Genomic DNA, 57,671 nt, shown 5'->3' with positions numbered 1-57,671 from the left:
TGCATCAGGCGGATTTCATCTGCATAGGTATCCCTGTCAGTTTCTATAATAGCCTTAACCCTGTTAAATAGCTGCTCGAAGCCATCATCAAGCATTATAATTCGCTCGATTAGCTCAGACTTCATATTCATATTCTTCTCCAAATCATCTGGAGTAGAATTAGGATCTTTTAGAATAGCCTCCTGCTCCTTATTTCTGATATTAAGCACCCTTAGCACATCAGCTTTCTTCTCAAGTGACTCCCTAAGCATTACAACATAATCCATATTTTCCATACCTATCTCCTCCTAGTCCGTATTCGTTACGCAGACAATAATTATTTCATTACGCTCAGCTAGAAATGCTTCGCTTAAATAAAACAATTATTGTCTACTACGAATACTCATTATCAGCAACCCTAGTACGTTCCAGACGCTGGTAGGTAGCAATTATTTATATACGCAAGGAGCCAATCCCGCGACGGTGTATATAAATGATTGTTACCGTAACCAGCGAACAGAACCTACATAACTATAGCCCCTCACAAGAGGGGCTACGTAAATTAACCTGCTATGTTTGTCTGCCCATCCACCTTTTTGCCGTTGGCGGTGAGCTTCATTACATCCTTCCAAGTGTCCCTCATGGTGCGCAAGTGCTTTAGCACTTCCTCCAGCTCATCAGGTTCCTTAGTTATCATGGCATGTCTTAAGCAGCTCCTAAGATAACTATACACTGCATGGAAGTCTTTTGCCACTGGATATTTATCATCCAGGGTCAATTCGAACTCTTCAATTATTCTATCAGTCTTACGAATATTGTTATGTGCTTTTTCGATATCATGATTTTCACAAGCCACAATGGCTATGTTGCAAAACTTGATTGCTCCTTCATAAAGCATCAATGTCAACTCTGCTGGACTAGCTGTGAGTATCCTGTTTTTTGCGTAAGCATCGTAACCATTCATTGGTGTCATAGTACCGCCCCCTCGTAAATCCTTTTCGTTTCGCTTTTAATACTTACTTATCAACCGCCCAGTAGCGATGATATTGAAGATGAATTGCCCTGCAATGTTGCCAAAGCTTTTTCCATTGCAGCAAATTTCTTATAGTATGCATCCTCCATGTCTGTTACCCTGTCAGTCCAGGTTTTGATTGTTCTGCTGTAATCAGAATATTCGGATGCCATTTCCTTGTCGTTGTAGACAGTGTATACAGATTTGATTGCAGATGATTTCATCTTGCCATCTAATGCCGTGTACAGGTTGCTTGTTATTTTCTTTAGGAATTCGATAACAACCTCAGGCTCTTCAGCTAAAGCTGCGCGAAGCTTTTCCTTATTACCTGATGTATAGCTGTCCTCTGTATCTCCATCAATATGATAAGCATAGCCCTCATTCTTTTCTGCATTTAATGAACCAAGTGTATGAACACCAAATGTAGACCAGGAATATGTCTTGCCATTTATCTCCACTGTGCTCATCATTGACATGGTCATTGCAGAAATAATGCTTGAAAGGGTGCCATCTCTTCTAAGTAGGGAATCCTTAATCTTCTGCTCCCACTTTTCGATTTCTGATTCAGACATTTCTGCCTTTTCATCATCAGTAAGTGGTTCATAGTCCTTAGCTGAATCTGCATTGTAAAGTTTTTGCATTTCATTCATCAGACTGTTGTATGTGGTTAAGTAATCCTTTACCTTGTCATATAATGCATCAGTATCGCTGGATACATTTACAGAGATGGCGTCAGTCGTCTCAGCCAGTGCCTCTATAGTAAGTCCATTTACGGTAATAGAATTAGTACCGTTGGAATATTCAACACCATTTAAGGTAATGACTGCATCCTGCCCATCGATTTTGATTGCCCTATCCGTATTTTCGATAGTTATATTTCCTGCTGCCACATTGGCTGCTAAATCAACTCGGTAAAATACGCTGTTAGCTAAATCAATGTTATCAGATTGAATCCAGAAATCGCTGTAGCTCTTATCGTATTCAGAGTTTTGCGCACCAAAGTTCTGCTCAATATAATCAGCCCACTTTTTATTAGTAGGATCATCTAAGGCTTCCTTAAGCTTTGCCTCTGCATCTGCTATTGCTTGTGCTCTAATAGCGATTTCCTCTGATGTCTCCTGCGGAAGAGCCTTGGCAGATGCAATAGCAACATATCCATCTCGCACTGCATTTACTGCCTTGGAGATTTCCTGGTAGGTTGCATCAGATGACATATCATAAGTAGAATCTGCATATAGTCTGTTGGCAAAAGCTGTAAGCTTATCCTCATCATTAACCAGTGCATCCCAGTCGATGTTTCCATCGGTTCCATATTTTTCTACTGTGATTCCATCATTTGTAGATGTGGTCTTGTACACCTCATCAGCGTATGTCTTGTTAAGATATTCCTTTAAGGCTACGATATCCTCGTCTTCTGAACCTTCCTGAATGCTCTTAATCAAATCCTTGAAGCCATCTACATTCTTAACAAATGAATATGTCTTAGCCTCGCTTCCCTCTCCTGTTGTAAAGGTCAAGGTTCTGCTGATGACTGTAGATTTAGTTCCTGTTGTATCATATGCTGCATCCTTATAAGCCTGGCTTGCAAGTGCATTTAGAGCATCATCGCTGATTGTACTAAAATCAATGGCGCCATCTGTTCCATAAGTATAGGTGTTAACAACATCCTTGCCGTCATCACCCTTTGTTGTAACAGTATATTCAGAATTAGCATACTTAGTATTTAGATAAGCTTCTAAATCATCAAGCTGCGCTTTCTTGTCATCGTCGAATGTAGCTGTACCATTCTTATAGTTTTTCAAATCTGTTAAGAGAGTCTGCATTTCCGACTCATCAAGCAGATAATCATAGCCGGTTTCACCTGTAGAAAACAGCTTCTTGGCCATATTTCCACCAGTGGTGTTAGAGATATCCTCAACTTCTCTGTCGGAGAGTAGTCCAAGCTTCATCAAAGCATTCAAGCCCTGTGAGCTATTGGCAGATATCGAGAAATCACCTGCTGCACCAGATGTCTTAGAGCTAATGTAGAATCGCTGATTCTTCTCATCAAAATTAGCATTAACACCTGCGTCAGCAAGCTTATTAACAAACTGATTTATGGTCATTGAACTGTCAAGCTCAATATTAGTAGCCTTGGTTCCAGTTCTAACAGAAATGCTAGCCTTCTCCATGGCATTACTATTTTTCACGCCGAGAGAAGCAAGTGTTGTGGAGCCACTAACACTACCGTCTAGCTTTGCACCTGTGATATAGGCTGTCTTTGCAAGCTTTTTAATCTCCAGTGTCTGGGTACCATTAATGGCATCGCCACTGGCTGTAGCCTTGGCCTTTGTGGTATCACTTACTGTGGTCTTCTTCACCTGATAATTAGATGATAGACGCATGGCACCTACATTTGTGTAGAATCCATACACCTTACTATTTAGGGTCTTCCAGGCATCCTGCTTCCAGGACAGCTTGGTCTGAGCCTTTACATATTTATCTTTTTTATAACTGTAGGCAGATACAAGGGCACCTACAAGAGCCTCGGTGTCGAGACCAGATGCCAAGCCCGATAATCTAATAGGCATACTCTACCTCCTATCTCTTCTCATCAACCATAATACCTGCAAGCTCCCATGCCTTTGCGATAAGATCGAGAGTCTTGTCTGCTGGAAATTCCTTGATAACTTCCTTGGTCTCCTTGTCTACCATCTTGATAGTGACACGATTAGTGCCTTCATGGATACCAAATACAGCCTCTGCATTTCCATTTGCAGAATTGATTTTTTCAACAGCTTCCTTCAAAGAAGATGTTGCCTGTTTTGCAGGATTTTTCTCAGCGCCTTCATTTTCAGGGTCCGCCGAAAGGGTTCTATCGTATTCAGCTGCCTTGGACTCCTTGGCAACTGAGAAATCAACTATTGCACTTTCCTTTTGCACTGCTTGTGCTGGCGCTGTTTTTACTGAACTTCCTTGTCCCTGGTAGCTAACTTGGCTACTTACTTCGCCTATTTTCATTTCTTTCCTCCTTACGCCTATACGAATTCGGTCCCACTCCTCAATCCGTAAGGCAATATACATCCTTGTAATATGGGAAATTTTTAGTTTTCTAATCTTATTATCGTCACCACGTTATCGAAAGTTTATAGCTACAGTGAAATTTTTCTAAATATTACGATACGGCACCTAATTTTTCGTGCTCCCGCAAGCCATCTCCCATTGCAGCCAAGGAATCCTCCCTAAAGGGTCCCTCCTTAACTGCATGGGGTTCTCCGTTCCACTCCGGTCGTTGCTAAGCAAAGGTCCACCGGACCTTTAGCAACCTCTTGCTCGCGCTTGCCAAGGTTATGAAGCCGTATCTTGATAACAAAAAAAAGAAAGCCTACAGCAATTTGTACTGTCAACTTTCTATTATAAACTTTCGCTTTTATATACCAAGCGGCCACACAACCTACGCAAGCGCGAGCAGGAGGGCCCCATACCGAGTGAGGAGCTACTGCACCGGAGCGAAAGTATGGGAGATGGCCTGCGGGAGCACGAAAACCTACGAGGCCGCGTCGGATTATAGCAAATTCTTAAGTGCCTCAAGGTCATCCATGCTGATTCCCTTGGCTGCTTCGTTTTCTTTCTGGATTTCAAGGTATACTTCTTTGCGGTAGATAGACACTTCCTTTGGAGCTGAAATTCCTATTTTGACCTGATCGCCGCGAACTTCAAGGACTGTAATCTCGATGTTGTTGTTGATCATAATCGCGTCGCCTGTTTTTCTTGTTAATGCCAACATCGCTACTCACCATCCTTTCCATGTATTGCATCATGAATTAGGAATCGAACTGGCTCATCTCCATCAATGATGATTTGGTCACCTACGTTTGTATCTGTATTGATGATGATAGGAGCCTTAAGGTTAATAGAAGCTTCCTTTGGATTCTTTGGTACCCTTACTGTAACCAGTAAATATGTATTTTCATCAGTAAGATTTCCTAATTGTGACAACGAATCTACGTTTAAAGCTGGTGAATAATCTGGTTTAACTACGTGTGGTAGCATAACCGGCATAGCAAAATCTGTCTCATCTAATGACTGTAACCACATGATGTTTCCTTTGTCCTTCTTTTCTTCGTCGAAAATGAGAGTGTATCTCTTCATGTCTGGAAAACCAATAAGTCCATGAAGTAGATTGATGACTTTTTCATCGGAAATCTCGATTTCGCCGAATAGTCTAGTTTTTACCTGCATTGTCCCTTCTCCTTTGCTTGTTTACAAATTCAGCCTAAAAACCCTAAAACAACTGAATTGTTAAATGTAATTAAGTAACGTTGATTCCCCAAGCTTTCCAGCAGCTGTAAGTGATGCCTGATATGCTGTGTATGCTGCTGTATAATCAATGATTATCTTTGATAAATCAATATCATCATTGAGTGACTGCAAGCTCTGTACAGTCTGCTGCTGATCCCCCACTCTTGTCTTTGTAAGATCAAGAGAATCCTTTTTACATCCTAAATCAGCAATTGCTAAGTTCATTTTACCATAATATGCATCAATTTTGCCTATTTCTGTATTAAAAAGTTTTTGCATATTATCATTGTAGAAATCAAATTCCTTCTGAGCTGCATCCTTCCATATTTTAATCCACTCCTGATCTTCGTCAGATGCATACTGAGATTCGCTTGCCATATCTTCTAAGGTCTTTACCTTATCGAAAGCTGAAATAGCACGCTGGCAGGCATCTATCATCTCAGTTACGTCTCTATAGATAGAGCTATCGAAAACATCTGCAGCCTCAGTGTTGATTGCAACAGTCTGGCTTGCAGCTATGGTATATTCGATATCAAAATGAATACGCTCGCCTGCTTCATTATATTTAGTGTAAGTTACTGGGACATGAACATCAAGAGGGTCTGCAGTTTTTACACAATTGTAATAGTATTCAGGACGAAGTTCACCTTCTGTAAAGCCCTTTCTTTCATAGGTAAAGGTAAGCTGGGCATCACCCTTCTTTAGCACCTCTGCGGTATCATTAGAAAGAATAAAATCTCCAGTCTCTTTGATTAGTATCATAGTTTTTTCTGGAACATTCTTTCCGCCCTGTGCTTCGCTCCATTTAGCCTCACTTTCATAAGTGATTACATTGTAATCATCTGCATTAAATGTAGTGTCATTAATCTTTATATCGATATCTTTAGTTAAATCGCCAACCTTGTCATAGTTTAATCGTAATCTGTAATAGTTGGTCTGAACTATATCAGAGATATTCTTGTAATTAGGATCTGTTGTATCTAAGGATGGGGCTAGCAGCTCGCCTTCTGTAGTAGGTACCTCCACATTTCCATCGTAATATCTATGGTCTTCCATGTTTCCTTCGATGGCTATAGTCTGTGTAATTTCATATTCTGTATTTAACTCATCCTCTGTAAATGTAAGATTGCAGTTAGTTCTATACCCTGTAAATACTGTACGGTTAGCATAATCTGCATTACCCTCTGCAAACAGCTGCTTTTGTAGCTCCTGAAGCTGTTTTAGCATTGTCTTCCTATCATCTTGGGTATTCTTAGGGTCACTTGAGCCAGCTACCGCAATCTGCTTACAGTCATTACCAATATTTCGCATATTAATAAGGGCTGTTTCTGTTACGCTAATCCACTGTGATGCATCAGGGATGTTCTTCTCATGATACTGTGTTACCTGGGCAAGTGTTGTTGAAAGACGCAGTGAGCGCACAGCGATAACCGGGTCGTCAGATGGTCTATCAATCTTCTTCTGAGATGTCATCTGGGTGTTACGCTTGTTAACGAACTCCTTTGTGGTGTTGATGTTAGAAGATGCGTTGTTCATTATCATTTTGTTTGTAACTCTCATACTCTTACCTCTAGTCCGTTAGTTACGCTCTCAAGCATTATTTTACTCCGTTCAACGTATGTTTCACTTGAGTAAAGTAATAGCTTGATAGCTACTAACTCACTTAAAACTCTTACTTCCTATCTTCCCACTAAAGTGGGCCCCTCCTTATTGCAAGTTAAACACCAGTATTAAGTATCAACCTATCATATATTTCGGAGAAAACTGAAATACATTTAGAGGCCAGGTTATATGCATTTTGGAATTTTATCAAATCAAGAGCCTCTTCATCTTCGTCTACGCCTGCTACGGACATGCGCTGCTCAGATATTGATTTTTGGATGTTGGTAAAATTCTCTGTAAAAATATTACACTCCTGTGCATCGATGGTAACATCTGCGTAAATGCACTGAAGGAATGCATCGCCACCGCCACCTCTGAAAAGCTTTTCCTTTTTCTGTAGCTTTTGAAGCTCTACTACCAAATCTGCTGCATCTACTCCGGAAGAATAATTTTCCTTAGTAGTTGTAGCAAATAATCTTGAATCCTTGTCAGTCTTTTTAGCAATAGAAACATCACCTGCTGTAAGCAAATAATATATGTTATCGTTGCTGGTTAGGGTTACTCCAATTCTTGCCTCTGGATCATCAGGGTTTGCCGGATCCTGAGCGGTCAGCTCATCTGTCATCTGATATTCGATGTGGGAATCTACCAAATCCCTTGCTATAAAGAAGGCTCCCATATCGTCACCATTCAAGTCCACTCCGCTTTCCTCAATCTTGTTAAATTTCTCGCAGAAGTTTCTTAGGAAAAGATTCATCTGGTTCTGATAATATGGAATCCCCATATAATCCACATCATCACCAATCTGGAATGTCTTATCAACAAGACCTGTGGCAACATCATCGCGAATAGGGTCAATCAGATTAAATGTAACGGAAGTAACCTTGCCATTACCATCTGTATTAAAAGAAAATCCATCATAGGTGAATAGCATGTTATTGGTGCTAATCTGCCCCTTTAGTGGCATATTAAACTCGTTCAAATCTGTTATGCTGATATCCTTAATAGTGATAGTGGTATTTGTTGCAGATTCAACTACGCCGTGCATGTTTTCATTATTGTTTCCATCACGCACTTCAAACATCGATTTGAGAAATCCACCACTGGAGCTTGGCACTGCATTAAATCTATCGCCATCCTTTGCCCATACAATATCGTACAAGCCATCTATATCAGACTGATTGTACATCTGCTCTGTTGCACGGGATTTTACAGTCAGTGTGTTGTATTCGTATGTATCCACCAGCTGCTGACCATTGATGTATACCATATAGTAGGTAGCACCAGTCTTCATATCCGGGTCATTAGAATTAAGAACATCGGTCTCTTTGACGCTTACATCACATATTTTAGAAAGGTCATCAATAAGCAGCGCTCTCTGGTCTCTAAGCTCGTTAGCATGACCGCCACCCTGCTCAATAACATTTATCTGCTTTGTAAGAACAGCTACCTTCTCTGATATAGCATTAATATCATCGATAGCTGTCTTTATTTCATCGTTGATAGAGTTCTGCAAATCCTTAAGCTTTGTTGATAACTGATTAAAATATTCTGTAAGCTGCTTAGCATTAGAAATAAACTGCTTTCTTACAGTGTCATCGCCAGGGCTACCCTGCAATGTGCTCATGGCATTAAACATCTTGGTATAGATTGTGGTGAATCCTGTATTAGAGGAATTCTCATTATAATAATCCTCAATCTGATTCATGTAATATTGTTTTTTCTCATAGTAGCCAAGAGCAGCCTGATTATTCCAATATTTCTCATCATAATACAGGTCACGACGCTGCGTTACTGATTTTGCTTCAACACCAGTTCCAGTAGTACCATAGCTTTGATAAACACGCAGAGCCGATGAAGCAACTGTGTTCACCACCTGCCTGCTATAGCCATTTGTATTTACATTTGAGATATTGTTTGCAGTGGTATTAATCTGAGCCTGAGAGGTGTTCAGGCCTGACGCTGCAATTGTTAATCCAAAAAATGTTGAAGACATAAGCTATTACCTCGTCTTTCTAATCCTACTGGTGACCAAGAGATGTGAGCAAGTGCTCAATCATTTCGTTTACTACATTTATATATCGGCTAGCTGCGTTGTAAGCTGACTGATATTTAATCATTGTTGTTAATTCTTCATCGGAAGATACACCGATAACACCCTGACGGCTAAATTCGATTTCCTCTCTTGTGCCTTCCAATGACTGTTCTGTGCTCTTATATACGTTTCCTGTATTGGCAATCTCACCAATCCATTTTACGTAAAAACCATTGTAGCCACATGGAGTGGTATCGCTAGGATTCAAGTGGAAATTCTGCTCATTCCAAATACTACTTAGGCTGATTCCAATGTCGTAGTCTACAGCGCCCTTATTTACGCCATATTTCAGATGTGGTAAATAAGATTCCTGCTTAATCAGCTCTTCATTAACAAAGGTAGACTTAAGTGTGTACCACTGGCCAGGGTCATCTGGGTTTTCCTCGTTATACACATACATTGTTTCTGTATGTGGCTGATTATTCTCATCAGTATATGTAAGAGTAACCTCCTGATACCTATCACAGCCTACTCGTACGAACAATTCTCTTGGTGGAAGCTCACCATCCGAACCTACGGAACACTTTTCTTTATCAAGGATTCTAAGGTTCTTTGGAATATCATCACCAGATACTGTTACTAAATCTCCATTTTTGTCTGTATATGTGTAAGACATGTTGGTTGCTGTAGCATATGCACTCTCCACCGTTGTCAGAGGACTATATATATCGTTTATAGCTGTTACCATTTCATGGAACAGTGTATCCAGCTCAGCCTCAGAATTCATCATTATGGAATTTGCAATTCCTTTTTTATAATCCTCTGAAGTTAGGCTATTTCCTTCTTCATCATAAAAATCCCTATAGGTACTCCAGCCATCTCCTCTGGCAAGAAGCATTCCCTTAATTTCACCGATGTCTGTATTCTTGTCTGCTGCAACATTAGTAGTATCAAACATCTTGTAGTATGTATTAAGGCTTTCATCCTCTTCACTTACGATTTCAGAAAGCTGTGGCCAGTATGGAGTAACATACTTTGTTCTTTTATCCTCCAATGTGCCAACAGGGTAGTATTTTATATCGTCAATAAATTCCACACCTTCTATTTCTACATGAACTACACCAGTATGATCTTCGTTGTAAGAAATCTTCGCCATACCAGAAAGCTCATCTAAGAGTAAATCTCTTTTATCTCTCAAATCCATGGCCTTCTCAACACCAGCTGCCTCGATTGCCTGGATTCGTTTATTGTAATCAACTATTTCTTTTCCAATATCATTTATCCTATTAAGCTTTTCCTTGATTTTGGAATTGATAATAGTCTGGTAATCTTCAAATCCCTGCTGTACTGCCTTACTTCTAGCCAAAAAAAGACTAGCCTTCTGCAATACAAGGTTTTGCTTCACGGTATCAGATGGCTCCTTTGCAAATTCCTCAAAAGCTTCCTCAAAATCTGCTATAGCTTCCTTGAAAGCCTTGCCCTCTGTTTCCTGAAGATGGGTGATAACCTCTTGCACTGCTTCAGAACTAGCACTATAAAAAGAATATCGCCCATTTTCCTGTCGATATGCTTTGTCTAAAAAGATATCGCGGTTGTGGACGATTGTTCCTACCTGCACGCCAAGACCAGCATACTGAGTGCTGATCGCTGCGTTGCCTATTTTTCTATATGTTCTATCTTCGTAAACAACCTGCTCTCTAACGTAACCTTCTGTATTAACGTTAGTAAGGTTGTTTGATGTTGTATTTAATCCATGTGATGCTGACTGTAGGCCTGATGCCCCAACATATAAGCTTCCAAAACTATTAGCCATAAGTCTGCCCTCCAAGTTCCTACTAAAACTCTAAGGACATCCTTTTCCTACTGTTTAGCATCAAATCCTCTATTTCCTAAAATGTTTCCTGTAGTTTCAGCATTTCTTCCATAGTTGGAGGTTTGTGGTGCCTGCTTTGCACTTTTGATAAGTGTTATATCAAACTCCACCATCTCTAAAGCCTGCCTAAGTAGATTCTGGGTTTGAAAATTCAAAACCTGAGCATCGTCAGCTACTTTTACCAGCTTGTCCTTGGCCTGACTTAATTTTTTCTGCTGTACAGGTTGGTTCGCCAAGTTATCAATCATCCATGACACAGTAACCTGCTCACCATCATGTCCCATCACTTGCCCTATACTGTTAAGTATAGAAAGACGCTTTTTCTCTAGAACCCGTAAGGTGTCAGCAATGGCTTGCTCCTTGACGGTAATATCCTCCAGTACGTCAAGCTTCTTATAGATAATAGAATCCTTCTTCTTACCATTAAGACTGATTAACTTTTCATACTGCTCCGCTTCACCATCCATAGTTAAGAGCAACTCATCCATTAAACTAGCCACGCTTTACCCTCACAAAACTAAAGAATTGATCCGTACTGAGATAACAACTTCTCTGCGAAATCATCAGGACTGACATCATAAGTACCATCTTTGATTCTAGCCTTGATATCAGCTACTAAATCCTCTCTAATGTCCGCAGCCTCAGATACAGCGGCCTTTGCAACATGGTAATCACGACCTGTTGATGAAATCTGAACCTCATCACGACCCATACCATTTGTCTTTGCTGCCTGTGTTACATTTTTAGTGTTTGATGTTTGATAGAGCTGAGCTACCTGATTGTAAGCCTCTATACGCATATCGCCACACTCCTTTCCTCCCTTATTATGCCGATTTTTGTAATCAAATCTCGAGCTACATTTTTCTTTACACTTCATTTATCGGTACTACTTAAGAAAACTTTATAGTATTTTTTAATTTTTTTCAAATTTTTATTTATTGACACCGATTAACTACTGTGCTATAAGTGTATTAGAACACGTAATACAGTCAAAGGTCAAACTTTACCTAAGAATCAGGAGGTATTAGATGATCCAATTGAATTACAGAGATTCTAAACCTATATATGAGCAGATTAAGGATGGTCTTAGACGTCTGGTTGTTACCGGCGCTGTTAAGAAGGATGAAAAGCTTCCTAGTGTAAGGGAGCTTGCTACAAGCTTATCAATCAATCCTAACACTATCCAAAAAGCTTATAGGGAGTTAGAACAAGAAGGTTACATTTACACGATTGCAGGAAAGGGCAGCTATGCAGCTGAACGCGGCTTCGTTGCCTCAGTAAGGAGCGATGAATTGATGAAAGAATTCGATGAAATTGTAAAAGAACTTCTGTATCTGTGCGAGGATAAGGATGTCCTCATTAAACGAATTGAAGAACTTGCGAAGGGAGGGGCAAAGGATGATAGAAGTTAATAACGTCACTAAGCGATTTGGTGATTTTGTTGCGCTTGATGGATTGAATATGCATGTTGAGCGCGGCGCTATCTATGGTCTGGTCGGTCCTAACGGTGCAGGTAAATCTACTATAATAAGACACTTATCTGGTGTCTACAAACAAGATGAAGGCACTGTCACTATTGATGGACAACCTGTCTATGAGAATGAAAAGCTGAAACAGCGCTTCACAGTTATTCCTGATGAAATATTCTTTTTCACCCAGGCAAATACTATGGATATGATGAAATTCTACAAAAGCATGTATCCTAAGTTTGATGAAGCATTGTTTAAAAAGATTCTGGCTTGCTTCCCGGAAATCAATCCTAAGAAGATGGTTAGAAGCCTTTCAAAGGGTATGCAAAAGCAGGTAGCTTTCATGCTATCTATCGCTGCCCGTCCTGAGCTTATGATTTTAGATGAGCCTGTTGACGGACTTGACCCTGTTATGCGCCGTCAGATTTGGAGCCTTATCATGTCCGATGTGGCCGAGCATGGTCTTACAGTGCTTGTCAGCTCCCACAACCTTAGAGAGCTGGAGGATGTATGCGACCATGTGGGCATTATGAATCACGGCAAGCTTTTAATAGAACGTTCTCTTGATGAATTGCAGACATCTATCACTAAGATTCAGCTTGCTTTCGAAGGTGATATGCCTTCCCTTCCACCTGAGGTTCAGGTGCTTAAAAAAATTACAACAGGTAGGGTTCACACCCTAATAGTTAAGGGCGAGCCAAGGGTAGCTGAGCAAACTATCAGCGCTCTTAATCCTCTTCTTATGGATGTGTTGCCACTTACCCTGGAAGAAATATTTATTTATGAGCTAGGAGGTGAGAACTATGCAGTCAAAGACATCATTTTTTAATCTAGCTTTGTTTAAGAAAAATATAAGCAGGACATGGATAGTTGGGCTGTTATATTTCATTATCCTTTTGATATTAATACCTATCATGTTAATTATGGATTTGGCTTCTTTCGATCAGGATATTTATGGTAAAGGGTATACCAAGACTTTAGTCTTACTCAATCATATAGCTTACATACCAACTAGTATGTGGGGAATTACCATTGCCATTATTGTTACGGCAATTACCTTCTGGTATTTATTCTTCAAGCGAGACAATTATATGATGCACTCTTTTCCTGTTAGCAGAAAAAGTCTTTATTTCACAGGCGTGATTTCAAGCATTACTGTTACAATTGTTCCAGTTATACTTATTGCATGTATTACTTCTATAGTAGCAGCTGTAGAAAAGGCCTATGCCTTTGATGCTATATGGTTCTGGGCTTTAACAGTATGTGTTTCCACCTTATTATTTATTGGCATTGCCATGTTTTCACTAATGGCCTCAGGTCAGATTGTTACCAGTATCGTGTTCTATCTTATATTCAACTATCTATTCTTAATGATGGAGTTTGCATTTAAGATTGCTGCCGGCATATTGATGTTTGGTATGTCTGATGCCATGAGCACCATAGCCTACACCCCTTTCACACCTGTTTGTTTTATAGGAGAGAATTGCTTGGTTAATGTTTTAGAATCTTACGATTCGATGGGTAATGTTAAAAGCTTTACCTACACATTACCTGGCATGAAGTATTTAATTATATACGCTATTGTGGCAGTGATTTTTATAACTATTTCCTATATACTTTATACTCACAAAAAGCTTGAGACTGTTCAGGATTTCATTGCTGTGCCATTCCTTAAGCCAGTATTTACTATTGGAATGTCATTCTTCATTTCAATGGTTGCTGGAGCCTTAGTAGCAGGCATGATTGATGCACTAAAGCTTCAGTATTACAACACCAGATACGCTATTGCCATTGTATCTACACTTATTATTGGTTGCATCATTTTCTACGCTACCCAGATGCTAATAGAAAAGACCTTCAGGGTATTTTCATCTAAGAAATTTGGATTTTTGATTGGTTACAGCCTTGCAACCTTTGCCGTGCTTTTGTGTATGAGATTTGATGTATTTAAGGTAGAAGACAAGGTCCCTGCTGCAGATGACATTGCATGGGTTGGTATATCAAGCGACTACACCATGGTATTTTCAAAACCAGAGGATATTAACTCAGTTAGAGAGCTTCATTCTAACTTCCTTGCTGATAAAAAGGAGCTTCGGGATGTAAACAGACTATTCGATGATGTAGATGGTTCTATCTTCACAATCAAATACAAGCTTAAGAATGGCAAATTAGTTAGTAGAACATATTCTGTTGTAGACACTAATTCAGACAAGGTATCTGCTACTTATCTGGCAGCATGTGAGCCGATAGTTGATTATCTCAACAATCCTACTCGTATCAAAGAACATGTAATAGGAAATATATGGGATGATTGCAATGTTACCTCACTTCAGTTTAGCCAGTACATCTACAGCGAGAAAGACAACGATTATTTCGCTAACTTTGCTAACTTCGATGATTTAAAGGAAACTGAGCAGATTGAAAAGTACAATCGCATTTACGCTGCTTTCCTTAAAGACATCGATGATGGAAACATATTTACTACCACTTTTGGTGATACATACAATAACAAGGAGTTACAAAAAATTCAGTTATTTAACGACTTTAGCTTTACTATTGAAAGCGACAATACTCCATATTTTTCAGATGAGCAAGCATACTGGGATTGGCAGAATGAAAATGAAGAGCCTTCATACCAGCAAGATATATATGCTCAGCTTACTACAGAATGTAAGCACACACTTAAGGCTCTAAAAGATGAAGGCTTCTACACAGAAGATTCTGAGCTTGTTACTAATTATGAATACAACAAAGTAATGGGCTACGATGAATCAGAAGATGCCATCTATGAATAATTGCTTATTTCTTAATTCTCTATATTGATATAATTCTCTAACAGGCTTAAGGACCTCTCATCCTTAAGCCAAACAAAAAGAAATAGCCACTTAGTTTCTAACAACTAAGTGGCTATTTTACACTTATGAATCTAACACATCAGCCTTAACCCTTTCGATGTGCATTGCTAAATATCCAATCTCCAGCTCATCTGTAGGGGAGCCCAGACTTTTACTAAGTTCGTGGCATATTTCAGCTGCAATCTTAAAAGATTCAGGAAAGGTAGTTGATACGTAATCGTTCATATCTATTTTTAAGGCCTCGTGCTTTTGTATACGTGCGACCATGTATCTAATGTGATTCATCATTCGATTATAAGAAAATGAATCAGTTGGGATAGTGCGTCCTGTGATATCTTCTATCTTGGTAATGCAATTACGAACCGCATGAGCAGTCTCAAGTGTTTGAGAAAGCTTATCCTGGGAAGTGGCGGAATGTATATGCATAGCAACATAGCCAATTTCATCATCCATCATATCAAGACCAAGGTTGTCTTTAAACAAATCCTTTACAATCTCCGCTGCCTTATATTCATTGTAGAAAAGCAGCTTTATATCATTAAGAAGAGGGTTTATGATTTGGTCGTTGCTTTGGATTCGTTTTGCAGCGTACTCTAAGTGGTCTGCCATTGGGAATAAAATATTGTGATCTACACTATCAAAATATTCTTCAGCGTGTTGTAAAACTGCCTCAGCCATTTCCAAATAGACAGGATCCACGTGCTTAACAATGTCCTTAACATCGCCACGCTCCGAAGTCTCTGCTAATGAAAAGACCTTGCAGTCATCACCTAATTTAAGCTCTTGAGTAGGCTTCATTCCGAAGCCTACTCCCTTGCCCATAATCAGGTATTCCACTAATTCATTTGTCTCTACGGCTATGACCGAATTATGATTTAATACTTTTTTTACCTTATACATAGTCCTATTTTATAATTTCTTATTCAAAGAAATCAACTTCAAATAATGGCTCGCCTGCCTTAACTTCGCCAGACTTAACAAGACGAACATCAATCTTGTCTTCATCAACATCTGTACAAAGTACGGGTGTTGCGATTGAAGGAGCATTAGCCTTTAAGTAATCAAGGTCAATCTTAAGAAGTGGATCACCCTTCTTAACCTTCTGACCAGCTGAAACTAATACTTCAAAGCCCTGGCCGCCAAGCTTAACTGTATCAATACCAACATGAACTAAAAGGTTGAGACCTTCATCGCCCATAAATCCAATTGCATGCTTAGTATCGAAGATAAAACCTATTGTACCATCAAATGGTGCACATATTGTGTCTGATTCTGGTGTAACTACTGCACCACTACCCATCATTCCGCTTGCGAAAGCTTCATCTGGAGTAGTAGATAAATCGTCAGCCTTACCATCTGCAGGGCTGTATATTGTAACAGTCTTAACTACCTTTTTAGGAGCCGCATCTGCTGGCTTCTCAGCCTCTGCTGCAGGAGTAGCATCAACTGCGTCTGCAGTATAAAGCTCGTTTGGAGCTGTCTCAAGGTAATCCTCGAGGTTTGATTTAATAACTGTAACGTGTGGTCCATAAATAATCTGAACACCGTTACCCTTGTGAACAACACCTGAAGCGCCTGTTGCCTTAAGAAGTCCGTCGTTTACAAGGTCAGAGTTGTGTACTGTACAACGAAGTCTTGTAGCACAGCAATCTACATCAGAGATGTTAGCTTTTCCGCCAAGGCCCTGTGTAATCTTCATAGAAGTCTCATCACCCATAGACTCCTTCTTTGCGTTGTAATCAGAACGTCTGTAAAGCTTTACCTCTTCATCAGCGTCACGACCAGGGGTTTTAAGGTCGAACTTCTTGATAAGGAAGCTAAATAAGAAGTAGTAAACTACGAAATAACCAATACCAACGATAGGTACCCATACCCAGCTAGTCATCTTGTTACCTGGAAGAATACCGAAAAGTGTTAAGTCGATAAGACCACCTGAGAATGTCATACCAACACCAACACCACAAATGTGCATTAACATGTAAGCTAAACCTGCGAATACACAGTGGATACCATAAAGAGCTGGAGCTACAAATAAGAATGTAAACTCGATTGGCTCAGTAATACCTGTAAGCATTGAAGTAAGGGCTGCTGAAAGAAGAAGACCACCAACTTCCTTTCTCTTCTCTGGAAGAGCGCATCTGTACATAGCAAGTGCTGCTCCAGGAAGACCGAAGATCATGAGTGGGAACTTACCAGACATGAATCTTGTAGCTGCTACATTAAAGTGAGTAATTGTGTTCTGTGCACCAAGCTCTGCGAAGAAAGCGTTCTGTGCACCTTCTACCATCTGACCAGCAACTTCAAAAGTACCACCAACAGATGTCTGCCAGAATGGAAGGTAGAATACGTGATGAAGACCAAATGGAATGAGAAGTCTTTCCATCAAACCGTATACCCATGTTCCAGCGTAACCAGAAGCCTGTACAACATCACCTACAGCATAAATTCCCTGCTGTACGAAAGGCCATACAAAGAACATAAGAATACCAACTGCTGTGTATACCAAACCTGAGATGATAGGAACGAATCTTGTACCACCGAAGAATGATAATACCTGTGGAAGCTGAATCTTATAAAACCTGTTGTGAAGTGATGCAACACCAAGACCAACAATCATACCACCGAATACACCCATCTGGAGTGAAGTGATACCACATACTGATGTTGTTGCACCGTCAAGCATCTTTTCAACGCCGCCATTGATTGTAATCATAGCGCCAATTGAAGCGTGCATGATAAGGAATGCGATAGCTGCTGCAAGAGCTGCTACTTCCTTTTCCTTCTTTGCCATACCGATTGCTACACCGATTGCAAAGATGATTGGCAAGTTGCCAAATACAATGTTACCAGCGTCGTTCATAACAGTAAGAATAGCGTTACCTACTGTACCAGGACCTAACACTGATGTAAGGTGGTATGTCTCAAGCATTGTTGAGTTTGTGAATGAACCACCGATTCCAAGAAGCAAACCTGCTACTGGAAGAATTGCGATTGGAAGCATGAATGAACGTCCAACGCGTTGTAAAACTGCAAAAATTTTGTCTTTCACGATAAAGACCTCCTATAATATTTTTTGAGGCGAGTTTTTGGCAATAAAAAAATAGGCACAAAAACAGAAAACGCCTCTAGCGCCTTGTGTCGTTTATGCCTACTTAAAGTTACATACTTCACAAAATTTTAATTTTACTTGGACAATTTACCATGATTATATAGGGATTGTCAATACTTAATCGTTTAAGCAGAATAGCCAAAAAGCAGCTATCACTTTTGTGATAACTGCTTTTTAATCTACACTATTTACCAAGTATGGTATCAAAAATGGCGTTTGCCACCTCTTCTTTAGACATAATTGGAAGCTGCCAGGTTTCATCAGCCATAATAATAGTCACTACATTGGTGTCTGTGCCAAAACCTGCCCCCTCTGTACGAAGGTTGTTAGCTACAATCATATCTACATTTTTCTTCTTCAGCTTCTTCTTAGAATTCTCTAGCATATTTTCCGTTTCCATAGAGAATCCACAGATAAACTGATTGTCCTTCTTGTGTGCCCCAAGGTAAGATAAAATATCTTCTGTACGCTCAAGCTCAATAGTAGAGCCTTCACCATCCTTCTTCTTAATCTTCTCTGCTGCTACATTAATTGGTCTGTAATCTGCAACTGCTGCACTCTTAATAATTATGTCGCAATCGCTGGCTCTCATCTTTACAGCATCTGCCATCTCAGCAGCACTTCTTACATTTACTACATCTACAAACATAGGTGGCTCTAATGCCACTGGACCAGTTACTAATGTAACATCTGCCCCTCTTTCCATAGCAGCCTTGGCAATGGCATATCCCATCTTACCGGTGCTATGGTTTGTAATATAGCGAACAGGATCAATAGCCTCCTCAGTAGGACCTGCTGTAATCATTACTCTTTTACCTGAAAGGTCATGCTCATGGGCAAGCTCTCTTAGGATGTACTGAAGCAGTACATCTGGTTCAGGCATTTTCCCCGCTCCTGTATCCCCGCAAGCAAGATACCCGCTAGCAGGATCTATTATCTCATATCCGTATTTACGAAGTTTTTCAAGATTGTCCTGAACAATAGGATTTTCAAACATGTTTGTATTCATTGCAGGGCTAATGAGCTTCTTGCATTTAGCAGCCATGATAGTGGTAGTTAGCATATCATCTGCTATGCCCCCTGCTATCTTTCCGATTACATTAGCGCTGGCTGGCGCCACCATAAATATATCTGCCCTTTTTGCAAGAGCCACATGCTCTACATTGAACTGAAAGTTCCTATCAAAAGTATCTACAAGACATTTATTTGAAGTAAGTGTCTCAAAGGTAATAGGGTTAATGAAATTGGTTGCATTCTTAGTCATAATGACATTAACATCTGCGTGCAATTTGACAAGTGCAGATGCAAGATTTGCAATCTTATAAGCAGCTATGGAGCCCGTTACTCCTAGTACTACACATTTACCTTTTAACATAATTACCTCCGAGTTTTATCTAAAACTAATATTGCTGTTTGCTACGCTTACCATTTTACATGTTCTTGCGGGCTTTTTCATCTACTTGCCCGCAAGAATTCTTAACTTTATTCTCTACTGTGCCATCTGGCTTTCTTTTGCCCCAGATGATACTGCTTTAATCTTAGCATCCTTGCCGGCATATACACCTGCTGGCTTAATCTTATCAAGCACGATACCTACTAGGTATACAATAACTGCACCAACAATAGCTTCGATAACACCGTTGAAGCTGATAACGCCGCCAATCATTGCCATAAGTGCATCTGGGTCTACCCCAACTGCCTCGGCGTATGGATATTTATAGAATACATAAATGCTTCCCATAACAAGAAGTGTGTTAGTCATGGCTCCAGCAATACCTGCTGTGATAAAGCCAAGTGCCTTAGCATCCTTGTTCATGAAAAGATATTCAATGCCTGCAAAAGCTGCAATGCCTACGATGATTCCGATTACTCTTGCAACTGTAACAGACATGCCAAGTACTTCCTGTGCAATCATTCTATTAAAGAATGCGAATACACCAAAGCCAAGGATGAATGAAATTACTGCATTGATAACTGAACCGTAAACAAGCTTCTTGTCAGAACCGATTGCCTTCTTAATACCAACATATACGAAATAAGGTACTACACCGATAAGAATTCTAGGTACAACAGCGATGAATGTGCTCTTTAAAACTAGTAAAACAGCTGCTCCTACTGTATCGTGTGGAAGCATTGAAAGTGCAGCGACTGGTGAGAATACGAATGCTGAAAGTGATGCTGCTCCAAGTGAGCTCTTAATTAAGCTGGTAAGTCCAAACACACCTCCAAGGAATCCGCCCTTCTTTGGTCCTAAGAATAATGAACCAATGATAACTGGAATATGAAGTGTGGTTGCATTAATAACTACAAGTGGAATAAATCCGAGTGGTGTTGATGCCATTACTACAATAATGGCTACGAATAACGCTGTGAGCACAAGCTCATAGGTCTTAGAATTGTTGCTTTGCATAAATTTCCTCCTTTTGGTAGAAGCCTATTAACTGGTCTCCTCCTAGTACACTATGCGTAAGCGCAATGAAGAACTGCATTTAAGATTGCCTTCGGCAATAAGCAGTTTTCTGGCAGGCAATTCAAGCTAAAGCTTAAATTACCTACATATAACAGCCATATCATTCTATCATCTTATTTATCGGATGGCAATATAAATCGCCTTAGACCAGTATGTTAAACATCTCTTTATAAACATTTAATAATTTTTTATTAGTAAAACCTTGATACAAATACTATACTAAAATAAAAGAAAGCAAGAGGAGGATAAATATATGTACTATGGATATGGATATGGATTTGGATATGACCCAACAATAATATTAGTACTCATCGGTGCACTTATCAGTGGAATTGCTTCCATGAATGTACAACGTACTTATAACAAATATAGCAAGATAAGGAATTATAGAGGCCTCACATCTAACCAGGTGGCAGAGCATATTCTTCATGCTGCTGGTATATATGATGTTAGAATAGAAAGAATCAGAGGAAACTTAACAGACCATTATTCACCTAATGAAAAGGTGCTTCGTCTTTCAGATGCAGTATATGGACAGACAAGTGTAGCAGCTCTTGGCGTTGCAGCTCATGAATGTGGACACGCTATCCAACATCAGCAGGGTTATGCACCACTTAAGCTTCGCTCAGCTTCTGTGCCACTTGCAAATATTGGTTCATGGATTTCATGGCCAGTGATTCTTATTGGTCTTTTAATTAGATACACTCCCCTCGCAGAGGCTGGTGTGTTCCTGTTTACATTTGTTGTTGCCTTCCAGCTTATTACTCTTCCTGTAGAGTTTGATGCTAGTGCAAGAGCCCTTAGAATCCTTGACCAGGACCATATACTTGAGGGAGATGAGCATGCAGGTGCAACAAAGGTATTAAAGGCCGCAGCCCTTACCTATGTAGCAGCATTGTTTGCAACAATCTTACAGTTACTTCGTTTAGTTATGATTGTCAGCGGTAGTCGCAGAAGAGATTAACTGATTCATGTAATCGCAATATTCAATAATACGATTTGCTTTTCTTAGCTTTTTGATAAGCTTTTCCTCATTAGGGAAATTGCCCTGCCAGAAGCTTAGGAATTCCTTCATACGATGGAGCACAGGTTTTTCACCTGAAAGTACTTCAGTGTATTGATTAAGCAAATCGTCGTGGAACTTTTTAAATAATACAAGGTCTAGTTTGATGTCAGCATCGGCTAGGCCTTTTTTGTATCCATATGCCAATCCAGGATTTGCAATCAGGCCACGACCTAGCATCACTGCTGCTATATTATCATATTTATGAAATGTATCACTAATGCCTTCGATACTAGTAATATCTCCGTTGAATACTAAAGGCGCCTTACTGTGATTTACAGCATACTCAAAAAAATCAGGCCTTATAGGTTCCTTGTAAAAATCACTTTGTATCCTTGGATGAATTGTAAGCTCGCTTACCGGATATTTATTATAAATGCCTAATATCTCATAAAATTCTTCAGGCTCATTTTTCCCTAATCTTGTCTTGATTGAAATATCTACACCTGTAGGAAGTCCTTCAAAAACTTCGTATAATAGCTTATCTAAATCCTCTGGATAATACAGTAGCCCTGAACCCTTTTTCTTTGCAACAACAGTTCCACTAGGGCAACCTAGATTGAAGTTTATCTCTTTAAATCCTAGAGCTGCAATTTCCTTCACCGCCCAAAGAAAATGTTCACTGTTATTAGTAAGAATCTGTGGCACTGTTTTATTTATATCATTCTTTTCAGGGTCAATATCCTTAAACTCTCTAGTTGTAAATTTGAAAGTAGAGTTTGGCGAAATAAAGGGCGTGAAATATTTATCCACGCCCCCATAATATCTTTCAAATGTATTTCTATATATGCTATCAGTCACGCCCTCAAGTGGCGCTAAGTAAATTTTATTCATTAATGCTTTACTCCTTGGTGTAATATCCCTCCGTAATATGGATATTATACCATTAAAAATAGGGACTGCAACAACTGGCAGTCCCATAAAAATGACAAATCACAATATATTTATTTTGCCTCTGCTTTAAGAAGCTCAACGATTTCCTTTTCTGTAGTAAGGCTAAGTACCTTTGCTGCAAGAGCATCAGCCTCTTCCTTAGACCACTTAGAAATGATTGAACGTGCTGTAAGCACAAGCACTGGGTTAACACTGTACTCGTTAAGACCGAAAGAAATCAACAATGGAATCATAAGTGGATCTGCTGCTGCCTCACCACACATACCAACTGTGATACCAGCCTTGTTACCAGCTTCGATGATGTTCTTGATTGAACGAAGAACTGCTGGCTGGAATGCTGAGTAAAGGTAAGCAACATTAGCATTTCCTCTATCAACGCTCATTGTGTACTGTGTTAAATCGTTAGTTCCGATTGAGAAGAAATCAGCTTCCTTAGCAAGCATATCTGCGATAAGAGATGCTGCTGCAGTCTCAACCATGCAACCAACCTCAATATTTTCATCGAAGGCTACGCCTTCTGCCTTAAGCTCATTCTTGCATTCCTCAACTAATGCCTTTACAGCGCGTACCTCTTCTACGCATGTAACGAGAGGAATCATAATCTTAACCTTACCAAATGCACTGGCTCTTAAGATTCCTCTAAGCTGCATCTTATATGTATCAGAATTGCTTAAGCAATATCTAACTGCTCTATATCCTAAGAATGGATTCTCTTCCTTCTCAAGACCAAGGTAAGGGATGTCCTTATCGCCACCGATATCAAGTGTACGAATGATTACTGTCTTACCCTTCATTGTCTCAACAGCTTCCTTGTAAGCTTCGAACTGCTCATCCTCTGTTGGAAGATGTGGTCTATCCATAAACAAGAACTCTGAACGGAATAATCCGATGCCTTCGCCGTCACATTCAACAGCCTTTCTGGCATCCTTAGGTGTACCGATGTTACAGAAAAGCTCTACCTCTGTACCATCAGCTGTAACTGTCTTCTTACCAAGGAAGTTCTTAAGCTCAGCCTGAGCCTTAACGAACTCCTCACGCTTGATAACATACTGAGAGATAACCTCTCCATCAGGATTGATGTAAACATCACCCTCTGTACCATCAACAATAGCTGTATCCTTATCGTGAACAAGCTCTGTAATGTTAGGTACTGAAAGAACCGCTGGAATCTCAAGTGCACGTGCTAAGATTGCAGAGTGAGATGTCTTACCACCTACCTCTGTAATGATACCTACAACATTGTCCTTTACAATCTGTGAAGTCATAGATGGTGTAAGGTCATGTGCAACTAAAACAGTTCCAGGTGCAACCTTGCTGATATCAACATCCTCAATGCCAAGTAAAAGCTTGAGTAAGCTGATTTTGATATCGGAGATATCAGATGCACGCTGACGCATCATATCATCCTCCATCTTAGAAAACATTCCGATGAACATATCGCAAACAGCAGTAACGGCTGCCTCTGCGCACTGGCCTGCCTCAATCATCTTAGTCATTTCCCCTGCCATAGTAGGGTCAGCAATCATTGCAAGATGGCCTTCCATGATTTCAGCTTCCTTAGGACCGATGTTCTTTCTGATATTTTCAGCCATAGCAGCTGTCTCGGATTTAAATGTATCAATTGCTGAATTAAATCTAGCCTTTTCAGCTTCTGTGTCGTCAATATGCTTTGACTCAAATGAAAGATCGTGCTCTACGATAAGGCAGATACTTCCTATTCCAATTCCCCTAGATGCTTCTATGCCTTTGTACATATTTTTAGTCTCCTAATCCACTCTCAACAAGTTCAACAGCCTTTGCAAGTGCAGCCTCTTCATCAGCACCATTGCAAACGATTTCGATTTCAGCGCCACACTTAATGCAAGCTGCCATAAGCATCATAACGCTCTTACCATCATACTCGTTACCATTAAACTTAATCTTTACCTCTGAATCAAATGGTGTAACTGCAGCTGAAAAAACTGTAGCTGGACGCATGTGCATACCCTGCTCATTTGTAACTTTAACTATCTTTGAAACCATAATATAACTCCTTTCGTTTCAACAATCTGTCAAATATTATTAGTCTTTTATATCTCTATACTCTGTAGCTTCCCAGGGTCTACAGAGTACAAAAACATAAAAACCCATTCCGAGAGGAAAACTCTCGGAATGGTAATTATATAATATTTTTAATTAATCTTCCACTGTTTTCTTAAGTATGCCTAAAAGTAAGCAGCTAACTACTGAACCAATAGCAAGTGCCACAAGGTAAAGTGCCCAGTTACCAACTACAGGGAATACGAAAATTCCACCGTGTGGAGCCATAAGTGTACACTTGAATGCCATTGAAAGAGCACCAGCTACACCAGAGCCTACCATAAGTGATGGGATTACATGAAGTGGATCTGCTGCTGCATAAGGGATAGCACCCTCTGTAATGAAGCAGAAGCCCATGATAAAGTTAACTGGACCAGCCTTTCTCTCAGCAACTGTAAACTTCTTAGGGAAGATAAGTGTTGCAAGCGCGATAGCGATTGGAGGAACCATACCACCAACCATAACTGCTGCCATAATCATCCAGCCTACTTCGTTCTGCTCTGCAAGAGCTGCAGTACCAAATACGTATGCTGCCTTGTTAAGTGGACCACCCATATCTGTTGCCATCATTGCACCAAGGATAATTCCAAGAGGTACAAGTGATGTTGTTCCCATGCCAGAAAGTACACCAGAGATCCAAGCGTTAAGTGCACCAACGATTGGGTTGATTGCACACATAACAATACCGATTACTGTAATACCACAAAGTGGATAGATAAGTACAGGCTTAATGCCTTCAAGAGACTGTGGAAGCTTATCACAAAGCTTCTCAAGCCACTTCATAAAGTAACCAGCTGCAAAGCCAGCAACTAAAGCGCCAAGGAATGCAGATGGGATATCTCCGCCTGGGTTAGCAAATGTAGCACCACTAGCTGCAAGAGCACCACCTACGAAACCAACCGCAAGACCTGGTCTATCAGCGATTGACTGTGCAATGAAACCTGCAAGTATTGGAAGCATAAATCCAAATGCTGCACCACCGATTGTCTTGAACCATGCAGCTACTGGTGTATTCATACCAAAGTTGCTAGGATCGATTGAATAATCATCAAGTAAGAATGCGATAGCGATAAGGATACCACCACCAATAACGAATGGAAGCATGTGTGATACACCATTCATTAAGTGCTTGTAAAGCTGGCGACCGATGGATTCGTTAGCACCGTCATCCTTCTTAGTAACAGCACCTGTATGATGATATACAGAAGCTGTCTTAGCCTTTTCAAAAAGCTTCTCTGGCTCGTGAATTGCTTCCTTTGTAGAAGCAAGTACAACCTTCTTGCCATCAAACTGTCCCATATCAATGTTCTTATCTACAGCAACGATAACTGCATCAGCCTCTTCAATTTCCTTTGCTGTAAGTGGATCCTTAGCTCCGCCTGAGCCGTCCTTCTCTACTCTGAATGCAATGCCAAGCTCCTTAGCCTTCTGCTCAAGAGACTCTGCTGCCATAAATGTATGAGCAATACCTGTTGGGCATGCTGTAACAGCAACAATCTTCTTAGCGCCTGCAGCTGCTGTAGCCTGTCCGCTTGCTGCGTCCTTTTCAGCTTCCTTCTTGTCGATTAAGCTTAAAAATTCATCAACAGACTTAGCATCTACAAGTGTCTTGCAAAATGCTGGATCCATAAGAAGCTGCATAAGCTTTGCCAATACTTCAATATGTGTGTCAGCGCCACCCTCTGGTGCTGCAATCATGAATAATAAGTTAGATGGCTTACCATCTACTGCCTTGTAATCAACGCCATCAGGACATGTGATAGCTACAAGACCAGCCTTAGCAACAGAAGCTGACTTGCCATGAGGAACAGCAATGCCGTTTCCAATAGCTGTGCTTCCCTTTGCCTCGCGTGCAAGAATTGCCTCCTTGAATCCTGCTACGTCCTTGAGATTGCCTACTTCATCATGAAGAGCAATAAGCTTGTCGATTGCTTCTTCTTGATTAGCCAATGCAACCTGTAGTTTGATCCCTCTAGGATCGATGAACTCTGAGATTTTCATTATATTCCCTCCTACAAACCTTTATATAATTCTTCTATATCAGCGGCCTTTGCTAAGCCGTCTGAGAACGCTGTTGCAGAACCGGCTGCTGTCCCCATTTTCAGAGCCGTTTCATAATCATTTGATTTCATGTAGCCTGCCACGAAGCCTGCCACCATGGAATCGCCTGCACCAACGGAATTTCTAACCTTTCCCTTTGGAACACCAATGCGGTAACGCTTGCCACTTTCATCTACAAACATGGCACCGTTGCCTGCCATGGAAATAAGCACGTTTCTTGCGCCCATTTCCTGAAGCTTCTTAGCTCCCTCATAAATCTCATCGTCAGTAGTAAGAATCTTACCAACGATTTCGCCAAGCTCAAAATTGTTTGGCTTTATTAAAAATGGATGATACTTAAGCACATTTGTAAGTAAATCCTTTGTAGCATCAACAACGAATTCGATACCCTTGCCAGCTAGCATAGAAAGGATTTTCTCATAAACATCATCTGGAAGTGAATTAGGTATTGAACCTGCAAGGATAAGTACATCACCCTCCACAAGCTTTGAAAGCTTATTGTAAAGAGCTATCTGAGAATCCTCATCAATCTTAGGTCCTTGTGCATTTATTTCTGTCTCTTCTGTGCCTTTAAGCTTTACATTGATTCTTGAAAGGCCTTCTTTTAATTCAATGAAATCTGTCTCAATACCGGCTGCCCTAACGCCATCATTGATAGCATTACCTGTAAATCCAGCAATAAAACCTAATGCTGTACTTTTTAAACCTAGTTCTGAAAGAACCATTGAAACATTGATTCCCTTTCCTCCGAAGTAGTACTCTTCACTTGAGGAACGGTTAGTCATACCTGGGAGTAAATCTCCATCCATACGCACAACGTAATCAATTGCAGGGTTAAAAGTAACTGTGTAAATCATTAGCTTTCCTCCTAAATATTACTCCTCGCATACTTTCACAACAGTATGATTCATATATTCCTTAGCAGCAGGCTTATCTGTAATGATGTTACATTCATTAATGGCCGCAAAGGTAACGGAGTTAATCTGATCGAACTTGCTATGGTCTGCTAAGATGTAAGACTTGTAAGCATGTCTGATGGCTTCTGTCTTAATCATAGCCTCATCCACATCAGGAGTAGTATAGCCTGCAACCATAGAAATTCCGTTAGTTCCCATAAAAGCCTTTGTAAAATGATACTTGCGGATAAATTCCACACAATCAGGACCAACAACTGCTTCAGTAGATGCTTTAAGACGTCCACCAATCATGATTGTTTCCAGTCCTTTATCAATCAGCTTCTTGGCATGAACAACTCCATTTGTAATAAATTTAGCATTTCGATTTTCTATGTAATCAATCAAACTAAGTGTTGTAGTGCCTGCATCTATATAAACAAAATCATTATCATTAATAAGGCTGGCTGCGTATCTACTGATTAAATCCTTCTCAACCACATGCTTCTTAGCCTTCTGTCCAACTGCATCCTCCTTAGTGTTAACATCCAAAGATGACTTGGCAGTAGCTCCACCAAAAACCTTAACCAAAAGCTGTGCCCTGTTTAATTCAGTGATATCTCTACGGATAGTGGCAGCGGATGTATCTAAGAGCTCCACAAGCTCATTAACTGATACCGCCTTTTTTTCATTAACTATTTCGACTATTCTTGTCCTTCGTTCTTCTGTAAGCATCTCAAACACCCCTTGAACAATTTCGATTACTTTTGATTGTTCTAAAAGTAGAATAACATCATTTCTTTAATCATGCAATCAAACTCAATCATAAATAGTCACAAATAATCAAATTCGGTCAATTTTAACAAATCAAATAATACAATTTTGTACAGGTTTTTACTTTAGCCTATATTTCTAATCCTCAGATTACAAAATCTGTTATTTATGTTTCTCCTTATCTAGATACATATTCCTATCTGCTTCATTTAATAAGGCGTGCACTTCCCTATTCAGTGAATACACTGCTTCGCCTACAGATGCCCTAACCTTTATATCCATGCCTCCTATGCGATTGATTTTAACGAATTTGATATAGATTTCTTGAATTATGCTTTTGATTTCTTCATCTGATTTGTATTGATGAAGTATTGCAAATTCATCCCCTCCAATTCTAAAAGCAACACTGCTATTTGAGGTAATATTTCTTATTATCGAAGCTGATTCCTTTAACACCCTGTCACCAAAATCATGTCCGTACATATCATTTATTTGCTTAAATTTATCAATATCAATAATAAGAAGTGCAAAATCTGTTTCATCCAATTCAAATTGACTTATGTACTTTTCAATAATTGAATCAAATGCCCTCCTGTTTAGCAGGCCTGTAAGCTCGTCTGTGTTAGACAGATTTTCTAATTTTGATTTCTCCACATATTGCTCTGTCACATCGCTAAAAAATCCAATGAGGCCGATAATTTCTCCATCCACAATAAATGGACGCTTACTTGCTACTATCTTTCTTACTTCTCCATTTACAATACATTCGCCTTCTACATTTTTTATTATTTTTCCTTCTGTTATTACGTCTATCTCATCCTTCATAAAAGGCTCAGGATTAATGTGCCACCCCATATCCTCGTCAGTCTTGCCTTTAATCATCTCTAGCGATGTAAAACCGTAATAATCTAAGAACATTCTATTTGCTCCCACAAATCTTCGTTCTTTATCCTTCCAAAAAACTCCAACTGGAATAAGCTTTAGGATATTATCCAAGGCATACTGGTCTGCATTTTCACTTTGGAAATCAAAACTGTTAAAAACTCCAAGTTCGCCGCTTCTAAGGTATGCATCCATATTCTTGGAAATGTCGTTAGTGGTTTCTTTTACACAAACAAGCATCACTTCGTTCTCCATAAAATTTACCAGGCGAACTACTATTGCTTTCCATACATACTGTTTATGCTTGTTTAGTATTCTAAGATATTTCACTGCTATTCCATTTTTCTCTTTTTCAAGTCGCTCCTTTATGTCGCTTATATTCATATGACTGAGAAATATTTCTCTATCATCTTCATGAACTTTCTCGTTTGCTATTAACTGAATAATATCTTTAGGCAATTTTCCCTTTGTTTCCACATGCAGTCGCTCATCGGTCACAAAAATATTTTCCATAAACCGATTATTAATCTCGAATATATCGATACATTCAAACATTGAGAACAAATAATTGCTAATAATACTGATTTTATGTTCGATACTATCATTTTCTATCTTGGATAGTGTCCTAATGGCTGTAATATACGCCCCATCACCTGTTTGCACATTGGTGGTTATATGCCTTACTTTGATGTTTACAATTTGACCCAGGGATACAAATTCCATGCTCCTGACTGTATTACTCTTTTTGCTGGAAAAACACAGCTCCCAAAAAGCATTCCGCTGGAGCCATCCCCAATCAGGGTTATTTATCAATTCTTCCATTTCTTCCAAAGATTCCTTTTTTAGAATTGCCATTTCCCTGTAGAAGCCTTCGTTTGCATATATATATTTCCATTTGCCATTCTTTATAATTCCAATAGACAAAGGAAGTGTATATGCCTCTACAGAATTCCACGCTCCTTCAAGAGGATTCTGTTTTAATAAATCGATTTTTCCAACTATGTTATAAAATTCTCTATCGTCGATGCTTTCGTATTTTATGCCTAATCTATCTAGAATTGCCATGCCCTCACCTAAAGGCATAGGACGGCCTATCAGATAGCCTTGAATTAATTCACATCCAAGACCTTTAAGAAATTCATATTGTTCTGGACTTTCAACACCCTCTGCAAGAGTATGAAAGCCTAAGTTTTTTATCATAGAAATCAAATGTTTGATTATGATTTTCCCATCATCAGAAGAGTCAAAATCCCGCAAAAATTCCATGTCAATTTTTACCAGGTCAAACTCAAAATTCTTTAGAACATTAAGTGAAGAGTATCCACTTCCAAAATCATCCATCCATACGCCATAACCTTTATCTCTCAGGCGCCGAATTTGCTTTTGTATAAAGTGAGGATTTTCCATCAAAACCCCTTCTGTTATCTCAAAATGACACAGATTGGGATTGATGTTATATTTAGCTGCTAATTCATCGATATATGGAACAATATCAAGAGCTTCAAAATCTATCCTGGATAGATTAATAGAAATTGGAATAGATGGCTTTCCCTCATCTCGCAATCTTGCGATATCCTTGAAAACCTGCTCAATAACATAACTGTCAAGCTTGTAAACAAATCTATATTCCTCTAGTACAGAAATAAATTCATTTGGGTATACTATTCCCTTAACAGGGTCTATCCACCTAACCAAAGCCTCGCAGGCACACACTTCACCACTTAGAGCACGAACTATCGGTTGATAATAAACCTTGATATAGCCCTGTTCTAGCGCTTCATCCAGATTATCCAGAATATATTGCTTACGAATTAAAGAGCCCCCCAGCTCTTCATCGTAGAATTTATAAGAAACATCGTATTTTTTCTTGATGCTGGCGCAGGCCATTCTTGCCCTGTCACTACATCTGATGGCGTCTGTTATAGCCCCATCCAATACATATATACCAGCTTTTAATTCCAAATTAATATTCTTTTGTATCTTTTTAACTCTAATCTGTATTTCTGCTATAGAATTTATAATTTGAGCTTTATTAGTGCAGACAACAAAATGGTCCCCGGAAAATCTTGCGACAAGCTGATTTTCGCATACTTCTTGTATTATCTTAGCAATTTCTACAAGTAGATCATCGCCCTTTTCAAATCCATAGTTTGCATTAAACAGCTTAAAATTATCCATATCAAAGAAAATGAAGGCAAGTTCTTTGATGTCACCAGCTGTATCGATCAGTTCTTGAGCGCAAATATAGAAGCTTTGCTTTTCTAACAAGCCTGTTAAATCATCATGATTATTCTTAAGCTGACCAATCTTGTCCATAAGTAATACCCCTAAACATAATTCGATAGGGTTATACTACCATTAAATTGTGAATAAACTTTAAAATATTTATGTTGCTTACTACCCAATTTAATCTATTTATCTAATATTGCATTCAATTGCCAATCTTTCAAATGCACTTATTGATCTTTCTATCATTTTGTAATCAACACAATAAGCGATTCTTACATAACCAGGGCAGCCGAATGTAGTTGTAGAAACCATGATTATATGCTGTTTCTTGCCAAGCTCTACAAACTCATTTTCATCTTCAAATGGTGATTTTACAAGTAGATAGAAGGCTCCCTCTGGCTTAACCACTTCAAAGCCAAGCTCTGTCAGCTTGTTATAAAGCAATTTTCTGTTTCTATCATAGAAGTCCAAATCCACTCCCACATCCTGGCATCTGCCTATCACAAGCTGGAATAAGGATGGGGCATTTACATAGCCCAAGCATCTGTTTGCTACAACAAGAGCTCCTATAAGCTCACTGTATCCATCTGCCTCCTTAGATAACGCCAGGTATCCAATACGCTCTCCCGGCAAAGACAAAGTCTTACTATAGGAGTAGATGTAGATGCTGTTTTTGATAATTGATGGAATATATGGCACAGGAGTGTTATCGTAGGCAAGCTCTCTGTATGGCTCATCGCAAAGCACATAAATAGGATGTCCCACCTTCTCCTCAGCCTTTACAATTATTTCGTTTAGCTTTTCAATAGTTTCCTTAGGATAGATTCTACCTGATGGATTATTAGGATTATTTACAATGATACATTTTGTTTTCTCGGTAATCTTGTTTTCAAGCTCATCTAAATTAAGGTCAAAATCTGGCAAACTGGCTGGAACTACCACAAGCTTTCCACCGAAGTTAGCTGCGTAGTTTTTATATTCTCCAAAGAATGGAGCAAAGGCAATAACCTCATCATCTGTATTTAGCATTGCCCTGAAGATGCAGTTCATAGCGCCTGCTGCACCTACTGTCATAATGATATCGTCCTTATCATAGTCCATGGCAAAGCTTTTATTAAGATGATTTGCCACCGCTTCCCTAGTCTCATCAAAGCCTGCGTTTTTCATGTAGCCGTGGACATAGGCTTCGCTGTTGTTTGCAAGCACATCATTTATTGCAGCCTTAACCTCATCTGGTACAGGTGATGCAGGATTTCCCAGGCTGAAATCATACACATTCTCCTTGCCCACTACCTGAGCCATCTGCAATCCTTCCTCAAATAACTTTCTAATTACCGAACTACCAGCCACAAGGCTTTCCATATTCTTTGAAATAACCATAATCATCATCCTCTCTATCGCTTTAAATCATTAAACTGATTATAGCAAAAAATGAGCTGCCTTCCAATTCTTAAAATTAGAAAGCAGCCCCTATCCAATGACTGTTAATTGCATATCTAGTTTCCTTTCACGAATCATCCTAAAGATTACTTCACTTCACATCAACCGGTAAGACCTCTGCCAAATCGGATAATGGAGAATTGTTCCGAAAGCTTTGGACAACTCTTTTTGTTTTATATCTTAGTTATCGGATGATTCTCGGGAAACTTTATATATTTTTAATTCCTTTTCTGGAAATCTGCAAAATCTCATGAAGGATATTCTTGGTAACCTCCATATCACTCTCGCAATCCTTGCTAATAGTGATGCTGGATTCAGAAGATGCAGCCACCTCTTCTGATGTGGCAGACAGATTGCTGATGGCATCCATTACCTTGCCATTAGCATCAACACAGCCTTCCACGTTATCTGATATAGCAGCAACGCGCCTACTTAAATCTGTAATCTTTTCAAGAATGATTTCAAACTTCTCACCTGTCTCCACAATCATTTCGCTTTGCTCTGTTGCAGAATCAACACTTCTTTGCATATTAGCAGATGCAGTATCTACTCGCTTAATCAAATCATCAATTGTAGATGCTATCTCTTCTGCAGATTCCTTTGTATGCTCAGACAATGCCCTGATTTCATCAGCTACAACCGCAAAGCCCTTGCCTGCCTCACCAGCTCTGGCTGCCTCGATAGATGCATTAAGGGCAAGCAGATTGGTCTGACCTGAAATATCAAGAATGGTTCCTACAATATCCTTGACAGTAGCAGCTGATTCCTGAAGCTCCCCTGTCATGGTAGCAGTCTCTGCATTGATGGTAGATGCTTCATCTGATTTAGCCCTCAGCTCCTCAATAAGCGCATTACCTTCGCTAATGTTTCCTGTAACTTCATCAGAATTTCTGCGCATTGCCCTAGCCTGGTGGGCAATCTGCTCTAAGGATTCTGTAATATTAGAATTCATCTCTGTCTGAGTCTGAATAGCCTCAGCTGTCATTGTGATAGACTGGCTAATCTGCTCAGCCGCATCGGCACTTGAGCTTACCTTGTCAGCCAGTGATTCCATGGCATCATTAGCATCCTCTAGCTTAGCTGCTATCTGAGAGCCAGTGGTTGCCATAATTTTGGCACTTTCCTGCTGCTTTTCGGCTGCAGATTCTATCTCATCTATAGTCTCTTTATTTTGTCTTTCATTCTGCCTTACATAGGCAATGCTTGCAAGGGATACTAACACCATAAAAATAGCATCTGTAAGTACTGCCCAATGGCGATCAGCCACTTCTACTGAATACTTATAGAATAATGGAACGTACAAAATGTTAATCACCGTTGTTGCTATGGAAGCAACTATGGTAACAGTAGTGTCCGTAAACAGAAGTGTATTCATTAGGATTACTGGTCCAAATGCCCACATGTATGTGATGTGAACAGAACCAATCATGGTAACAAAATAGCTACACACCAGGCAGCCCATCAGAATATATCTGCCCCTGGTCCTGTGACTATAACGGGCAAACCCATATATACTAATGGCAAAAACAATCGCCTGGCATGTAGCCATAAATGCTGTGTTTACGAATCCAACTCTTTGATCCGCATATAATACTGTTGCCAATAATTGAAATATTTGGACAATAATCGCGAACCAAAAGGCTAATTTGTTACTTTCAAAAATATGTTTTTCTTTTAAACTCATATTCTGCCTCCTGTTTCCCTTTGATGACAGAATATAATCATTTTAAATTTTACGCAACTGATTTCACAGAATCTTTAGACTTTACCTTCTTTTTCTTCTCGTAGCGTGTATAAATAATCCATGCAGCTAACCCAAAGATAACAGGTCCACTAAGTGACCAGAATGTTGTCTTGAAATCTCCATCAAGTGCTGGCTGGATAATTGCAAATACATTTGCAAATAAAAGTGTAAGTGTAACAACATATCCCCAGAAGTTTGCTGATTTCTGAGACTTGTAAACTTCAAAGCTTCTATCTACACCCTTCATCTTCTTAAACTTAGGGAATGCAAATGAAATGAACATATAAGGAACTGTCATTCCAACATTTACCATTGCAGTAAGTATTACGAAGAACTGCTGCATTGTATCTCCACCGAATGAAACAAGAAGAATCATTACACATACAATTGCGCACTGAATCCACATAGCGTTCTTTGGCATACCATCGGCTTCAATCTCACCCATCTTGCCTGGCCAAAGCTCTTTTTCAGTTCCATCGATAATCTGCTTAAGTGGTGAATAAACAAGTGTAAACATTGCACCCATAAGTGCAAGAAGCATGATAAGTGCGTAAACTCTTGCAAATCCATGAGCAAGTGCAATCTGTGTAGCCTCTGTTGCACCAAATGCCTTACCAAATGCTGCTGCAAAGTTTGACATAATTACATAAGATACGTTACCAAGTGTGATGTTATCTTCACCAAGGATTTCACTGTAGTTTGTAAATGAACCTACAAGAAGAATCAAAAGTGCATATCCAACAACGATTACAAGTGCTGCTGAAACAATTGCCTTAGGGAATGTCTTCTTAGGATTCTCTGTCTTGTCAACAAGACCACCAACAGCCTCAATTCCGCCGTAAGCAAAAAGTGCATATACAATAAATGACAAAATCATAATTGGGTTGCCCTGGTATGCCACGTTAAGTGGAACCTCAAGGGATTCTCTACCAAGGAATGGCTGCTCTAGCTGACCATGTCTTGCGATAATCATAACAATTGAACCAACAACTACCATAATGTTAATTACAAGCACTGCTGTACCACCAACAGATGTAACCTTGCTAATCTTATCAATTCCCTTTGAATCAAAGTATGTGATAAAGATGAAAAAGATTACTGCCATAAGGCCAAGAAGTCTTGAGCCTGATAAAAGCTCTGAACCAAATAATGACCATGTAGCTGTGTTATCTTCACCAAAAATAACATTAGATACTGGAACCCAGATACCTGATGATACATTAACCATCCAAAGCACATAAGATGTATACCACATAAATGTACCGATAAATGCATACTTAGGTCCTACTGACTTTTCCATCCAAGAGTACATACCGCCTGTCTCTTCACGGAATGCTGAACCAAATTCTGCTACCATAAATGCAAATGGAATAAAGAACAGGATTCCGGCAATTACGAACCAAGGGATTGCTGCATATCCCATCAAATAATAAGAACGTGGGATATTGTTAAACCCATATACTGATGTAAAAATCATCAGAATGAGGGACATAAGTCCTAGTTTCTTTTCTTTCATTTTACTCAACTTCCTTTTAAAACAATATAGCGCTGCCGACAAGCGACAGCGCTATGTATTATATCACGATTAAAGTTTCCCCTCTATAAAATGACGTTTTTTAGACAAAGGAAATACAATGCATTAACACTTTAAAGTGTGAAGCAGGCAACATTCCTTCATCTAAAAATGAATAATCAAATTTATGCATACTGTACCTCCTCAAGTATCTGCATATAATATACAAAAAAATATGCAGATACTCAAGCAGTATCTGCATATAATTCTCTATTTTATATGCAGATACTTGATTCATCTACTTGATATCATGTGCAGTAGGATTCTTGTTGGCTGTGCTACTGTCAAAATCTTCTCCCATACTGCCCATTTCGGCTTCTTTAAGCAGTGCTAGCGCTAAAATCTTCTCTCGTACTGCTTTTTCTTCAATTCATCTTTGTAGTAAAAGAATGCAATTACCTCTATTGCACATTGAATTCCTAGTAAAAGCATAACAAATAATCTAACCTGTGAAATAGTAAGTGTAGTTTTTTCACCTATAAATGCTGTAATTAATCCCCACACAATTACCATATACCACAATACATACGATGAAACTGCCTTCGCCTTAGTGATTATAGTTTTTATTTCAGCATTTTGATTTGATTTATATTTAACTCCAACATATATCATCCAAATAGCCCAGCCTAAAACGAAAACCCCTGCAATTATTCCCACTACTGCTAAAAATGTCTGACTCATCATAATAATTATCCTCCTATGCATTAAACCTTCTTATAAACCAAATACATTCTTGCAAATAAACACTACCGTGCAACTTAATATACCTGAAATTAATCCAGCAAGTATCATAACTGCTACAGTCTGATATGGGCGTTTACCAATTTCCTGCTGTTTACTTTTTTCATCTAGGCTCTTGCCATTCATAAATGTCACTATTTCCTTATAGGTGACTATGTCATTTTCTTTTTCAATTGCATTTAGCTTGAATGAAAAATACAACACTGCTAAAGCTATAATGCCTTCTGGAATCAGTGACCACATACCCATACGTAAATACAGCGGACCGAATGTAACAATTAGAATTCCCACACATGCTAGCATCATTTTTCCGTAATACTTCATTTGTTTTACATCTTGTTCATTAATAATCTCTTGCATTTGTTCTACATCTCCTTTGACTAGTTGATCTAGAGAAATTTCAAAAAGATTACTTAGTAAAAGAATACTTTGAATATCAGGATAGCTTTTATCATTTTCCCAATTAGAAATTGTTTGCCTCGACACAAACATCTTCTCTGCTAGCTCATCCTGATTCCAATTGTGTAAGCTTCTAAAATCCTTTATTCTTTTTCCAAGTTCCATTTGTTTTCTCCTTGTTGTCCTAATACTACCCAAAGGGCGATATATCTGCCATCAAAAACCTTTTACATATCCTCAAAATAATGATGTAAAAAGTCTTTTACATCCCTATTTTTCCAGCGTCATGAAATTATATGTTGTTTTTTTATATCTTATTTCAATTTCTCTGTTATTATCGCAGTGAACTTTTCTTCCTGCTATAACCTTAATTCCAATCTCTTAGCACATCCATACCTAATAGCAATGCTTTTTCATGGGAACCAGTGCCAAAATCTCTTGTATCATAATCATGAACATTAGCAAGTGAATCTGCTGTAAATAAGAACTGGCCAAATGATGCGCCTCGCTTTCTAGCGCAGGCTGCAAGGGCAGAGCACTCCATTTCAACCACACTACAGCCCTCTTCTAGCCTATACTTAACCATATCCTTTGTTTCACGGAAAAATCCATCTGTAGTCCATGTTGTACAGGTGACAAAAGGCAGTTCGTGCTTTTTAAAACAGCTTTCTATTACTTTTACAGGTTCTTCATCCAGTTCAATAAAGCGGGTTGCTGGAAGATAATGGTAAGATGTTCCCTCAGCTCTAAGGGCTTTTGTGGGTACAAGAAACGCATTCTCTGGAATGTCAGCCAACACGCCACAGGAACCTACAGCTATGACTTTCTTACATCCACAGCTTACAAGTGCATCAAGTACCTGCGCTGCCGCTGCAGCTCCAATTGGAGACTGCACTAAGCACAAATCTTCATTTCCCTCGTGTAGAACATATATCTTAATATTATGGGATACAGTTATCAGTTCCTCTGCCACATCCGCATTATTTTCTTTGGCGTATTCATGAATAACATCCCCAAGGAAAGCAAATAAACACTTTTCAGGAAGCTGTAAATCCTCCATGTCATGATTTGGAGCTATAACCTCCATTGAACTGTCATCATATTCTAATATTGGTATTTCGCTTTTAATAATCATTTTAATTCTCCCTTTATGTCTCATTTGAGCAGTGCTACATGCAAAATCTTCTCTAGCACTGCTTTTTCTTCAATTCATCTTTGTAGTAAACGAATGCGATTACCTCAGCACATTTTAAATCCCTATTTTTCCAGCGTTACTGTCACGTCCTTACTTCCTAGTAAATCTGTCAATTCTTCCTGCGACATATCAATATGACCTAGTCTTGTGTATGCCCAGGAATTGCTACCATAGAAAATAACAATCTGATTTCCAGAATACAAAACTATATCACCATAGTCCGTTGTAGTCTGCTTGTCGTCTCTGACAATACTTTTTCCGATTGAGCCTACCTGCTCAAAACCTCCGTACATGGACATTTCCACTGTAAGGGGGCTCATTTCTTTTAAAGCGTCTACAGAAGCATTTTCCTCCCAATTCACAGGGACCTCTGTCCCATCAATTTTCAGCTTCATTGCATCAGTTTCCTCCACCTCATCAACATTTTCATCCGTCACTACTTCACCTGTCCAGTCGATAATTCCACCAAATTCATAGACATTAGTATATCCCATATTAGCAAGCTTTTGTGACGCCTCTTTACTTCTTCTCCCGCTTCTGCAATAAACCAAGATAATCTGATTCAAGTCAGGTAATTCTGCTGGCTGGTCATTGCCAATAGTTTCATTAGGAATCAAAATTGCCTCTGGAATGTGTCCTGCAGCATACTCATCTTCTCTACGCACATCCACAATTACATGACCATCATCCTGCTGCATCATAAGCTTTGCAGTTTCTTGATCAATCTGTGTATAATCATCTTTGCTACTCACATCTAAATAAATAGATGTTGGTTCATCAGCCCCACCTATTACAGCTACCTCCTCTTCATTTTCTTTATTGCATCCCGTCAATGCTAGTAACATTAAAATAAGAACGATTTTAGCAAATCTTTTCATCATAGTCATCCTCAATTTAATAGCCTGCTTGAATTGGTAAATTGCTGCCTTCAATCATATCGTAATCTCTATCTGATTCCCTTCAATCCCTACAATACAACTCTCATAATATCCATCGCCTGTAGTACGTGGTCCGCTAACTATGTCATAACCATCTAATTTTAATTGCTCTGTCATAGCATCTACCTTTTCCTTGCCACCAACAGAAAAAGCGATGTGAATGTAACCAGTGCAGTTAATCGGCTTATCTATTTCATACATATCAGGCTTATTCATTATTTCAAGCCTTGCACCATCATCAAATGATATGAAGTAAGATCTAAAGTCAGTTTTGGGATTATGGTAGCCATCATTAGATTTCCCATCAAGATACTTAACAAAGAAATCTCTAGCCCCTTCCAAGTCTGCAACGTACATTGCTATATGTTCAATTTTCATACTGTCCTCTCCATCTTCACATGTGGAATTCCATCTTCCATAAACGGCTCTGATACTACCTCGAAGCCCTCTTTCGCATAATATCCGATAGCATATTCCTGTGCCTCAAGATATATCTTCTTAGCCTTAAGCTTCTCTACTGCTATCCTTACACCTTCATGTAACATCTGACCACCAATGCCTTTACCATGCTCAAGTGTTACCACTCTGCCAATCTGAGCTACTCCTGCTGCCTTGTCATGATCTTTCCAAAATACCCTGAGACATCCGGCAACTCTCCCTGAATCATTCCAGCAAAAGACATGTATCGCATCCTGGTCTTTATCATCCAAGTCCTGATATATACATTCCTGCTCCGTGACAAAAATCTCAAATCTTGTCTTCAATATCTCATATAGCTCTGTAGTACTGAGCTCACTAAAGTGCTTAACTATAAATTCCATCCATTATCCCCATCATTTCGTTAAAATCATCTTTTCAAAAGTGATATCTCCGCGCTCATATATCTCTTTGCGAATATAGACAAAATGCTTCGTGAAGAAGCTTTCCTTTATCATCAATAATAAAACACGTATTATAACACTCCGTCACCAAGCATTGCCGGTTCCTAGCATAGTTAGTTTCATAAATTGTACTACATTTCTTTCTATTCTACACTATATGATGTCATATAATTAAAAAAAGTAAACATACACACAGTACTATTACTATGTGTATGTTTACTTTAATATAATACTTTTTTATTAATACAACTTCGCACCAGCTGGGATGTGGTTGTCAATCATGAGAAGATGAAGCTCCTCGTCCTCGCTGTCCTTAAGATTGTTAACAGCGCTAAGAAGCATACCGCATGATTCGATTCCCATCATAGGTCTTGGTGGAAGGTTTGTAATAGCTACAAGTGTCTTTCCAACAAGCTCCTCTGGCTCGTAGAATGCGTGAATGCCTGAAAGGATTGTACGGTCTGTACCTGTACCATCGTCAAGTGTGAACTGAAGAAGCTTCTTTGACTTAGGTACTGCCTGGCAAGCCTTTACCTTTACTGCTCTGAAATCGCTCTTTGAGAATGTGTCGAAATCAACTGTCTCTTCGAATAATGGCTCAATCTTAACGTTTGAGAAATCAATGCTAGCGTTTGGAGCAAAGAATCCATTGTTGTCACCAGCAGACTGAGAAGCCTTAGCTGGGTTAAGTGACTTCATTGTCGGGAAATTATTTCCAACTATTTATAAACCTTTATTAGTCTACATAGCCCTATTATACGATGTTTCTAATTTAAACAAATTTTATAAATCTACATATCTCTTTATAAATAGTCGTAAATCAGTCGTATATCAGTCGTAAGTTTAGTTTGTACCATTCTGAGCTTTCTTTAGAGTGTTGAAATAATCTTCAAAATTAATAAGTTCCGCCTTTTTCATCTCTTTCGTAGCATCTGCATAGATTTGAAGAGTAGTCTCTGCATCTGCATGCCCTAATATATCCTGCATGGCTTTAACATTTACTCCCGCCTCACACATTCTAGTTGTAAATGTATGTCTTAGCGAATGGTTACTAAACCTCGGAAGTAAAATAATATCACCTTTTTCATTTCTATTCAAGACCTCATAATTACAGTCGCGGATTATGCGACGAAGTGCTTTATTCAGTGTACCTTGATGCTGAGTATTACCAAATCTATTAATAAAAATAAAATCTGTATATCCATCAACCACAGCTTTACAAGATAGTCCTAATTCTTGTTGATATTCTTGCTCCTTTATAAATGCCTCTCTCACTTTTGGTAGCATCGGAATAATTCTTTCACCAGCCTTGGTTTTAGGTGTGTTAATCGCAAAACCGCATTTTTCAGAACCACCTTTATCAAAATACACTAACGTATGATTAACGCTAATTGTACCTTCATCTAAGTCTATATCCTCCCAACGAAGTCCTGTGACTTCTCCGACTCTCATACCAGTGTATAACATTACTGTGAATATCGGATACCATCTATGGTATTGCCCCTGTTTAGATAAAAAATCTTCAAACAATCGTTGTTCAGAGATAGTCAATGCTCTCTTTTTCTCCGAATCTTTATTGTGAGCTTTTTTCAATTCTCTAAGAGCATTATCTGATGGATTATATCTAAGATAATCATCCTCTACTGCAATTTCTAGCACTTGGTGAAGCACTGTATGGATAGTATCAATGGTACTAGCTTTCAAATGCTGTTCATCAGCCAAATTATTATAAAAAGCTCTAACATCTGACCGTTTCAAATCTACAATGTGCATCTCTCCAAAATCTGGTTCAACAAATTGTTCATACATGTACTTATAATTTTGAAATGTATTTGCCTTTAATCCCTTTTTTAACTGTACCCAACGATGATATAAATCATTAATTATTAGGTCGTTCTTATCCGCTCTTATTCCGTCTAGAACATCCCTTAAAACATCAATTTCCTTTTCCCTCAATTCATCAAGTGTTTTTGCATAGACAGAATGTCTTTTTCCTCGTCTATCTCTCCACTTGTATTCGAAGGTTCCATTGGGTCTCTGATACTCGCCTTCCTTTAATACTCTATTTTTATTATCTTTACGTCTCTCAATTGCCATAAAATACTCCTTTCTGACAAAAAGAGAACATGCTGGATTCAATTATACCAAACATGTCCTCCTTGTCTATGACTATAAAAAACTTCTCCTTTTATACAGAAAAAGTATTATCAAGATAATCCTCCATCTTTTTACGTTTAATAAGCCTTTTACTACCTACCCATAACACAAAGGGACAACTATTTGATTCAGTCATTTCTCTAAGCTTATTTATGCCAATATTAAAATAAGCAGCTGCCTCTTCTAATGTTAGATTTGATTTTTCTGCTATAGATACCTCACTCCTCATAAGCATCCGCCCCCTTTCTTAATAGTAGTAGACAAATTTTCACCTACAAATGTAGAAAAATCTGGATAGTACATTTGATAGTCTTTTAGATTATTAGTTAACCAATACTTACAATCCGCATTTCCAATATATTTATTTTGTATTAATTCTTGAATGTAACATAAAAGCCAATTTACAGCTTCAATGCCCCATATTTTTTTCATTTTATATAATGTACTCATAACTCCGGAACCATTAAATATATATGCTATATTCTTAGATAATTCATAGCTTCTATTTCTTGGAGCTCTCAGCCTATAATCTCCGTTCGAGATAGCATCCAATATTCTCTGTGTATATAACGTTGGTTTTTCCGCCACACCTTTATTTACATTCATAAAAAAATATTTATTGCACAATGTAGAAGCTATTAACTCCAAAAGCTCTACATCGGTTTTAATCTTAAATAATTCATCAGATAATTGATGTGCATAATCATTTCTAAATACTCCTTCAAAACGAACCCAACTATTACATTTCACAGCCTTTTCTAGCTTATTACCATTATTAGCTATCTGTTCTTTTCGTTTGTTGTATATTCGCAATCGTGAATTTGATTTATTTGACCCCACATAAATAGTCTCTACTTCCTCACCAACTATCCTGCCTTCATATTTCATTGGAACTTTACGGTATTCTACTCTATGATTTAATTCATTCAATTGCTTTCTAAATACGGCTACTCTTTCATCCATCAACGTCTGATATATTTCAGATATATCGATTGGCTCATCAATAAAATCTGCTGTCAAATCAATTCTAGATAATCTTTGGTCATACTCTCTGTCTGATACTTTTTGCAAAAAACTACTGACCGTCAGTCCTGTTTTCTCCAAATAAAAGTCAAGCGCTTTAGCAGAAAATTTCACAACTATTCCCATTGTCATATGAAATTCATGATATGCTACTGCAAAGTAAAAATCATGACAGCCATATTTATATGCAATTGTATATCCAGCTGGCGCTGTTCTCTCAATGCTTCTATTTCCAAATACTCCTACTAAATCTGCATTACGTTCAAATTTATGTATCATGTATTCGGCAATGTCTTTCCATTCATATACTCCATATAGCAAATTACAGTTATCTGTGTATTGTAAGACATCTGTAATTTCATCAATACCAAACTCAATCAAATAACCACCTCCATTCTATTGAGGGCATCAGATTCGTCACCTTTTTTCTGCAACCCCCGTGATTACATCACGGGGGTTGCCATTTTGAATGACTTCAATATGTCAAATTTTAGAGATGGACATTGTACTATTTTGGGTGTGGGTGCGATCACAGGCTCTGTGAATACACCCTCACCAACTTTATAATGTCGATTTGGAACATCAATACCTGTTCCAAATGCTGTCACATAAGTTTGCTGTTCCGAATTACCTAGCACTAGCTTCAATGGAATGTTGTCTCGAAGCGATGTACTAATTAAATTTGCATCCGATTTTTGCATTATAATAAGCATAAAGAATCCTAATTGCCTTCCCTGCAAAATAACCTCAGACATAAGTGCATTCACTTTGTCACGAGTCTTCTTGTCCTCATTTGCTAAAACAGAGACAAAACTTGCATATTCATCGAAACAAAATATATATGGCGTTTTTCTAAAAGTAGAATAATCAGCATCTAGTTTACCCCGCAATAATTCTGCTATCTCCTTTTTTCGATTTTGCATAGCTAAAACAAATTCTTCCAATTTATCAATAATGTCTGCCATGTCAACAGCAGTTTTATCTGGCGCTATCTTGTTTCCAAGTACAGCTAGCGAACTTCCTTTAGGGTCAGCAAAATATATCACGTAAGGTTTTCGTTTGTTAACAAATTGCAACAAAATATTATACAAACAATATGTTTTACCACTTCCCGTTACGCCTACAATCAAAGTATGTTGCAAATTTACAACACTCCTTTTATCCAGAAAAATCTTATACAACGGTATCTGGGAATTATACTCTCTAAAATCTTCAATACTTTTAAAATCCAATTTAAAGCTAATTGAGCCATCTAAAAATTCATATACATAATAATTTCCATCATCTGTTAGATAATGACGTTCGACTACAAATTTCTTAAGCGCAGATGTCAATACTACATCATCTAGCTTTTTATCAAATTTTATCGAGTTTTCTACTTTTAACGTTCCTCCGCGCATATTTTTATCAAATTCAATTCTGATTCGTGGAACCTCAATATACTCTCCACGTTGTATATACATTCCAGCATCTATCATCTGTCTTTCTAGTGAGTGCTTAACATACATATGCCAAAAACAATATCGCACCCCCTTATATATCTTGTTGCTAAACAAAACCTCCATTGTCAAAAATAATAAGCCAATTACCCCTATTCTTAACGAAACTATCGATATATCATTAATTACAGAATAGCTATATTCTTTATATATGCTCTTTGTGCTGTAGCACAGCACAAAGAGTACCATTGAGAATAACAATATCACTAGTCTCGTGGCATCACGCCTACACATTAGTCACTCCTACTTGAGCTTTACCTGTTGGGACTGACTGTCCAGTTTTCACTGTCTTAGCGCTAACCTTAGATTGTATCTTTTTGCAGTCCCTAAATCTAAGTATCAGGTTGAAATCAAATGCATATGAATGCTCTTCATCGAAATCATATAATGCTACAATATCACCCTTTTCAAAATCTGTATTACGATTTAACACTGTTACATCAAATGTCTGATATACGTTATTATCACGTGGTTTCCCTGTTTTTTTATCCACACCATAATCAGTATCATCATACATAACTTGCAATGTCAGACGCTTTCCATCAGGTAGTTTCCCATTCTTATCAGTGTAGTCACTACACGAAACCACCCTAAATTGATTATGCATTGCATCTATCAATTCTTGTCCTTTAATGATTGTTTTTGTATATAAAAATGTGTTTACTAACATATTATTTCCTCCTTATTCTGGAATATAGTTTAATAGTATCGCTGCCTCATCAGAACCTTGTATGACAAGCTTAAATGTCTTCAGACTTACTATAAGCGGTTTCTCTGCTGTACCCGAATCCATATACTTCTCAATCTTTCTCCTAAGCTTTGCAACTTTCCAATGAGGATAGTCTTCGAAATTTACTCCTTGCACAGCAAGTAAGTCTCCCATTTGTAGGGGTTGAGTATAGTAATCAATTTTCTTCAACTAATCACCTCCTTTACTTAAAATTAATCATTGAGCTCATCGATTATGCTTATAATAATGTAAATAATCCAACGTTTCATTAGTTTTGCCATTTCCACATTTTTCACTAAAATTTCACCTCTATCCCTTATAATTACTATGTTTTTTCAATTACACGTTTTTTCAAATAATTACACGTTTTCAATATTTATTACATTTAGGAGGGTACTATGAGTGATAAACCTAGAAATGACTTTACAGAAATCTTTGATTTGTATGAAATACGAAAAGATACATCTGCAGCTGCAAATGCCAGCGAATTTATCAGACGTCAGTTAGACAAATACCACAAAGGAAAAAAACTAAGTGAATTAACGGATTTTGAACGAGAGATTTTTATATATATAACCATTAGAGATAAAATGCTTGAAAAATATGTGAATAGCAAAAAACGCCCAAAAGTTAGGAATAAGATTAATGCCTACTTATCAGCTCACCTTACAAATTACAAAAAAGAAATCGACAATAAACAAACACTTAATGACAGACTTTTCAAACAATACTTCTTCGCCGATTCTACTGATGAAGAGTTAAAGGAGCAATATTTATTATTTAAAAGCGCCATAACTGATTTCAATCCCTCTGTTGTTCCACCAACTTTTGAAGAATGGAAAAATGTGCATTACATTCCCTATTTTTATATTATGGACTTTGAAAATAATAAAATGAATAATATCCCATCTGATGATTACGAGACCCACATTACCACTAGCATGCTTGACCATTACATCTTGTATGCCCTAGTAAAGCAATTTGAATCCATTACAGAAAAACGACTTAATATTGCTCTTATAAAAGAAGCTTATGAATATGTTTCTAATTTCCCTTCCGACTTTTATGATATGCCATCAAAAGATTACAAGCAAAAATTCAATATCTCAGACGATGATTATAACTCAATGATTCTAGATTATGTATTACTTGAAAAATATCAAACAATTCTTCGTAACTACGATTTTTTCGAACCGATTAACTAATAAAAATATTCACAATTCATTGACTTATCCAATTCAGTTGCTATAATAACCTTAGGCAAGAAATGAAATTAGAGTTTCAACAATGAAGCAAAAAAGCTAGGAGCTGCAACTCCTAGCTTTTTCTATGCCATTTTGGTCAAGGTGGCTTATGCCTTAGGCTCATTGCCATTATCGTCGCCGTCGAACCATTTGCAAATATAATAGGCTGTTATACTTGCCATAACGGAAACTAGAAATGAAATAAGAATTTCCAATGAAGCACCCCCTTTCTGATGCCTAGTCTAGGGGTGGCAACGTCCATTAGTATATCACTGTAAATATATCTCCACAAGTAATTCAGCAGTTAAATAATTATGTACTTTCTCTTGATGTATCACATAGATTAGAAGTAGTCAATCAATATATGAGCTTGCGTATGACCCTCTAATTGTGCACACCAATCGAACCAAATGACTATTTTTCTTCATCATCTGGGGTTGGATTCATCAACTTGTGTGTTCCAACCGCATATAAATGACCCACGTAAACTCACATATCTGTGAGTTTACTAAAAGAAAAAAGCCCGATACATCTCGTATCGGGCCTGTAATTTGAATTTTAGTGCTGTAATGCGCTACACCACAGAGTAGATGTGGAATATGAACTGATATCAACTATATTAACACCAGACAATTTATCATTTGTGTAATGAATGCGTGTACCTTGGTCATCAATATCATAATATAAATTTGGACACTGAACACAACCAAATGACTGTACAGTAGCACCAAGACGACCTGTGTTTACTAGACCTGCATCTGCTGTAAATGTAGCACCGTTAGCAACAAGATAATTATAAACATCAGTTGCTGTATTAAGCCCACGGGACTGCATCCAAGAACTAATATATTGAGCGTTAACACCGTTTGTTACAAATGTGTCTGTATACCATACACCGTTGCTGTTAAGTATTGCGTTATCGTCATAATTAGTATAACCATAAGCTTTCATATCACCTAATTCATACTCAGCAATATCTGAATTATAAATCAGTTCTGTACCTGAACAATCAGCATATGGATTGAATCCACCTATACCATCAGACGATAAATAAAAACCACAGCAACGACCGCCAGTGTTTTCAACATAACCGTTATCGTGAACGAATATTCCATCGTCCTGCCAATACATAGGTGATACTGTTACAGCTGGATTTGCAGCAAAACCTAAAGTAATTAATTCCTGTGAATTATAAGACTTTCCGCTGATGGTTAAACCATTAGACTTGAGCATAGTTGCTACAAAATCATTTACTACAGCGTTGCTACTATAAGTTGTAGCTACAGCCTTCTTTGAAGACTTTTTACCCTTTGCTTCAGATGTGATTGATGTACTTGTTACAACAATTGCGCATACGAGAGCAAGTGTTAATACTTTTGATAAAAACTTTTTCATAAAATTGTTACCTACCTTTCATCCCCTCGCGGAGATTTCAAACATAAATCCAATATCGTTATTATACCCCCCCTATCCGCAAATTGTCAATGCTTTTATAACCTTCTTTGTATGGCACTTCATTTATACAAACAAAAAAGCACTGAATCATTGTAGATTCAATGCTTTTATCACACTATCGCATGTTCTCTTTTTTGTTTTAATACAATTTTGCCCCTGCTGGGATATGATTATCAACCATAATAAGATGCAATTCTTCCTCATCAGAATCTTTAAAGTTGTTAACTGCTGAGAGTAACATTCCGCAAGACTCGATACCCATCATAGCACGTGGTGGAAGGTTTGTTATAGCAATAAGTGTCTTACCTACAAGTTCCTCTGGTTCATAGAATGAATGAATACCAGAAAGAATTGTTCTATCTACACCTGTACCATCATCAAGAGTGAACTGAAGAAGCTTCTTCGACTTAGGTACAGCTACACATTCCTTAACCTTTACTGCTCTAAAATCACTCTTTGAGAAAGTCTCAAAATCTACTGTCTCTTCAAATAAAGGTTCAATCTTTACATTTGAAAAATCAATTTTCTCTGAAGGAGTCGTAAATTGGTCGTAAGACTGACCTTCAACACCGTTAGAAGCCTTATTTTCCTTCTTTGGTGCATCAAGACTCTTCATTGTTGGGAACAACAGTACATCTACTCCTCTTATACCCGATTATCCCTTATTATGTGGGTTTTGCTTCACCAACCAACTGGCTTTTATACCTGTTTATTACCGCTTATTCCTCGAATTAATGTTACAGGAATGTTGTATTCGGTAATCAGTGTTACAATTTTCTTCGATAAAGACTCTTTAAGAGTCATTCTACTTTTTGGCTTTCGCCAACTGTGACCTTATCAGAAAAGGTCGTTTAAATCATACGAGAGCATTTCAAAGATTTCCTTATTCTTCTCATCAGTAGCATCTGCATATACCTCCAACGTAGTTCTGATGTCCTTATGACCCATAACTGACTGGATGACTTTCTGATTACTACATTTCTCACATAGACGAGTTGCAAATGTATGTCTCAATATGTGGCATGAGAAATTAGGTAAATAAACTGGTTCTCTATGCTCTCTGGCGGCTTCAAGCTCCTCTTCATTATTATAACTTGAAATAATGCGCTTGATAACACGATTTACAGATTGAGGATTCATAACGTCACCAAATCTGTTCAGAAAAACAAATCCTGTCATGCCATCAAGATAAGGCTGCTCTATACCTTCTTCATCCTGCTCTTCTTTTGCCATTTCAAATGCATCTTTTACCTGCTCCAGTATAGGAATCTTTCTTATTCCTGCTTCTGTCTTTGGAAGATGCACCTTTAATACTGAGGTTCTTGTTCCTTTAGTTGGATAATAGGCTACTGAGTGATTTATCTCTATAAATCCTTTCTCAAGATCTATATCCTCCCAGCGGAGACCTAAGCACTCTCCTATACGTGTGCCTGTTCCCAGCAGTACTGTGAACAATGGCCACCAATGGCTATAGATAGGATGATTTGCCACGTAATCCATAAATGCTCTTTGTTGAGCTTTGGTAAGAGCATTCTTCACGCCCTTACTCTTCCCCGATTGCTTAACCACATCGGCTACCACTCCATCTGTGGGATTTTTCCTAATAATATCATCCCTTACTGCGAGTTCAAATGTCGGTCTTAACATACAGTGGATGTTATCAAGAGTTGCTGGTGCTAAATCCAGCTCATCAAGCAGATACAGATAAAACTGCACCACATCTGAATACTTGATATCCGCTATCTTTCTTAAGCCAAACGATTCTCTCACAAAGCGGTCATACATATATGTGTAATTACTGAGGGTAGAATCACGTAAGCTTTTTCTGGTCGAAATGTATCTGTCAAAAGTCATGTTGATGGTAGCATATCCTCTGACATAAGCATCCAATCCGTCAAGCTGGTCTCTTTTAAGCTCTGTTTCTTTATTTCTAAGCTCTACCAGCGAATTGGCATAGATAAAACGTCTCCTGCCCATTGGATCTGTGAAGGTATATACATACTTTCCATCACTTTTGCGAACACATTCGCCCCTTTTTAAAATGTTTCCTTTGCTATCTCTTCTCTTTGCCATGTTATCTCCTTAAATGAAAAACATGACATGTCTAGAAATAAGCAGGACTATCATCCTTCTCTATTATGAATCAACTTAAAGGCTGATTCAAGCTAAAAATCTAACCATGTCATGTCTTATTGTGCCGATTATCAATTCTTAAAATACGTTGTGTGCTTCGATATAATTACCCATTATCTTCTTATTAATAAGGACAGCTTTTGTAAGCTTACGATATGCACCACATTCCTTAGCTACCTCTATAACAAGGTCATAACCCATACCATAATTGCGTGCCGCTTCCTTTGGTCTTAGGTACTCTACATCGTCATACTGATTTCTCTTTGGTGTTGCCATTAAAATATCCTCCCTATGCACATTTGCTTAGCTGCAAGTTAATCAAGTCACTGTCTGTATCCGACTCCATAAAAAATATGGAATTTGCTTTTACCGTGGCTCTTGAGCGGTACAATCTTGTCCTTACCGCATCGTGTGTCAGACCAAAATCATCTGCCAGCTCTATATATGTCATATTTGTATTAAGGTATTTGACATAAAGCCTGTAGTCATCGTCATTCAAAGAATCCAACTGACCGCTGACTATATCGTAATCATTTCGCATCAGTTCTATCGTTTGAATCTCATTACGATGTTTGAAAAAATCATCTGCATCTTTGAGCGCATTTCTCCAGTCTCCACGGTGAATGGCTTCCTGTATCTCTAAACGATTTACAACCTCGTTGCAGGTTGGATCACTGATACCCGAAGTCTGTACCCTAATGCCAATATCACCAAGGCGTTGTCTTCTGTTAAACTCACGCTCTCTTTTGATAGTGGCGCTTAAGCTTTTTTCATAACCGCTAAGGATTCTCTCAAACCCAGCAAAGTTGTTTAAGATGATATCCACCCGCTTGCTGGTTGATGATGTACTGTAAAGCTCAACAATATTTTTTCTAGCCATCGTTCCCCTCCTTTGAAATGATGTTGTGGAAATTTCCTTGAATCTTAAGACTCTTCTATCATAGAGCAAAATACCCACATAATGCGGTCTCAATGCGTTACACCATGTTCTCAATTTGTGACATAAAAAAAGGAGCAGCTATATTTGCTACTCCATAATCAACTATGTCGTGTGATTTATTCTATATTTGAATCATCATCAATCATAGGAATATTTACAAGTTCCTGTAATTTCTTTTGTAATATCGCCTTATCAGGAAGTTTCAATTTGTATTCAGCAACAAGCATCGGTGACATCGTTCTGCTCATTGAGTATTCTACCACTTCATCATCCTTTGTTGCGCACAACAGCAGACCGACACTTGGATTTTCTTTTTCCTTCTTTACCTGCCTATCCAATGCTTCAAGGTAGAAGTCCATTTTTGAAACATATTCAGGTTTGAATTTCCCGACCTTAAGCTCTATTGCTACCAAGCACTGTAATTCTCTATGGAAGAAAAGTAAATCAATCCTGTAGTCCTCTCCTCCGACTTGTACTCTGTATTCTTCGTCTATGAAAGTAAAGTCTTTTCCAAGTTCAAGAATAAAATCTTTCATATTGCGTATGAGGGCTTTTCTTAAATCATTTTCATGAAATTCATTAGGCAAATCCAAAAATTCCATGACATATGAGTCGAGAAATGGATTCTCACCAAGCTTCTTAACCTCTTCAGGAAGCAAAACCTGTTTAGAAAGCATATAACGTTCATAATATCCGCTATCCAGCTGCCTCTGTAACTGCCTCTTGGAATAATTTTCCTTTATGCATAAGCGGATGTAAAACTCTCGCTCTTCATCCGACTTACATCCTGACATTATCAGCAAATGATTAGTCCAGCTAATTTGTGTCACCAGTGGTGTCACAATTTCATTTCCAGCATAAGTTTCATAAAATTGCTTCATTCTGTATAGTCCACGCCTGTTAAATCCCTTGATGCCAGGAAATGCTGATTGAATCTCTTCGGATATTGAATCAATATAGGCATCGCCAAAGGATGCAGTCTTAGCCTCTTTATGAAGATACTCTCCTACCTGCCAGTACATATTAATAAGTTCTTCATTTACTTTGCGTAAGGCATTTTCTCTTGATTTATTGATAATTTCAATCAAATTGCCTGCTGCAACTCTTATCTCATTGTCTGCCATATTATTCCTTTCAAATTTGTGTCACCACTGGTGACACAAATACAAATTCATATAAAACTATTGATTAGAATACCACAATCGCAAATTTCTTTAAATATCGAGGTCAAATTTCTTGACCACGATACTTTGCTAAAACCTTCATCTGTTCAAGAGCAATCATACGCATACGTGAATCCTTAATATCGAAATATGTCTCACGCAGCTCTTCATATCCCAGCACCATTTCCAAATCCTCTTTTTCTATTTTCATCGGTGCCAGCACTCCCTTTAAAATCCAGTCAGTTGTCACATTGAATCTCGCAGAATATTCCAGCAGCGCATCAATCGTAAGTGTCCTCTTACCACTTTCAAACTGCGACACCATACTTCTTGATCCTAAATGCAGCTCCTTGGCAAGCTTCTCCTGACTGATGCCTGCATCCAGTCTCAGTTCCTTCAATCTTCCTCCGATTGTTCCTAAGTTTTTGATTTCCATTTTTCCTCCAATCTGGAGTTCTCACAAAACGGAAATACAAACCGCTGCCAAGAGCATTACTATAGTTACATTGCAAAATTAAAAGAGCCTACAAAACTCGAATAAAACCTATAGGTCTTAACCCATTGGTCATATCTCCGTTTTGCAGACTCCATGATGATCCCAGTCAGCATTTTTCAGCTGCTTTCGTCAAATCCAGCTCTTGGCAAACTCTTGGTAGTGATGCTGTTCCTGGCTCTAAAGCTCTGCACTAGTCCAATCACTACCTCATCCATATTAAATTGTTATATTACTGAGTTTCCTCAGCTTATATCAGCCATCAAGACAGCTATCGAATTGATGACGATACTTATCAAGTTGTTCAGTCATTGAGACATTTTCGTTGCCATCTGTTACAACAGTAGTAACTACACTGTCTGCTATACAAGCTGTAAAATCCACTCCGCATTTACAGTGGTATTGCAATCTTCCAAAGTTTGCTCTTAAAATCCTATTACCACAAGCAGGACAATTAACCCACAGACTACTGTTGCTTTTCTCTTTGTCATGTTTCATAACCAAATATCTCCTTCTAGTAATATTCCCCTCAAGCAATGGTATGATTATAACATTTAAAACTCTTTAAGCAGTCCTCATTTTGTCCGCACTTACTCCACGCTTTGTCCGCAAACATTCCGCACTTCTTCCGCAAATCTTCCATTAAACAATTCCAAGTGCTTTATCTTCCTGTTCCCTTGCCTCTGCATAGTTCCAAAGTGTGATACCAAACAAGGTCAGCGCAGCCTCTCTTTTCTTATAAAAAGCTGACTTTCTCAGGTTACAAGCTTCAAAGAGCTCCAAATCACTCATGTAGTGATTCTGCAGATAGCTAAGCTCCAATATTTTTTTATAAATTGCCCCATCAGGTGGAAAATTGGAAATCTTATCAATTACCATGCTGATTTTATCATCTATCCATTCTACAGAGAGCGCATCCCAAACAAAGGCTTTCTGCCTCTCAAATGATTCACTTACTGGCAATCTCATTATTGCCAAGAACTCTCTTCTAAGCTTTTGCTTCTGCAGCGTTTCCTCTTCTTTACTGATTGAGCTTTTCCTTGGAACAGCTGCTATTTTTGAATCCTGATATAGTGTAAAAAGGATCTTGGAAAGAGCATACACATCCTTTGGATCAAAATCTGCCTGCTCGCACATGAAAGCTATCCTCTTATAAGCGTCTAATTGTCTCATGATAAATACTCCCCTCAAAATACTTACATACAAAAAGCAGGAAGAATCAGTGAAACTTCTCTCATTCTTCCTGCTATAATCCTAAATGCCATGTTGTCCCTCAAACTACAAAGTTATCACATGAATTTTATTCTTCTAATTGCTCTGGGTCATAAATCTGCATATCCAGCAATATATCAGCATATGTAATAAGTCTTTCGACCTTCCGTCGTTCAAGTCTATGCTTCTTTTCAATTAAGTCCATATCACTTGGGGTAAGATTCGTTCCATAAGTCTTACTTGTGTCAAATGAAAAGAAATCACCTACTGTCATATCAAACGCTCTACATACCGATACTATAGTCTGTAAATTTGGATATGTTTTTCTTTCCAAGAGCCTCTTTACTTGCGTGTCCGTCACGCCCATTTCCTTAGATAGCTTATATCTACTCCAGCCCTTATCTTCCAGTATCTCTTCAATTCTGTTTTGCATATCTACTACAGTCACAGTATTCACACCTCCTTACTATTATGAAAGTGTTTGTACTGCTATATTGTAGTAAAAAGCTATCATAAAAATAATCATCTGAAAGACAGTAACTACTATCTTTAAAGGCACTAAAAAACAGAGGCTACAAACACCTCTGTTCTCTATCGTATTATTCTAATTTTGCTCCAGCTGGTATTACATCATTCAGCATCACAAGGTTAAGCTTCTCTTCGCCATTTTCTTCATGGATTGCTGACATAAGCATTCCGCAGGAGTCAATCCCCATCATGTTACGTGGTGGAAGATTTACAATTGCGAGAAGTGTTTTCCCAACAAGCTCTTCAGGCTCATAAAATGCATGGATACCTGAAAGAATTGTTCTGTCTGTTCCAGTACCATCATCAAGTGTGAACTGCAATAGCTTCTTGCTCTTTGGTACTGCAATACACTCCTTAACTTTCACTACTCTAAAATCTGACTTGCAGAATGTATCAAAGTCTACAGGCTCTTCCTCAAAAGGAATAAGCTTTACTCCTGACTCCTCTGCCTCTACTGCCTCATCTATTGGTGCTTCAACTACTGCCTCGACAGCTGCGTTCTCTACATTAATGTTATCCATAATACAAAAGCTCCTTCCGTTAATATGCTTTTACATACTAACAGAAGAAGCTTTGATTTACCATACATCATTTTAAACACGAATAAATGAAAGTTTATTTCTTGTTTTCTTTTTGAAGTTTCTTAAATATCTTCTTAGCAGCTTTTATATCTTTGCCATCAATATAATACGCAATTGCTGTCTTTCCTATTGACTCTGTTCCTGCAAATGCAACCGTAGAACTAACAGCTGAGCCAGCGCCAGGAAAAACACCATTTAACAGTTTGGAAGCTTGTTGAGCAATTATTTTGAAAATCTGACCTGCTCCTGCAACTCCTCCCAGACTAAATATAAATTCAATCGCAGTTTCCAAACTAATGTCTCTTCCACTAAGCGATGCAATCAGTGTTACTAATATGCCCTGCAAGACTACCAATACATAAATATCTGCAATCGGAATTGGCGTTATCGCAACTGTTGCAGATATACCTGCAAAAATATTTGTAAGATGATTAGACAGTCTCCTTACAAGTTCCTCAAGCCTAAATGCCATTCTCAAACCCATCTGAGCTTCTGTGTCAACAATAGCCTTATCCAACACCTGTAATAACTTGTCGATATTATATCTACCATCAAATGCAATCTCTAGCTCTTCAATGTCATGTTGTGGCAAATTTTTTATGTTTTCTGGATCAATCTCTAATCCATCCTTTGTCTGCCAATCTATAAGTGCAGATACCCCAATGATGTCGTCAATTTTAAGCCCATTGTTTACAATTATGCTTTTAAAATACTTAACAGCTTCTTCAATCTTATCTATCTTATTCTGAGGGTATTCATCTGCTGTTTTGAATCTTGTCGGTGACATCTCATCACATTTATTTACAGCTACTATTACTGGCAATCTCACGTTGTTGATTTTATGATACTGTGCAGCGATATCCTTCATGAATAATGCATCTTTATCAACATCATCCCTATGTGTACAATTTAATACTAAAATGGCTACATCAGGAGAAAATTCCGTAATCTCATTTACAAGAGTTTTTTCGGCACTACTTTCATTTAAAGCCTCAGATTCAGCGATTCCTCTGGTATCCAATATTTCCATCAAAGTTCTATCATTATCAGTGCAATTATAAATCTTAGTACCATCCGTGCAGCTTCTGACATCACCGACTTCTGCTACATAACCGCCACATAATGCATTTACAAGACTACTTTTCCCAGCGCCAGTTCTACCAACAAGGAATATTCTTGGTGGACGGTTCTTTTCAATTCCCTCCATCAATTCTTTTAATTCCTTATCGCCAAGAATCTTATCCTTAATCATTTTCCTAGTGTCCGCTGGGATAGAATCAGGCAATTTATCCATCATCTCATCAAGTTTTAAATAGAAATCTTTCATTTTCTTTAAGCGATCATTAATACCTGCTCCGTTTGCCATATGAAGCCCCCTCTTAATATGAATTGCCTATTGTCAAGTTTTCACCATACCAATCTAAAACAATTATATCAGATATACCCAGCGTTTATGCGATTTTTCTGCAATTAGTAATTCAATATTCTGAACAATTCCTCATCCAAATATTTCTTCAAAATCCCCTCAGCATCCACATTTCCAAATCCACCATAGAACTCTTCTGCCACTCCACCAGCGATAGCTCCGAAGGTATCACTGTCACATTCGAGGCTAAAGATATTTCTCATGAAACTCTCATAATCAGTACTTTCATAGAAGCATCTCATAGCTGCTGGAACTGAGCCTTGGCAGCTCTCATTCCATTTATAGCGAGGTCTTATCTCATCAAGACTATAGGCGATACTGTATTCGTACTCTTCCTTTGGGTACTGCTCCAGCACGTAATCATAGATTTCCTGCTTGCTCTTACCATGCCTTGCCATCCAAATACAGGTAGAAGTTACTACCGCACCCTTGATACCTTCTGGATGATTATGTGATACCGCAGCTGCCTTTTCTGCCATGCGCTGCATTTCTTCGTAATCATCATAATGCTCACCGATAAATGATGTTCTCATAGCTGAGCCATTACCCCAGCTATTATAAGGATTATGATTATCTTCATTTATCCAGCCGAAAAATCTACCGCCATAGCCGCAAT

Annotated in this window: 54 protein-coding genes and 2 pseudogenes (1 of these 56 running past the window's edge); 5 read left to right on the top strand and 51 right to left on the bottom strand. The window is 38.4% G+C overall.

Annotated features, from left to right (window positions below; genetic code table 11):
* The 11 genes from IJ535_RS11085 to flgM form a co-directional block, all read right to left on the bottom strand.
* Nucleotides 1-275, bottom strand: the 5' portion of a protein-coding gene (locus IJ535_RS11085; protein ID WP_294302679.1) for a flagellar protein FliT. 208 nt of this gene lie to the left of the window's left edge; 275 of the gene's 483 nt are visible here — the first part of the coding sequence; the start codon lies at nucleotides 273-275; its stop codon lies off the left edge, out of view.
* A 266-nt stretch (nucleotides 276-541) separates the two neighbouring features.
* Entirely contained in the window at nucleotides 542-952 is a 411-nt protein-coding gene (fliS, locus tag IJ535_RS11080; protein ID WP_294302676.1) for a flagellar export chaperone FliS, read from the bottom strand.
* 50 nt (nucleotides 953-1,002) lie between these two features.
* The gene (gene fliD / locus IJ535_RS11075; protein WP_294302673.1) at nucleotides 1,003-3,561 is read right to left on the bottom strand and encodes a flagellar filament capping protein FliD; all 2,559 of its coding nucleotides are present in this window, start codon (nucleotides 3,559-3,561) and stop codon (nucleotides 1,003-1,005) included.
* Between the two features lie 10 nt (nucleotides 3,562-3,571).
* Nucleotides 3,572-3,991: a flagellar protein FlaG gene (locus IJ535_RS11070; protein ID WP_294302671.1), complete on the bottom strand. Its 420-nt coding sequence runs from the start codon at nucleotides 3,989-3,991 to the stop codon at nucleotides 3,572-3,574.
* A gap of 544 nt (nucleotides 3,992-4,535) precedes the next feature.
* Nucleotides 4,536-4,757 carry a carbon storage regulator CsrA gene (csrA, locus tag IJ535_RS11065; protein WP_028242366.1) on the bottom strand — a complete coding sequence of 74 codons (222 nt, stop codon included), beginning with the start codon at nucleotides 4,755-4,757 and terminating at the stop codon, nucleotides 4,536-4,538.
* A gap of 2 nt (nucleotides 4,758-4,759) precedes the next feature.
* A complete protein-coding gene (fliW, locus tag IJ535_RS11060) occupies nucleotides 4,760-5,212 on the bottom strand; it encodes a flagellar assembly protein FliW (protein WP_294302668.1) in 453 nt (150 codons plus the stop codon).
* Between the two features lie 60 nt (nucleotides 5,213-5,272).
* On the bottom strand, nucleotides 5,273-6,832 hold the full coding sequence (locus IJ535_RS11055) for a flagellin N-terminal helical domain-containing protein (RefSeq protein ID WP_294302665.1): 1,560 nt from the start codon (nucleotides 6,830-6,832) through the stop codon (nucleotides 5,273-5,275).
* Between the two features lie 157 nt (nucleotides 6,833-6,989).
* Nucleotides 6,990-8,870, bottom strand: a complete 1,881-nt coding sequence (gene flgK, locus IJ535_RS11050; RefSeq protein WP_294302662.1) for a flagellar hook-associated protein FlgK — start codon at nucleotides 8,868-8,870, stop codon at nucleotides 6,990-6,992.
* Between the two features lie 25 nt (nucleotides 8,871-8,895).
* The gene (locus IJ535_RS11045) at nucleotides 8,896-10,722 is read right to left on the bottom strand and encodes a flagellar hook-associated protein FlgK (RefSeq protein WP_294302660.1); all 1,827 of its coding nucleotides are present in this window, start codon (nucleotides 10,720-10,722) and stop codon (nucleotides 8,896-8,898) included.
* Between the two features lie 47 nt (nucleotides 10,723-10,769).
* The gene (locus IJ535_RS11040) at nucleotides 10,770-11,282 is read right to left on the bottom strand and encodes a flagellar protein FlgN (RefSeq protein WP_294302658.1); all 513 of its coding nucleotides are present in this window, start codon (nucleotides 11,280-11,282) and stop codon (nucleotides 10,770-10,772) included.
* Between the two features lie 17 nt (nucleotides 11,283-11,299).
* Nucleotides 11,300-11,659 (bottom strand): flagellar biosynthesis anti-sigma factor FlgM, encoded by a 360-nt coding sequence (gene flgM / locus IJ535_RS11035; RefSeq protein WP_330619602.1) that lies wholly within the window; start codon nucleotides 11,657-11,659, stop codon nucleotides 11,300-11,302.
* A 151-nt stretch (nucleotides 11,660-11,810) separates the two neighbouring features.
* Here flgM and IJ535_RS11030 point away from each other — a divergent pair, with 151 nt between their 5' ends.
* The 3 genes from IJ535_RS11030 to IJ535_RS11020 are packed head-to-tail and all read left to right on the top strand — an operon-like array spanning nucleotide 11,811 to nucleotide 15,046.
* Nucleotides 11,811-12,194: a GntR family transcriptional regulator gene (locus tag IJ535_RS11030; RefSeq protein ID WP_294302655.1), complete on the top strand. Its 384-nt coding sequence runs from the start codon at nucleotides 11,811-11,813 to the stop codon at nucleotides 12,192-12,194.
* Nucleotides 12,181-13,080 carry an ABC transporter ATP-binding protein gene (locus IJ535_RS11025; RefSeq protein ID WP_294295509.1) on the top strand — a complete coding sequence of 300 codons (900 nt, stop codon included), beginning with the start codon at nucleotides 12,181-12,183 and terminating at the stop codon, nucleotides 13,078-13,080. The genes IJ535_RS11030 and IJ535_RS11025 overlap by 14 nt, the downstream gene beginning before the upstream one ends.
* The gene (locus IJ535_RS11020; RefSeq protein WP_294302653.1) at nucleotides 13,055-15,046 is read left to right on the top strand and encodes a hypothetical protein; all 1,992 of its coding nucleotides are present in this window, start codon (nucleotides 13,055-13,057) and stop codon (nucleotides 15,044-15,046) included. The genes IJ535_RS11025 and IJ535_RS11020 overlap by 26 nt, the downstream gene beginning before the upstream one ends.
* A 123-nt stretch (nucleotides 15,047-15,169) precedes the next feature.
* Here the strand turns inward: IJ535_RS11020 and IJ535_RS11015 are convergent, their stop codons facing one another.
* The 4 genes from IJ535_RS11015 to IJ535_RS11000 all read right to left on the bottom strand — a co-directional run bounded on the left by IJ535_RS11015 (nucleotide 15,170) and on the right by IJ535_RS11000 (nucleotide 20,625).
* On the bottom strand, nucleotides 15,170-16,006 hold the full coding sequence (locus IJ535_RS11015) for a PRD domain-containing protein (protein WP_294302650.1): 837 nt from the start codon (nucleotides 16,004-16,006) through the stop codon (nucleotides 15,170-15,172).
* Between the two features lie 19 nt (nucleotides 16,007-16,025).
* Nucleotides 16,026-18,155, bottom strand: a complete 2,130-nt coding sequence (locus IJ535_RS11010) for a PTS transporter subunit IIABC (RefSeq protein ID WP_294302647.1) — start codon at nucleotides 18,153-18,155, stop codon at nucleotides 16,026-16,028.
* Nucleotides 18,156-18,399: 244 nt separating this feature from the next.
* The gene (gene coaBC / locus IJ535_RS11005; protein WP_294302644.1) at nucleotides 18,400-19,590 is read right to left on the bottom strand and encodes a bifunctional phosphopantothenoylcysteine decarboxylase/phosphopantothenate--cysteine ligase CoaBC; all 1,191 of its coding nucleotides are present in this window, start codon (nucleotides 19,588-19,590) and stop codon (nucleotides 18,400-18,402) included.
* Between the two features lie 114 nt (nucleotides 19,591-19,704).
* Entirely contained in the window at nucleotides 19,705-20,625 is a 921-nt protein-coding gene (locus IJ535_RS11000; RefSeq protein ID WP_294302638.1) for an ECF transporter S component, read from the bottom strand.
* Nucleotides 20,626-20,938: 313 nt separating this feature from the next.
* Between IJ535_RS11000 and IJ535_RS10995 the strand changes: the two genes are divergently transcribed.
* Nucleotides 20,939-21,649: a zinc metallopeptidase gene (locus IJ535_RS10995; RefSeq protein ID WP_294302635.1), complete on the top strand. Its 711-nt coding sequence runs from the start codon at nucleotides 20,939-20,941 to the stop codon at nucleotides 21,647-21,649.
* On the opposite strand, the gene IJ535_RS10990 is transcribed toward IJ535_RS10995, so the two are convergent.
* From IJ535_RS10990 to IJ535_RS10880, 23 genes and pseudogenes are all read right to left on the bottom strand, one after another.
* Entirely contained in the window at nucleotides 21,611-22,582 is a 972-nt protein-coding gene (locus IJ535_RS10990) for a tRNA dihydrouridine synthase (RefSeq protein WP_294302631.1), read from the bottom strand. The two genes, IJ535_RS10995 and IJ535_RS10990, sit on opposite strands and share 39 nt — an antisense overlap.
* Nucleotides 22,583-22,692: 110 nt before the next feature.
* The gene (ptsP, locus tag IJ535_RS10985; protein ID WP_294302629.1) at nucleotides 22,693-24,396 is read right to left on the bottom strand and encodes a phosphoenolpyruvate--protein phosphotransferase; all 1,704 of its coding nucleotides are present in this window, start codon (nucleotides 24,394-24,396) and stop codon (nucleotides 22,693-22,695) included.
* A 4-nt stretch (nucleotides 24,397-24,400) separates the two neighbouring features.
* The gene (locus tag IJ535_RS10980; RefSeq protein ID WP_294291259.1) at nucleotides 24,401-24,664 is read right to left on the bottom strand and encodes an HPr family phosphocarrier protein; all 264 of its coding nucleotides are present in this window, start codon (nucleotides 24,662-24,664) and stop codon (nucleotides 24,401-24,403) included.
* 153 nt (nucleotides 24,665-24,817) lie between these two features.
* Nucleotides 24,818-26,722 carry a PTS fructose transporter subunit IIABC gene (locus IJ535_RS10975; protein WP_294302622.1) on the bottom strand — a complete coding sequence of 635 codons (1,905 nt, stop codon included), beginning with the start codon at nucleotides 26,720-26,722 and terminating at the stop codon, nucleotides 24,818-24,820.
* An 11-nt stretch (nucleotides 26,723-26,733) separates the two neighbouring features.
* Entirely contained in the window at nucleotides 26,734-27,639 is a 906-nt protein-coding gene (gene pfkB, locus IJ535_RS10970) for a 1-phosphofructokinase (protein ID WP_294302620.1), read from the bottom strand.
* A gap of 18 nt (nucleotides 27,640-27,657) precedes the next feature.
* Nucleotides 27,658-28,410 carry a DeoR/GlpR family DNA-binding transcription regulator gene (locus IJ535_RS10965; protein ID WP_294302617.1) on the bottom strand — a complete coding sequence of 251 codons (753 nt, stop codon included), beginning with the start codon at nucleotides 28,408-28,410 and terminating at the stop codon, nucleotides 27,658-27,660.
* Nucleotides 28,411-28,611: 201 nt separating this feature from the next.
* Nucleotides 28,612-31,647 carry an EAL domain-containing protein gene (locus IJ535_RS10960; protein ID WP_294302613.1) on the bottom strand — a complete coding sequence of 1,012 codons (3,036 nt, stop codon included), beginning with the start codon at nucleotides 31,645-31,647 and terminating at the stop codon, nucleotides 28,612-28,614.
* A 99-nt stretch (nucleotides 31,648-31,746) separates the two neighbouring features.
* The gene (locus tag IJ535_RS10955; RefSeq protein ID WP_294302611.1) at nucleotides 31,747-32,940 is read right to left on the bottom strand and encodes a pyridoxal phosphate-dependent aminotransferase; all 1,194 of its coding nucleotides are present in this window, start codon (nucleotides 32,938-32,940) and stop codon (nucleotides 31,747-31,749) included.
* 268 nt (nucleotides 32,941-33,208) lie between these two features.
* The gene (locus tag IJ535_RS10950) at nucleotides 33,209-34,684 is read right to left on the bottom strand and encodes a methyl-accepting chemotaxis protein (protein WP_294302608.1); all 1,476 of its coding nucleotides are present in this window, start codon (nucleotides 34,682-34,684) and stop codon (nucleotides 33,209-33,211) included.
* A 49-nt stretch (nucleotides 34,685-34,733) separates the two neighbouring features.
* Nucleotides 34,734-36,260: a glutamate/gamma-aminobutyrate family transporter YjeM gene (gene yjeM / locus IJ535_RS10945; RefSeq protein ID WP_294302605.1), complete on the bottom strand. Its 1,527-nt coding sequence runs from the start codon at nucleotides 36,258-36,260 to the stop codon at nucleotides 34,734-34,736.
* 393 nt (nucleotides 36,261-36,653) lie between these two features.
* Nucleotides 36,654-37,001 carry a hypothetical protein gene (locus tag IJ535_RS10940; RefSeq protein ID WP_294302602.1) on the bottom strand — a complete coding sequence of 116 codons (348 nt, stop codon included), beginning with the start codon at nucleotides 36,999-37,001 and terminating at the stop codon, nucleotides 36,654-36,656.
* A 30-nt stretch (nucleotides 37,002-37,031) separates the two neighbouring features.
* Nucleotides 37,032-37,622 (bottom strand): helix-turn-helix domain-containing protein, encoded by a 591-nt coding sequence (locus tag IJ535_RS10935; RefSeq protein WP_294302600.1) that lies wholly within the window; start codon nucleotides 37,620-37,622, stop codon nucleotides 37,032-37,034.
* Nucleotides 37,623-37,824: 202 nt separating this feature from the next.
* Entirely contained in the window at nucleotides 37,825-38,592 is a 768-nt protein-coding gene (locus IJ535_RS10930; protein ID WP_294302598.1) for a nucleoside phosphorylase, read from the bottom strand.
* A gap of 122 nt (nucleotides 38,593-38,714) precedes the next feature.
* Nucleotides 38,715-39,533 carry a cyclophilin-like fold protein gene (locus IJ535_RS10925; protein WP_294302595.1) on the bottom strand — a complete coding sequence of 273 codons (819 nt, stop codon included), beginning with the start codon at nucleotides 39,531-39,533 and terminating at the stop codon, nucleotides 38,715-38,717.
* 51 nt (nucleotides 39,534-39,584) lie between these two features.
* On the bottom strand, nucleotides 39,585-39,968 hold the full coding sequence (locus tag IJ535_RS10920; RefSeq protein WP_294302592.1) for a VOC family protein: 384 nt from the start codon (nucleotides 39,966-39,968) through the stop codon (nucleotides 39,585-39,587).
* A complete protein-coding gene (locus IJ535_RS10915; RefSeq protein ID WP_294302589.1) occupies nucleotides 39,965-40,411 on the bottom strand; it encodes a GNAT family N-acetyltransferase in 447 nt (148 codons plus the stop codon). The genes IJ535_RS10920 and IJ535_RS10915 overlap by 4 nt, the downstream gene beginning before the upstream one ends.
* Nucleotides 40,412-40,711: 300 nt before the next feature.
* A pseudogene (locus IJ535_RS10910) lies at nucleotides 40,712-41,179 on the bottom strand (lysine--tRNA ligase); the annotation flags it as partial.
* 135 nt (nucleotides 41,180-41,314) lie between these two features.
* A complete protein-coding gene (locus IJ535_RS10905; RefSeq protein ID WP_294302585.1) occupies nucleotides 41,315-42,568 on the bottom strand; it encodes a tyrosine-type recombinase/integrase in 1,254 nt (417 codons plus the stop codon).
* A gap of 91 nt (nucleotides 42,569-42,659) precedes the next feature.
* A complete protein-coding gene (locus tag IJ535_RS10900) occupies nucleotides 42,660-42,857 on the bottom strand; it encodes an excisionase (protein ID WP_294302579.1) in 198 nt (65 codons plus the stop codon).
* Nucleotides 42,854-44,032: a replication initiation factor domain-containing protein gene (locus IJ535_RS10895; protein ID WP_294302576.1), complete on the bottom strand. Its 1,179-nt coding sequence runs from the start codon at nucleotides 44,030-44,032 to the stop codon at nucleotides 42,854-42,856. Before IJ535_RS10895 ends, IJ535_RS10900 begins: the two co-directional genes overlap by 4 nt.
* Before the next feature lie 62 nt (nucleotides 44,033-44,094).
* Nucleotides 44,095-45,129, bottom strand: a complete 1,035-nt coding sequence (locus IJ535_RS10890; RefSeq protein WP_294302574.1) for an FtsK/SpoIIIE domain-containing protein — start codon at nucleotides 45,127-45,129, stop codon at nucleotides 44,095-44,097.
* 247 nt (nucleotides 45,130-45,376) lie between these two features.
* The gene (locus IJ535_RS10885) at nucleotides 45,377-45,820 is read right to left on the bottom strand and encodes a hypothetical protein (protein WP_294302571.1); all 444 of its coding nucleotides are present in this window, start codon (nucleotides 45,818-45,820) and stop codon (nucleotides 45,377-45,379) included.
* Nucleotides 45,821-45,832: 12 nt separating this feature from the next.
* Nucleotides 45,833-46,069, bottom strand: coding sequence for a hypothetical protein (locus tag IJ535_RS10880; RefSeq protein ID WP_294302569.1), 237 nt, complete (start codon nucleotides 46,067-46,069; stop codon nucleotides 45,833-45,835).
* A gap of 209 nt (nucleotides 46,070-46,278) precedes the next feature.
* Between IJ535_RS10880 and IJ535_RS10875 the strand changes: the two genes are divergently transcribed.
* Complete coding sequence (locus tag IJ535_RS10875; RefSeq protein ID WP_294302566.1) at nucleotides 46,279-47,085, top strand: hypothetical protein; 807 nt, start codon at nucleotides 46,279-46,281, stop codon at nucleotides 47,083-47,085.
* Nucleotides 47,086-47,682: 597 nt separating this feature from the next.
* Here IJ535_RS10875 and IJ535_RS10870 read toward each other — a convergent pair.
* The 13 genes and pseudogenes from IJ535_RS10870 to IJ535_RS10810 all read right to left on the bottom strand — a co-directional run.
* The gene (locus IJ535_RS10870; protein ID WP_294302563.1) at nucleotides 47,683-48,519 is read right to left on the bottom strand and encodes a hypothetical protein; all 837 of its coding nucleotides are present in this window, start codon (nucleotides 48,517-48,519) and stop codon (nucleotides 47,683-47,685) included.
* 199 nt (nucleotides 48,520-48,718) lie between these two features.
* Nucleotides 48,719-49,216: pseudogene (locus IJ535_RS10865) on the bottom strand (lysine--tRNA ligase); the annotation flags it as partial.
* 200 nt (nucleotides 49,217-49,416) lie between these two features.
* Nucleotides 49,417-50,652: a site-specific integrase gene (locus IJ535_RS10860; RefSeq protein ID WP_294302561.1), complete on the bottom strand. Its 1,236-nt coding sequence runs from the start codon at nucleotides 50,650-50,652 to the stop codon at nucleotides 49,417-49,419.
* 138 nt (nucleotides 50,653-50,790) lie between these two features.
* The gene (locus tag IJ535_RS10855; RefSeq protein ID WP_294302557.1) at nucleotides 50,791-50,988 is read right to left on the bottom strand and encodes a DUF6462 family protein; all 198 of its coding nucleotides are present in this window, start codon (nucleotides 50,986-50,988) and stop codon (nucleotides 50,791-50,793) included.
* 13 nt (nucleotides 50,989-51,001) lie between these two features.
* Nucleotides 51,002-51,592: a hypothetical protein gene (locus IJ535_RS10850; RefSeq protein ID WP_294302554.1), complete on the bottom strand. Its 591-nt coding sequence runs from the start codon at nucleotides 51,590-51,592 to the stop codon at nucleotides 51,002-51,004.
* A 176-nt stretch (nucleotides 51,593-51,768) separates the two neighbouring features.
* Complete coding sequence (locus IJ535_RS10845) at nucleotides 51,769-52,776, bottom strand: PDDEXK nuclease domain-containing protein (RefSeq protein WP_294302551.1); 1,008 nt, start codon at nucleotides 52,774-52,776, stop codon at nucleotides 51,769-51,771.
* A gap of 103 nt (nucleotides 52,777-52,879) precedes the next feature.
* A complete protein-coding gene (locus tag IJ535_RS10840; RefSeq protein ID WP_294302549.1) occupies nucleotides 52,880-53,251 on the bottom strand; it encodes a helix-turn-helix domain-containing protein in 372 nt (123 codons plus the stop codon).
* A 312-nt stretch (nucleotides 53,252-53,563) separates the two neighbouring features.
* Entirely contained in the window at nucleotides 53,564-53,806 is a 243-nt protein-coding gene (locus IJ535_RS10835) for a hypothetical protein (RefSeq protein WP_294302547.1), read from the bottom strand.
* Nucleotides 53,807-53,950: 144 nt separating this feature from the next.
* On the bottom strand, nucleotides 53,951-54,481 hold the full coding sequence (locus tag IJ535_RS10830; protein WP_294302543.1) for a hypothetical protein: 531 nt from the start codon (nucleotides 54,479-54,481) through the stop codon (nucleotides 53,951-53,953).
* A gap of 127 nt (nucleotides 54,482-54,608) precedes the next feature.
* The gene (locus IJ535_RS10825; RefSeq protein ID WP_294302539.1) at nucleotides 54,609-54,968 is read right to left on the bottom strand and encodes a helix-turn-helix domain-containing protein; all 360 of its coding nucleotides are present in this window, start codon (nucleotides 54,966-54,968) and stop codon (nucleotides 54,609-54,611) included.
* A gap of 151 nt (nucleotides 54,969-55,119) precedes the next feature.
* Nucleotides 55,120-55,569 carry a methionine--tRNA ligase subunit beta gene (locus tag IJ535_RS10820; protein ID WP_294302536.1) on the bottom strand — a complete coding sequence of 150 codons (450 nt, stop codon included), beginning with the start codon at nucleotides 55,567-55,569 and terminating at the stop codon, nucleotides 55,120-55,122.
* 94 nt (nucleotides 55,570-55,663) lie between these two features.
* Nucleotides 55,664-56,995, bottom strand: a complete 1,332-nt coding sequence (locus IJ535_RS10815; protein WP_294302535.1) for a GTPase — start codon at nucleotides 56,993-56,995, stop codon at nucleotides 55,664-55,666.
* A 104-nt stretch (nucleotides 56,996-57,099) separates the two neighbouring features.
* A partial coding sequence (locus tag IJ535_RS10810) for an ADP-ribosylglycohydrolase family protein (RefSeq protein WP_294302534.1) occupies nucleotides 57,100-57,671 on the bottom strand: 572 nt, incomplete at its 5' end.

The sequence above is a fragment of the Pseudobutyrivibrio sp. genome, assembly GCF_017471675.1.
Taxonomy (GTDB): Bacteria; Bacillota; Clostridia; order Lachnospirales; family Lachnospiraceae; genus Pseudobutyrivibrio.
This window is presented reverse-complemented; position numbering and strand designations above follow the sequence as displayed.

Bases quoted from the DNA above. Each gene is read 5' to 3' on its own strand.
- fliS (WP_294302676.1), bottom strand. From the start codon at position 952: ATGACACCAATGAATGGTTACGATGCTTACGCAAAAAACAGGATACTC.
- fliD (WP_294302673.1), bottom strand. From the start codon at position 3,561: ATGCCTATTAGATTATCGGGCTTGGCATCTGGTCTCGACACCGAGGCT.
- IJ535_RS11070 (WP_294302671.1), bottom strand. From the start codon at position 3,991: ATGAAAATAGGCGAAGTAAGTAGCCAAGTTAGCTACCAGGGACAAGGA.
- csrA (WP_028242366.1), bottom strand. From the start codon at position 4,757: ATGTTGGCATTAACAAGAAAAACAGGCGACGCGATTATGATCAACAAC.
- fliW (WP_294302668.1), bottom strand. From the start codon at position 5,212: ATGCAGGTAAAAACTAGACTATTCGGCGAAATCGAGATTTCCGATGAA.
- IJ535_RS11055 (WP_294302665.1), bottom strand. From the start codon at position 6,832: ATGAGAGTTACAAACAAAATGATAATGAACAACGCATCTTCTAACATC.
- flgK (WP_294302662.1), bottom strand. From the start codon at position 8,870: ATGTCTTCAACATTTTTTGGATTAACAATTGCAGCGTCAGGCCTGAAC.
- IJ535_RS11045 (WP_294302660.1), bottom strand. From the start codon at position 10,722: ATGGCTAATAGTTTTGGAAGCTTATATGTTGGGGCATCAGGCCTACAG.
- flgM (WP_330619602.1), bottom strand. From the start codon at position 11,659: ATGAAGTGTAAAGAAAAATGTAGCTCGAGATTTGATTACAAAAATCGG.
- IJ535_RS11030 (WP_294302655.1), top strand. From the start codon at position 11,811: ATGATCCAATTGAATTACAGAGATTCTAAACCTATATATGAGCAGATT.
- IJ535_RS11025 (WP_294295509.1), top strand. From the start codon at position 12,181: ATGATAGAAGTTAATAACGTCACTAAGCGATTTGGTGATTTTGTTGCG.
- IJ535_RS11020 (WP_294302653.1), top strand. From the start codon at position 13,055: ATGCAGTCAAAGACATCATTTTTTAATCTAGCTTTGTTTAAGAAAAAT.
- IJ535_RS11015 (WP_294302650.1), bottom strand. From the start codon at position 16,006: ATGTATAAGGTAAAAAAAGTATTAAATCATAATTCGGTCATAGCCGTA.
- coaBC (WP_294302644.1), bottom strand. From the start codon at position 19,590: ATGTTAAAAGGTAAATGTGTAGTACTAGGAGTAACGGGCTCCATAGCT.
- IJ535_RS11000 (WP_294302638.1), bottom strand. From the start codon at position 20,625: ATGCAAAGCAACAATTCTAAGACCTATGAGCTTGTGCTCACAGCGTTA.
- IJ535_RS10995 (WP_294302635.1), top strand. From the start codon at position 20,939: ATGTACTATGGATATGGATATGGATTTGGATATGACCCAACAATAATA.
- IJ535_RS10990 (WP_294302631.1), bottom strand. From the start codon at position 22,582: ATGAATAAAATTTACTTAGCGCCACTTGAGGGCGTGACTGATAGCATA.
- ptsP (WP_294302629.1), bottom strand. From the start codon at position 24,396: ATGTACAAAGGCATAGAAGCATCTAGGGGAATTGGAATAGGAAGTATC.
- IJ535_RS10980 (WP_294291259.1), bottom strand. From the start codon at position 24,664: ATGGTTTCAAAGATAGTTAAAGTTACAAATGAGCAGGGTATGCACATG.
- IJ535_RS10975 (WP_294302622.1), bottom strand. From the start codon at position 26,722: ATGAAAATCTCAGAGTTCATCGATCCTAGAGGGATCAAACTACAGGTT.
- pfkB (WP_294302620.1), bottom strand. From the start codon at position 27,639: ATGATTTACACAGTTACTTTTAACCCTGCAATTGATTACGTTGTGCGT.
- IJ535_RS10965 (WP_294302617.1), bottom strand. From the start codon at position 28,410: ATGCTTACAGAAGAACGAAGGACAAGAATAGTCGAAATAGTTAATGAA.
- IJ535_RS10960 (WP_294302613.1), bottom strand. From the start codon at position 31,647: ATGGACAAGATTGGTCAGCTTAAGAATAATCATGATGATTTAACAGGC.
- IJ535_RS10955 (WP_294302611.1), bottom strand. From the start codon at position 32,940: ATGGTTATTTCAAAGAATATGGAAAGCCTTGTGGCTGGTAGTTCGGTA.
- IJ535_RS10950 (WP_294302608.1), bottom strand. From the start codon at position 34,684: ATGAGTTTAAAAGAAAAACATATTTTTGAAAGTAACAAATTAGCCTTT.
- yjeM (WP_294302605.1), bottom strand. From the start codon at position 36,260: ATGAAAGAAAAGAAACTAGGACTTATGTCCCTCATTCTGATGATTTTT.
- IJ535_RS10940 (WP_294302602.1), bottom strand. From the start codon at position 37,001: ATGATGAGTCAGACATTTTTAGCAGTAGTGGGAATAATTGCAGGGGTT.
- IJ535_RS10935 (WP_294302600.1), bottom strand. From the start codon at position 37,622: ATGGAACTTGGAAAAAGAATAAAGGATTTTAGAAGCTTACACAATTGG.
- IJ535_RS10930 (WP_294302598.1), bottom strand. From the start codon at position 38,592: ATGATTATTAAAAGCGAAATACCAATATTAGAATATGATGACAGTTCA.
- IJ535_RS10925 (WP_294302595.1), bottom strand. From the start codon at position 39,533: ATGATGAAAAGATTTGCTAAAATCGTTCTTATTTTAATGTTACTAGCA.
- IJ535_RS10920 (WP_294302592.1), bottom strand. From the start codon at position 39,968: ATGAAAATTGAACATATAGCAATGTACGTTGCAGACTTGGAAGGGGCT.
- IJ535_RS10915 (WP_294302589.1), bottom strand. From the start codon at position 40,411: ATGGAATTTATAGTTAAGCACTTTAGTGAGCTCAGTACTACAGAGCTA.
- IJ535_RS10905 (WP_294302585.1), bottom strand. From the start codon at position 42,568: ATGGCAATTGAGAGACGTAAAGATAATAAAAATAGAGTATTAAAGGAA.
- IJ535_RS10900 (WP_294302579.1), bottom strand. From the start codon at position 42,857: ATGAGGAGTGAGGTATCTATAGCAGAAAAATCAAATCTAACATTAGAA.
- IJ535_RS10890 (WP_294302574.1), bottom strand. From the start codon at position 45,129: ATGATAGATGCTGGAATGTATATACAACGTGGAGAGTATATTGAGGTT.
- IJ535_RS10885 (WP_294302571.1), bottom strand. From the start codon at position 45,820: ATGTTAGTAAACACATTTTTATATACAAAAACAATCATTAAAGGACAA.
- IJ535_RS10875 (WP_294302566.1), top strand. From the start codon at position 46,279: ATGAGTGATAAACCTAGAAATGACTTTACAGAAATCTTTGATTTGTAT.
- IJ535_RS10870 (WP_294302563.1), bottom strand. From the start codon at position 48,519: ATGAAAAAGTTTTTATCAAAAGTATTAACACTTGCTCTCGTATGCGCA.
- IJ535_RS10860 (WP_294302561.1), bottom strand. From the start codon at position 50,652: ATGGCAAAGAGAAGAGATAGCAAAGGAAACATTTTAAAAAGGGGCGAA.
- IJ535_RS10855 (WP_294302557.1), bottom strand. From the start codon at position 50,988: ATGGCAACACCAAAGAGAAATCAGTATGACGATGTAGAGTACCTAAGA.
- IJ535_RS10850 (WP_294302554.1), bottom strand. From the start codon at position 51,592: ATGGCTAGAAAAAATATTGTTGAGCTTTACAGTACATCATCAACCAGC.
- IJ535_RS10845 (WP_294302551.1), bottom strand. From the start codon at position 52,776: ATGGCAGACAATGAGATAAGAGTTGCAGCAGGCAATTTGATTGAAATT.
- IJ535_RS10840 (WP_294302549.1), bottom strand. From the start codon at position 53,251: ATGGAAATCAAAAACTTAGGAACAATCGGAGGAAGATTGAAGGAACTG.
- IJ535_RS10835 (WP_294302547.1), bottom strand. From the start codon at position 53,806: ATGAAACATGACAAAGAGAAAAGCAACAGTAGTCTGTGGGTTAATTGT.
- IJ535_RS10830 (WP_294302543.1), bottom strand. From the start codon at position 54,481: ATGAGACAATTAGACGCTTATAAGAGGATAGCTTTCATGTGCGAGCAG.
- IJ535_RS10820 (WP_294302536.1), bottom strand. From the start codon at position 55,569: ATGGATAACATTAATGTAGAGAACGCAGCTGTCGAGGCAGTAGTTGAA.
- IJ535_RS10815 (WP_294302535.1), bottom strand. From the start codon at position 56,995: ATGGCAAACGGAGCAGGTATTAATGATCGCTTAAAGAAAATGAAAGAT.